The sequence below is a fragment of the Paractinoplanes hotanensis genome, from assembly GCF_023717965.1.
Lineage (GTDB): Bacteria > Actinomycetota > Actinomycetes > Mycobacteriales > Micromonosporaceae > Actinoplanes > Actinoplanes polyasparticus.
In genome coordinates this window covers 1-56888 of the sequence record NZ_JAMQOL010000023.1, presented here as the reverse complement: position 1 = coordinate 56888, position 56888 = coordinate 1, and the positions used below count along the sequence as shown (strand labels likewise).

Below are 56888 nucleotides of genomic sequence, written 5' to 3'. Positions count from 1 at the left end.
TGGCGGTCGATCACGAACGGGCGGCCGCCGGCCTTGATCACGGCGTCGACGACGGCGGCGCCGAGGCCGCTGGAGCCGCCGGTGACGATCACTGCGTCCATGGTGTCTCTACCTCCGGGTGGTGGCGGCCTGAGCCGCGCTTTCCGAACGGGTGGTGGCGGCTTGAGCCGCCGCGATGGTGCTGGTGGTCGAGCGGCCGTCGAGATAAGGCACGAAGACGGTCTGGCCGCCCCAGCGCCGGACGAGCTCGGACTCCGGGACCGAGTCGTAGTCGCCGCCCTTGACCCAGACGTCGGGCCGCAGCCAGGTGAGCACGGCCTCGGGGGTGGCCTCGTCGAAGACGACCACGGCGTCGACGCAGTCGAGGGCGGCGAGCAGCCGGCTGCGGTCGATCTGGGGGTTCAGCGGTCGCTCGGGGCCCTTGAGACCGCGTACGGAATCGTCGCTGTTGAGACAGACGATCAGGCAGTCGCCGAGTTTGCGGGCGGCGCGCAGCGTGGCGAGGTGACCGACGTGCAGCAGGTCGAAACAGCCGCCGGTGGCCACGACGGTGCCGCCCCGCGCGCGCACCTCGGCGGCGAGCCTCCCGGCCTCGTCGGCGCCGATGCGCTCCGGGGCAGGCTCGACCGAGGCAGATGGCGAAAGCGCCGCGGTCACCCCGCCCGACGAGACATACGCGGAGGCCGCCGCGACCGCCTGCTGCACGGCCTCGCTGACCAGGGCGCCGCCGGCGAGGGCGAGCGCCGCGGTGGCCGCGAACCGGTCACCCGCGCCGCAGGTGTCACCCTCGCCGGCCTCGGGCGCCGGGACGACCAGCGGGGTCGCACCCGAGTGGCAGAGCACCGCGCCGTCGGCGCCGCAAGTGACGACGACCGCTCCGGCCCGCCACTGCTGCCGCAACGCCTGCCCGCCCCGCTGGGCGACGGCAAGCGTGGATCCGCCACCCCCGTCGCCGGAGAGCTTGCGCACCTCGGCCAGGTTCGGGGTGACCAGCCGGGCGTTGGGCACCGGCGACGGCCCGTCCGGGTGCGGGTCCCAGACGATCGGGGCCCGGGTCTCGCCGAGCGCGCGCCGCAGCCCGGGGTGCCGGGCCACGCCGCGCCCGTAGTCGCTGACCAGGACGGCCTTCGCGTCGCGGATCAGCTCGAGCACGGCGTCCGGAGCGTCGCCGGGCGGGTGCGGCTCGCCGCCGCGGTCGAGGCGCAGCAGCACGTGGTCGCCGGAGCGCAGCCGGACCTTCTCGGGTGTCGCCCCCGGCAGCGGCAGCGCGTACACCCGCACCCCGGCCTCGGTGAGCAGCTCGCTGAGCCGGGCGCCGCCCGCGTCGTCGGCCAGCGCGGTCACCAGGGCGACCTCCTGGCCGGACTGCGCGGCGAGCAGGGCGGCCAGGCCGGCCCCGCCGGGACGTTCCTGGACCCGCTCCTCGTCGAGCACCGGCGCCGGGGCGTCCGGCGCCACCCGGCGGACGCTGCCCTGCACGTCCCTGTCGAGCAGGGTGTCTCCCACGATCACGAGGCTCATACCCCGACCTCCACCTTGAAGTCGGCGAAAGGGGCGTCGCGGCGGCTCCCGAGCACCGACGGCAGCGCGCGGTCGAGGTACTCGCACATCAGGTGCACCGCGACCAGGTGCAGCTCCTGCACGACCTGGCTCTCCGGCGACGGGCAGCGCAGCGCCTCGTCCGAGGCGTCGGCCAGCGGGCCGGCCGGGCCGGTCATCGCCCAGGTGCGCATCCCGCACTCCCGGGCCGCGCGCACGGCGGCGAGCAGGTTGGGGCTGCGGCCGCTGGTCGACAGGGTGATCAGCACGTCGCCGGGGCGGCCGTGGGCGCGTACCTGGCGGGCGAAGACTTCCTCGAAGCCGTAGTCGTTGCCGATCGCGGTGACCGCCGACGAGTCCGGGGTGAGCGCGATCGCCGACAGCGGGCGCCGCTCGTCGCGCAGCCGGCCGACCAGCTCGGCCGCGAGGTGCTGGGCCTCGGCCGCGCTGCCGCCGTTGCCGGCGACCAGCAGGCGGCCGCCCTGGCCGAGGTGCCAGGCCAGGTCGGAGCCCCAGCGGGCGAGCTTGCCGGACATGGCCCGGAACGGGACGATCGCCGCGGCCAGCGCGGTCAGGTGGTCGTCGGTGGGGGTGAGATCGTGGTTCATCAGGCGACTGCCTCCCGGGTGGGTTCGGTGGCGACACCGGCGACGCCCGCGTAGACCCGGGCGAGCCGGTCCGCGATGCGGGGCCAGGCGTAGATGTGCAGGGCACGGTCGACGGCGGCGGCGGCGTACGACAGGCGGCGTACCTCGTCGGAGGCCAGCCGGCGCAGCGCGAGGCCGAGACGGTGCGGGTCGCGGGGCGGCACGAGATCGCCGGTCACGCCGTCGACCACCGTGTCGGCCAGACCGCCGACCGAGCTCGCGACGACCGGCACGCCGCAGGCCATCGCCTCCAGCACGGTGAGGCCGAACGGCTCGTACCAGGGGGTGGCCGCCAGCATGTCGGCCGAGCGGTACCACTGCGGCATCTCGTGCGACGGCACCGGCCCGGCCAGGACGACCCGGCCGGCCACCCCGCACTGCGCGGCGATGCGACGGAGCCCGGCCGCGACCTCGCCGTCCGCCGGGCCACCGACCACCACGAGTTCCGCGCCCGGAACGGCCGGCAGGGCGCGAACGAGGTCACCGATGCCCTTGCGCTCGACCAGGCGCGCGACGGTCAGGATGCGGGTCCGCCGCGGCTCGCGGGTCACCGCCGGCCCGTCCGGGCAGAACCGCTCGACGTTGACGCCGGACGGCACCAGCGCCATCTGCGAGCGCGGCACGCCGAGGCGCAGCAACTCGTGCACCTCGTCCTGGCACTGCACGATCACCCGGTCGACGGCCCGGCCCAGCTCGCGCTCGTAGGCGATCCGGCGCGGCGGGCTGGTGTCGGCCGAACCCTGGTGGCGGCGCTTGACCGAGCCCAGCGCGTGGAAGGTCTGCACCACCGGCACGTCGCACCGCCGCCCGGCGGTGACCGCGGCCAGGCCGCTCATCCAGAAGTGGGCGTGGGCGACGTCCGGCCGCCACTCCGTGCGCCAGCTCTCGGCCAGCCACTCGGCGAAGGCGCCCATGAAGGGCAGCAGCTCGTCCTTTCCCAGCACCTGCGCCGGCCCGGCAGGCACGTGCACGACGTCGATCCGCTCCGCCATCGGCATCACCGTGGGCAGGTCGGGACTGTCGCGCCGGGTGTAGACGCGCACCTCGTGCCCGGCCGCCGCGAGGGCTCCGGCCAGCTCGGCGACGTGGGTGTTCTGCCCGCCGGCGTCGACGCCGCCCAGCGCCGCGAGCGGGCTGGCGTGTTCCGAGATCATCGCGATGCGCATGTTTCCTCCTCGAGCAGCCGGTCCCAGTCCGCGAGAAACCGGTCCAGCCCGTAGCGGGCGAGGGCGACCTGACGGGCCCGGGCGCCGAGGCTCGCGGCCGCGGCGTCGTCCGAGAGCAGCCAGTGCGCCGCCTCGACCAGGGTGGAGACGCGGGTGTCGAGCACCCCGGCGTCGGGTGGCACCGCGACGACCGCCTCGGTGGTGGCCAGGCCGATGACCGGCATGCCCATCTGCATGGCCTCGATCAGGCTCAGGCCGAGCGAGGTCCAGCGGCACAGGTGCAGGTAGGCGCGGCGACGGGCGACCTGCGCGTGCATCTCGTGCTGCGGCGGGTCGTCGTACGGGGTGATCCGCCCGCTCCGCAGCCCCTCGACGCCCATGCCGAAGACGTCCAGCGGCGCCACCGCGGCGAACCGCGGGAACAGGTCGGTGCCGGTGACCCGCTGCCGGCGCACGGGCTCGTTGGTGACCACGGCGAAATGGCCGAGCTCGCCGCTCCAGCGGGCCCTGGGCTCGACGATGCCGTGCTCGATCACCGTCGTCCGGGTGCCGCCGGCATCCCAGAACAGGTCGTTGAAGTCGGTGACATGGGCGATCACGAGGTCGTCGCGGTCGGCCATCGGGTGCCGGCCGGTGGGCACGTCGCCCTTGGGGGTGTTGTGCTCCACATAGATCACCGGCACGCCCCGGGGCACGAGCTCGAGCTCCTCGGGCCGCTGCACGATCGCCACGTCGACGTCGCGGATCTCCTCGAGCGGAAGCTCCTCGGCGGAGGCCGGCCAGTCGAAGGTGCGGGCCCGGCCGCGGCCCCAGGCGTCGCGGGCGTCGTTGACGGGGATCAGGTAGCGGTGCTTGCCCTGGACGAACGAGGTGGTCCAGGAGCCGTGAACGTGCCAGAGCAGGATGTTCACGCGGCGGCCTCGGCAATCTCGGCCGGGGCGGCGAGCCGCGCGACGGCGGCGACCACGTCGGCCGGGTCGATGGTGGACAGGCAGGGGTGGCCGTCGACGGGGCAGGTGGTGGCCCGGCTGTCGCGGCAGGGCGCCGCGGCCTCGCCGAGCCGGACGGACGGGACGCGGTAGGGACCCCACTGGCCGTACGGCACGGTGGGGGCGTAGAGGCTGACGACGGGGGTGCCGACAGCCGCGGCCAGGTGGGCCGGGCCGGTGTTGGCCACGACCAGGGCCTTCGCGCCGGCCAGGACGGCCGCCAGCTCGGCCAGGGACGTGCGGCCGACCTGCTCGCCGTCGGTTCCGGCGACGTACGCGGCCAGGTGCCGCTCCTCCGGGCCGCCGGTGACCAGCACCCGGTGACCGGCGGCGGCCAGCGCGCCGACGATCCGGCGCAGCGTCGCGGGCGGGCAGGAACGGGCCTCGCAGCTCGCGCCGGGGTGGACCACCACGTACTCGCCCGGACCCTGCCTGGACGCGGCGGTGACCCGCAGCCGGCCGTCGTCGCCGACCGGCAGGGCGAACCCCGCGGCGGCGGCCACGCTGCGCGCCCGCTCGGGTTCGGGCAGGCCGACCGGCACGCCGCGGTGGCGCACGTCGAGCAGGGAGCCCGGGTAGTCCTCGCTGATCGCGGTGATCCGGCCGATGCCGGCCATCCGCATCAGCAGCGCGAGCGGCAACGCCGACTGGTGGAAGGACGTGAAGACGGCGGCCTCGCCGGCCCCGGTCCGGCGGAGCAGGTCGATCAGAGCGGTCATCTCGTCCGCGTCGACCGGCCCGGGCTGCGGGTCGATCCAGGGCAGCCGCGACTCGACGATCTCGTCGACGCCCGGCAGGAGCTCGGCGGCGCGCCGGCCGCGGGGGCCGCAGAGCATGACCACGCGCTCGGCGCCGGCCGCGACGGCTCGGATCGCCGGCCCGGTGACCAGCACATCGCCGGCCGAGTCGGAGCGGACCACGAGGACTGTTCCCGCTTTCCGCCGCGATGAAGGGGTGACCAGGGCCTCGCGCCGCAGAATCAGGTCGGCCGCCGCCTCGATCGTGGCCGCGACGGCCGGGGCCGCGGCGACCTCCCCCGGCAGCGTGACCGGCGTGGGCACCAGGATGGCGGCCGCGCCCGCCGCCTGGGCCGCCTCGATGTCGCGTCCGATGTCACCGACCAGCACACAGCGGGCGGGGGTGGTGCCCAGTGCTTCGGCGGCGGCAACGACCATGCCGGGCGCGGGCTTGCGGCACGGGCAACCGGCCGTGTCGTCGTGCGGGCAGATCTGCCAGTCGTCGAACGGGCCGAGCAGTTCCTCGACGCGCCGGTTGACCGCGTCCAGCTGATCCGCGGTGAAACGTCCGCGGGCCAGGCCGGACTGGTTGGTGACGACCCCGATCCGCAGCCCCGCGGCGCGCAGCCGGTCGAGGGCCTCGCGGGCGCCGGGCATCGGCTCGACCAGGGCCGGGTCGCCGTTGTAGGGCACGTCGACCACGAGCGTGCCGTCCCGGTCGAACAACACAGCGTCGAACAGCTCGGTCACCGGCGGTCCACCTCTGCCGGCACGGTGCGGACGGGCTGTGCGGCCCGCCACCGCCACCAGCCGCGCAGCCAGTGCAGCGTGGCCGCGGCCGGGATGATTGCGCTGGTGACGAGCATGGTGCCCACCTCGCGCGGGTCGCGCGGGCCGGGGGCGATGCGCGCGGCCGCGAACTCCGCCGTCCCGGCCGCCCAGATCAGGCCCGCGGCCGTGGCCCACCCCGGCCGGCGGGTCGCGGCCAGCGCCAGCGCGGCCACGCCGGCCGCGGTGATCGTCACGTGCCGCGGACGGCGGCCCGGCGGGACCTCCAGCAACTCCCGCCAGCGGGGGCCGTGGACCCGGCGCAGCAGCGCGTCGTCGGCGTTGCCGCGCTGCGTGCGCACGCTGACCCAGGGGCTCTCGGGTCGCACCGGGTGGGTGACCTGGCGGCGCCCGCGGACCAGCCGCCAGCCGTCCCGGCGTACGCGGAAGGCCAGGTCGGCGTCCTCGCGGAAGGCCCGCGGCAGGCGTTCGTCGAACCCGCCGCAGCCCGCCAGCGCGTCCCGGCGATAGGCCATGTCGGCGGTGATCCAGGCGCCGTCGGCCAGTCCGGCCGTCACCCGCTCCCAGTCGGTGGGCCGCCGGCCGCCGGGCAGCGGCACCCGCAGCCGGCCCTGCACGCCGCCGACCCGTTCGCCCGCCTCGGCCAGGTCGTCGAGCAACCGGTCGGCCCAGTCGGGGCCGGGCAGCACGTCATCGTCGAGGAACGCTACCCAGTCGTGCTTCGCGGCCCGCCAGCCGACGTTGCGGGCCGCCGCGGGCCCCCGCGCCGGTCCGGGCAGGACGGTCCCGTCGACCTCGAGTGGCGGAACCGCTGCGGGACGGTCGTCGACGACGATCAGCTCGAAGCCGTGCCGCGCGATGCCCGGCGCCAGCGCGCCGAGCAGGGTGCGCAGGCTGGGGCGCCCGAGCGTCGGCACCACGACCGTGACGCTCATGCGCCGAACGCCTTCGCCCGGTGCACCGCGAACGGCCCGATCGCCAGCAGGTCGACCGGCGCCGAGCCGAACAGCTCCATCGCCTCGCGCGGAGTGTCCACCATGGGCCGTCCAGCCGTGTTGAGCGACGTGTTGACCACCACCGGCAGGCCGGTGAGCCGCTCGAACTCCTCGAGCATCTCAGCCACCAGCGGCTCGGTCCCGGTATGGACGGTCTGCACCCGGGCGGTGCCGTCGACGTGGGTGACGGCCGGGATGCGGTCCTTCCACTCCGGCTTCACCCGGTGCACGAAGAGCATGTACGGGCTCGGGTAGACGCCGGAGAAGATGTCGGCGAACCGCTCGGCCCGCACCATGGGCGCGATCGGGCGGAACTGCTCGCGGCCCTTGACGTTGTTCATGCGGGTCTGGGTGTCCTGGTCGCCGGGGTGCGCCAGCAGTGAGCGGTGGCCCAGCGCGCGCGGCCCGTACTCGCTGCGCCCCTGGTACCAGGCGACGATGCCGTTGTCCGCGAGCACCCGGGCCGCCTCGGCGGCGATCGACTCCGGACGGGTGTAGGGCAACGCCGCCCGGCGCAGCTCCGCCTCCAGTTCCTCGTCGGTCCAGCCCCGGCCCAGAGCGGCGCTGCCGAAGGGCACGTTCTTTCCGTGTACGGCGAGGGCGGCGCCGAGCGCCGTGCCGGAGTCGCCGGCCGCCGGCTGCACCCAGACCCGCTCGTACGGGCCCTCGGCGGCGATCCGGGCGTTGGCCACGCAGTTGAGCGCGGTGCCGCCGGCCATGGTCAGCGTCCGCAGGGTGCCACCGGACGCCTCGAAGGTCCATCGAGCCAGGTCGAGCAGCACTTCCTCGAGCCGCACCTGCACGCTCGCGGCCAGGTCGGCGTGGGCCTCGGTCATCTCGCCCTCGGCCGTGCGCGCCTTGGCCAGGGCGTCCCAGTCGATGCGCTCGACGACGAAGCCGCCGTCCCCGGTCGGCCGCACCAGCTCGCGCAGCAGATTCAGGAACTTCGGCTTGCCGTACGACGCGAGCGCCATCACCTTGTACTCGTCGCTGGAATGCAGGAAGCCCAGGTGCCGGGTCAGGTCCTCGTAGAGCAGGCCGAGCGAGTGCGGCAGCTCCTGGCTCTTGAGCACCTCGAGCTCGCCGCCGCGGTAGGCGCCGGCCAGGTGGCTGGCCACCTCGCCCCGCCCGTCGAGCACGAGCACCGCGCTGTCCTCGGGCACCGAGAGCCCGGCCGACGCGGCGTGGGCGACGTGGTGCGGCACGAAACGAACCTGCTCGGGGTCGAGCCCGGGCAGCGCCGCGGCCAGGAACTGCGGCGCCCGGCGCGCGTAGTCGACGCGCAGATGATCCGACGGGTCGTTCAGCCCCAGGCTCTCCGCGTCGCGGCTGAGGCCCGGGTCGAAGGAGTAGGCGACCGCGTCGAGGTCGTCCGGGCGCAGACCGGCCTCGTCCAGGCACCAGGCGGCGGCCAGTTCCGGCAGCTCCCAGGCGGCGAACGGAACCGGGCGCTTGCCGTGCTTGCGGCGGCTGAACCGCTCCTCCTCGGCCGCGGCCACCACGCGGCCGTCGACGATCAGCGCCGCGGCCGGATCATGGAAGATCGCATTGATTCCCAGCACTCGCATGGCGCGCCGGATACCCGGGGATCTTCGGGTTACTCGCAAGATCTTTGACTTCCTGCAAATAAAATTCGGACCCGTTTCGAGCTGCACTGATAGGAGTGTTTGGTTTCCTTGCTGCAGGGCAAGCGCGAGTCATGTACGACGTGGAGCAATACGTTGATGGCGCCTGGAATCACGGCAACTCGGGCCGCATCCTGACCGTTCTCGACCCGGCCGACGACACTCCGGTGACCGCGGTGCCGATCTCTGGTGAACAGGATGTGGACGCCGCTGTGCGATCGGCCCGGAAGGCATGTGCGGAGTGGGCGGCGACTGCGCCGGCTGCCCGCGCCGCAGCTCTGCACGCGGCCGCAACCGCCGTGGAGCGGGCCGCGGACGAGCTGGCCGAGATCATGACGGCCGAGATGGGCAAACCGGTCGACGGATCTCGCGAGTCGATCCTGGCCGGGGTGGGCACGCTGCGGCAGTACGCCGAGCTCGGCCCGACCCACCGCGGACGCACCCTGGCCGGCAACAACGAGGCGATCGACCTGATGGCGTACGGCCCGCGCGGGGTCGTCGCCGTGATCACACCCTGGAACGATCCGGTGGCGGTGTCGTGCGGCCTGCTCGGCGCGGCCCTGGTCACCGGCAACACGGTGGTCTACAAGCCGAGCGAGCGCACGCCGGCCACCGGCTGGCGCCTCGCGCGGCTGCTCGCCCCGCACTTCCCGGCCGGCGTGCTGAGCCTGCTCAACGGCGACGGCCCGGTCGGCGCCGCGCTCGCCGCGTCCGATGTCGACGTGGTGGCCCAGGTGGGCTCGACCGCCACCGGCCGCTCGATCGCCGCCGCCTGCGCCCGCACCGGCGCGAAGGCACTGCTCGAGAACGGCGGCAGCGACCCGTTGATCGTGGACGCCGGCGTCGGCCCGGCCTGGGCGGCGGAGCAGGCCGCGCTGGGTTCCTTCGTCAACTCCGGCCAGATCTGCGTGGCGGTGGAACGCGTCTACGTGCACCGCGAGGTGGCCGACGAGTTCCTCGAGGCCCTGGCCACCGAGGCCGACAGCTGGACGTCCCGGATCGGCCCCATGGTCGACAAGCGGATGCGCGACGCGGTCGACGAGCAGGTGCAGCAGGCCGTCAAGGCCGGTGCCCGCGCGCTACGGGGTGGCACAGCCCCGGCCGGCCCCGGCGCCTACTACCCGCCGACGGTGCTGGCCGACTGCACCGACGACATGGCGGTAGTCCGGGAGGAGACGTTCGGCCCGGTCGCGCCGGTGGTGGTCGTCGGCTCGTTCGACGAAGCCCTGGAGCGGGCCGCCGACTCGCCGTACGGGCTGGCCGCGACGGTGCTGACCCCGTCGATGAGCAACGCCCAGCAGGCCTGGCGCCGGCTGCCGGCCGGCACGGTGAAGATCAACGCCGTGTTCGGGGGCGCGCCGGGCGGCGCCGCCCACCCGCGCGGCGGCAGCGGCCAGGGCTTCGGATACGGCCCCGAACTGCTCGACGAGATGACGGCGACCAAGGCCGTGCACATCGAGGCCCCGCCGACGGGCTGGTGATCAGCCCAAGATCGGCGCTACCTGACACGAGCTACCTAACACGACCCACCCGCCTGGGGGTCCCCCACCCTACCGGCGACAGTACGCGTTTCGGCCGATCAAGCACCTGAGTTATCCACAGCCAGCCGCCGCAGGTCGCTCTCGACCTGCGGCGGCAGCGCACGACGTCGCCGCCAGGCCCAGCCACCTTGCCGCAGCGCGTCGAGAGCGCCGACCGGGTCCTCCCCCGCGGCCTTCGCCAGGGCCCGCCCCACCACCGGCAACGGCCGCCGCAGCATCGCCGTCAACACCCGGTTGCGGGTCTCGACGCGGGCGCGCGCCCCGTTGTCCCGCCCACCGGGCAACGGCAGGTGACGGACGACCAGATCCGGCACGTACGACAGCTCGTGCCCCGCCGCGGCCAGATCCATCGCCAACAGCGCCTCCTCGCCGTACACGAACAGCCGCGGCTCGAACCCGCCGGCCGCGAGGAACGCGTCCCGCCGTACGACGAGCGAGCACGCGAGAAAGCCGAGAACCGACGGCCCGGCCGCTCCCGGCGGCGTGCCCAGCGGCGACTCGCTCATCGCCACCGACACCGGGTCGATCCGCTGCTCTGCTCCGACCAGCACCTTCGCCGCCAGCAGGGCCGCCCGCGGGTGCTCCCGCAGGAGCGCCGCGGCCCGGGCCAGCGACCCCGGCGTCCAGTACGAGTCGTCGTCCGCGAAGGCCACGTACGGGGTACGCGCCCGCAGCACGCCGATGTTGCGCGCCGCCGCGCCCCGGTTCTCGCCGAGGCGCACCACGTCGACGCCCGGGAACAGCGGCTGCGGCTGGTCGGACGCGTTGTCGACCAGGATCGTGCGCGCTCGGTGGTGCGGGAACGTCTCGAGCAGACGGTCGGCCCGGTTGCGGGTCGCGACCACCACGGTCACGTCCTCGGTCTCGAGCTCGGCGCCGTAGATCTCGGGGGTCAGGGTCACGAAGAGCGCCTATACCCCGTTGACCCCCGAGCACGCCTGCCTTACAGGTGATCCTTCAATTCCTTCGCGAAGAAGTCGATGAAGCCGTCGGGGTCGGGACCGGCGTTCATCAGCACAATGTGGTCGTACCCGGCGTCCTTGTACTCGCCGACCATCTTGACGTACGGCTCCGGATCGGGGCCCACGGCGAACTGGCCGGCGATGTCCTCGGGCCGCACGGTCGCCGACGCGGCCTCGAAGTTGACCGGGTTGGGCAGCTCGGCCATCACCTTCCAGCCGGTCACGGCCCACCGCGTGGTCTCGTGGGCGGCCCGCACGGCCTCGTCCTTCGACGGCGCCCAGGCGACCGAGGCCTCGGCGTACTTCGGGCCCTGTCCGCCCGCGGCGGTGAACGTCTCGACCAGATCAGCGCGCGGCTCGGTGGCGAACAGACCCGAGCCGTGGGTCGCGGCCAGTTCGGCCGCCTGCTTCCCGCCGGCGGCGACGGCGATCGCCGGCAGCTTCGACGGCAGGTCGAACACCTGGGCGTCCTCCAACTGCAAGTGCTTTCCCTCGTACGATTGATAGCCGCCCCGCCACAGCAGGCTGATGATGTCGAGCGCCTCCTCGAGCCGCTCGTGCCGCCCGCGCACGCTGGGGAAACCCTGGCCGACGACATGCTCGTTGAGCCGCTCCCCCGCGCCCACCCCGAGCGTGAAACGGTCGTCCGAGATGATGGCGAGCGTCGCCGCGGCCTGCGCGATGATCGCCGGGTGATAGCGCACGGTCGGGCAGGTCACTCCGGTGGCCAGGCCGAGCCGCTCGGTCCGCATCGCGATGGCGCTCAGCACGTTCCACGCGAACGGCGAGTGCCCCTGCACGTCGAGCCACGGGTGGTAGTGGTCGCTGATCTCCACGAAGTCGAATCCGGCCTGCTCGGCGCGGACCGCCTGGCGGATCAGCTCCTTGGGTCCGAAGGCCTCCGCGGCCAGCTTGTATCCGAGTTTCATACCGTTTCAGCTTCCCCGCCTGAACCGGCACAAACGCCTTCGAGCCGGCCCCCTGAGGGACCGGCTCGAAACGTACGGGTGGTTCAGGAAGCGGACGACTTCGCCTGCTCCTTCACGTTCTGCGCGTTGGACTGCGCGGTGTCCTTGGTCGTCTGCACGGCCTCCTGCGCGGTCTGCTTGACCTGGCCGGCAGCCTCCTGGGCGGTGCCCGCGAGATCGTCCTGCATCTCGGTGGCGAAGTCCTTGACCTTGTCGGTCAGCTCGCCGCTGTTCTCCTTGATCTGGGCGCCGGCGCGCTTCTCGGCGTCGGTGACCGGGATCAGGGTCGAGGCGAGCAGACCCACCCCAAAGGCGATGATGCCGGCCGCGAGCGGGTTGCCCTGGGCCTGCGCGCTGACCGCCTGTGGCGCGCTGCGCACGGCGTCGGCCGCCTGGTGCGCCTTCTCGCTCGCCACGTCGCCGGCCTGGGACGCCTTGTCGCTGACCGTGCTGCCCACGGACGAAGCCGTGTCGCTCACGGAGCTGCCGGCCGACGACGCCTTGTCACTCACGGTGGAGCCCACCGAAGAGCTCGTGCCCATCACTTTCTCCTTCACCGACGTCCAGCGTCGCTGGGCGACCTTGGTCGGGCTCGCCTTCTCGGCCAGCAGGTCGACGTCGCGGGTGAGCGACGCCCGGGTGTTCTCGATCTGCTGCCTCAGCCGGTCGGGTTCTTCAGCCATTGGGCGTCCTCCTTCAGCGTGTCGACGGTGCGGCGCGGCACGGGGTCGACGGTCTTGAGCTTGTTCTTGCCGATGACGTAGAGAACGCCACCGATCACCGCCCACAGGACGGCCACGATGAGCGCCGCCCAGCCCGCGGGCATGACGGCGTCGAGAGCGAAGACCAGGGCGAAGCTGAGCAGCACGACGGCCAGGTAGGCGGCGAACGCGGCGCCGCCGAGCATGCCGCCGGCCTTGCCGGCCTTGGCCGCCTCCTGCTTGAGCTCGGCCTTGGCCAGCTCGACCTCCTGGCGGAACAGCTGGGAGAGGTCGTTGCTGATGTTGCCGATCATCTCGCCGACCGACGTCTCAGCGACCTCTTCGTCGTCGATCCGGCTGTGCGGGTGCGGCGCGGTCATCGGGGGCGCTCCGGGCTCTCGACCACGTACTCCTCACGGACGGCGGGCGTACCGGTGCCGGTGGAGCTGTACTCGGTGGTGCTGGCGTAGCCGGGGCCGGTCGAGTACTCGGCACCGGTCGTCGTGGTGGTGGTCGCGTCGGTGGTGCCGGTGGCGTAGCCGGGCGTGGTCCCGGTGGTGTGACCAGCCGCGGCGCCGGTCTCGACGCCGGGGTAGCCGGTGGTGGCCGGGTAGCCCGTGTCCGTGCCCGACACGAAGGAGTCGGTGCTCGGCTTGACCGAGGCGCCGGCGTCCGGGTCGGCCTTGGCAACGACCTTGCCCAGGCGGCCGACGACGAAGCCCGCGGCCAGCGCCGTGGCCAGGAACGCGCCGGGACGACGACGGGCGAAGTCCTGGACCTCGCGCAGCACGCCGTCGGGCCCGTTGCGGTCGAGGTAGTCGGCGAGCTGGCGGCCGCCCTCGGCCACCCGCGTGACAACGGCCGAGGCCGGGGAGTCGCCGCGGTCGCCGCGCATCTCGTCGAGCTGGTCGGCGGTGCTGCGGATCTGGCTCACCAGCTTGTCGTTCTGGCTCCGCGCCTGGTTGCTGACCCGGCCCTTGACCTCGGAGGCGAGGTTGCCGGCCTGGGCCTTGGCCTCCTGACCGACGCGGGCGGCCTGCTCCTTGGCGGTGTCCTTGACGTCGGCCGCCGCCTCCTTGGAGGCCTGGCCGGTGTGCGCCGCGACCTCCTTGGCCTTCTCCTTGGCGCCGCTGCCGCCGGCCGGCTCGGAACCGGTGTCGTACGCCGTGGTCGTGTACGTCTCGGCCGGGTAGCCCGGCGTGGGCGGCACGTCCAGCGGATAGGTGTCGTCCGGCCGGCGAACGCCCGATGGCACGTCACTCATGGGGATTCCTCCAAAGGGGATTCGTCAGTGTGCCTTCGCCGAATCAGTTACCCGGTGCGCGCCTCGACCATTCATACTTTCCCGAGTGCAATTAAAGCGGAAAGCGACGTGCTTAAAGTCCGCGACAGCGGGTACACGTTATTGCCCGTTTATTTCTCGCACCGCTCGAAAACCGCGTCCGGAGCCCTGCTAACCTGCACAATCGTGAGTGAACAAGACCGCGCGCGGGTCATCGGGGGCCGCTCGTTCGATTTCTCCCGGCGCGTCGCGGTGATGGCGATCGTCAACCGCACACCCGATTCCTTTCACGACCGCGGCCGCACCTACGCGCTCGGCAAGGCGGTCGAGGCGGTGACCGCGGCAGCCGAGGCGGGCGCCGACTGGATCGACATCGGCGGCGTGCCGTTCGCCCCCGGCCCCGAGGTGAGCGTGGCCGAGGAACTCGACCGGGTGCTGCCCGTCGTCGAGGCCGCCCGCTCGCGCACGGTCGTCTCGGTCGACACGTTCCGGCCCGAGGTCGCAGCCGAGGTGATCAAGGCGGGCGCCGGAGTCGTCAACGACACCTCCGGGCTGCGTGACCCGGCCATGGCCGACGTGGTCGCCGGCACCGACGCCCAGCTCGTCATCACCCACAGCCTGGCCGCCCCGCGCACACTGTGGCCGAGCCCGCGGTACGACGACGTGACCACCGAGGTGGCCGAGTTCCTGCGCGAGCGGGTGGCGGTGGCGCTCGACCGCGGCGTGCGACCCGACCAGATCATCATCGATCCGGGCCACGACCTGAACAAGAACACCCGCCACACGCTGGAGCTGACCCGCCGGCTGGACGAGATCGCCGCGGTCGGCTATCCCCTGCTGGCCGCCGTCAGCAACAAGGACTTCATCGGCGAGACCCTCGGCGCCGAGCAGCCCGACCGCCTGGCCGGCACCCTGGCCGCCGTGGTCTTCTGCGTTCTGCACGGCGCCCGCATCGTGCGCGTGCACGACGTGCGGGCCACAGTCGACGCCGTACGCATGACCGAAGCGATGCTGGGCTGGCGCGAGCCCTTGCTGGCCCGCCACAACGTCTGACGTTCCGCCGGCCGCCTGCCGACCTTCCACATCGCACAACCCGCAGCCAGCCGCCCTGGCGACTCGTCACAACGTCTCACAACGTCCGACCCGCCGCCGGCCGCATGCCGACCCGCCGCAACGCCCGACCCGCCGCCGCCCGCCACATCGCACATCCGGCAGCCAGCCCGCTCTGCCGACCCACCACAACACCCGACCCGCAGCCGCCCGCCACATCGCACAACCGGCAGCCAGCCCGCTCTGCCGACCCGCCACAACATCCGGCCCGCAACCGCGAGCGCCCAGCGGCGCTCGGCGCGAGATCGGGCTAGACCTTCTTGTCGTGGCCCTTGAACGCGACCTTTTCGTCGAGGCCCTCGAACGCGCCGAGCAGGTCGACGGACCACGGCTGCGGGGGCACCGCGCCGGGGCCGAGCACGCGCATCGCGCCGAGACAGGTGAGCAGCATGCCGTGCGCGAAGAAGTCCCGGGCCTCGATGGCGGTGGCGCCGGTCAGTTCGCGTACGACCTCGTAGAGCCCGCCGAAGCAGGCGCGCACCGGGTCGCCGATGGCCGGGTCGCCGGCGGCGGCGAAGCCGTGCAGCAGCATGGTGACCAGTTCGGGCTGCTGGAGCAGTTCGCCGTAGGCGTCGCCCAGGCCGGCCAGGGTGGGGTCGCGCTCGGCCGCCTCGCGCCACTTGGCCTCGATGCGGTCGCCGGCGTGCTGCACCGCGGCGAGGAAGAGCTCCTGCTTCGTCCGGAAAAGTCGGATCACGTACGGCTGAGAGACACCCGCCAGCCGGGCCACCTGATCGGTCGTGGTGCCGGCATAGCCGTTCTGGCTGAAGGCAGTGACGGCCGCGGCGATCAGTTGCTCCTGGCGTTCCTCGGCGGTGAGGCGGGTTCGGGTCACGGTTGACAGGTTATCAGTCGATAACTAACGTGGCGAGCGAAGTTATCAGTGAATAACAACTAGGGGGACCTGATGACCGCCGTACAAGAGGCGCCCGCCGCGGCGCCCCGGCGCCGCACCCGCCCGCTGGGCTGGGTCCTGGCCGCCGTCGGCATCCCGACCTTCATGGTCACGCTGGACAACCTGGTCGTGAGCACGGCGCTGCCGGTGATCCGCACCGACCTGGGCGCCTCGCTGACCGACCTCCAGTGGTTCGTGAACGCGTACACCCTGCCGTTCGCCGCCTTCCTGCTCACCGCGGCCGCACTGGGCGACCGCATCGGCCGCCGCCGGATGTTCGTGGCCGGGTTGATCGTCTTCACGCTGGCCTCCGCCGCAGCGGCCCTGGCCACCGAGTCCTGGCAGCTCACCGCGGCCCGGGCCGTCCAGGGCCTGGGCGGCGCCGCGGTAGCTCCCCTGGCCCTGACCCTGCTGGCCGAGGCCGTGCCCGACCGCTTGCGAACGGCCGCCGTAGGCATCTGGGGCGGCATCAGCGGCCTGGGCGTAGCGGTAGGCCCGGTCGTAGGCGGCGCGGTGGTCGAGGGCCTCGACTGGCACTGGATCTTCTGGCTGAACGTGCCCATCGGCGTGCTCGCGGTCGTGCTGGCCCTGACGGTGCTCGACGAGTCCCGCGGCGGCGCCCGCCGCCTGGACCCGCTGGGCCTGGTGCTCTCGGCCGCAGGCATGCTGCTGGTCATCTGGGGCGTGGTGGACGGCCCCGAACGCGGTTGGACCTCCGCCCGCGTCCTGACCATGCTGATCGCCGGCGGCGCCATGCTGGCAGCATTCCTCGCCTGGCAGGCAAGGAATCCCGCCCCCATGCTGCCGCTGCGCCTGTTCCGCTCCCGCGCCTTCAGCCTGGTCAACGCGGTAACCCTGACGTTCTCGGCAGGCGCGTTCGGCTCAGTCTTCCTGCTGGCCCAGTTCTTCCAGGTGGTACAGGGCCTCAGCCCGCTGGACGCCGGCCTGCGCACACTCCCCTGGACAGCCGCCCCGATGATCGTCGCCCCCCTCGCCGGCCTGTTCGGCGACCGCATCGGCCAGCGCGCCCTGATCTTCACAGGCCAGCTCTTCCTGGCCGCAGGCATCCTCTGGATAGGCCTGGCCACCGGCCCCGACGTGACGTACGGCAGCCTGGTCTTCGCCTTCGCCCTGGCCGGCATCGGCATGGGCCTGACGTTCGCCCCGATCAGCACGGTAGCCCTGGCCAGCGTCAAGGACACCGATCGAGGCGTAGCCTCCGGCGTCAACAACACGATCCGCGAAGCCGGCGTAGCCGCCGGAGTAGCCGTACTGGCCTCAATCTTCAGCTCCTACGGCGGCTACAGCACCCACCAGTCCTTCGTAGACGGCCTCCGCCCCGCCGTCATAGTCGGCGCCCTGATCGTCGCCGCCGGCGCAGTGGTAGCTCTATGGCTCCCCCGCCGCGAAACAAGTCAGCTCCCAGCAGCCCAGGCCGAGGCCGTCCACTCCACCTCCTGAGAACGAGTCGAAAGAGTCCCCCGCGAGTTTCCGCCGGAGGTCCCCGCCCCGCCCCGCCCCGCCCCGCCCCGCCCACAGCAACTACCTGATCAAGTGATCCGCCAGGCCAACGACCAGCGGATACTCAAGCCTCGAACCCCGTGGCCCGAAGCAAGTTGGCCGACCTGGCGTCACTGAGGACCGCCCTCCTTATTGGTGGGGCGGTCCTATCACATCTCGCCGAACCACGACTGCCGGCACAACACCCGCGTTCCGAAGCACGGACGACCAGACAGATCCCCGGTCGCCGGTCGCGTGGCCGAGCAGCGTGGCCGCCCAGCGTGGCTGGGCAGCGTGGCTGGGCAGCGTGGCTGGGCGAACCCCCGCTTCGAGACTGCCGACCACCAAGCGGCAATGACCGGACGGACGCCCACGCCCACGCCCCACACCGCCGCCGGATGCCGCCGGCCGCCGAGCAGCTGTGATCGGGCAATCCACGAAGCCCACCGTCGCACCCGCGCCCAATACCGGACCGGATGCCCTCGCTCGCACGGCGGCGACAGCCAGGCACAACTCCAAGCCCCAAACCCGCAGCCGCATGCCGCCAGCAGTCCACCAACGATGACCGGACACACCACGAGGCCCCCCGTCGCACCCCATGCCGGACGCCGGGCCGGATGCCACCGCTCGCACGGCGGCGACAGCCAGCCGAACCGCAAAGCCCGCCGACTCGCGCGCCCCGGGCCGGACGCGTAGCACGCGAGATGACTGCGACCAGCCGAACCGCAACGCCGCCTTCTCGACCCCTGGGGGCGGGATGCTGCCGTTCGTGCGGGTGACAGTGGCAGGACAGGTCGCCGGCGTGCCGAAACTCGGGGTGGCAAGTGCAGTCTGGCCGGAGCTCGGTGTGGCCAGCCCGGGCTCGGTGCAGCCAGCCGGCGCTGGGAGCATGCCGGGGTCGGCGAGCTGCTGGCCCGGGGGCGTGGCGGGCATCGCCGGTTTCGGACGCCATGCCGGTGACAGCGTCAGCGCAGTCGATCGGTGCGGAGGGCGCGGCGACCGGCCCGACGAAAGGGAGCGGCACAGACGAGACAACGACCGGTTCCACTTGCGCCACAGAGGAAGCAGCTACTGGCTCGGCTGGCCGCGGCGTTGGTGCTGGCGCTGACGTGGGTTGGTGAGCCGCGGGGCTGGTCGAGGACTCGGGCCAGTCGCTCCGCTCCGACGCGGCGGCGGCGGCGCGGCGCAGACGGCTCAGCTTGGCGGCGTGCCTTTGTTGAAGGCCCCAGGCGCGGTGCCGCTCGTGTTCGCGGCGAAACTCCTCACCTGCGGGCGAGTAGTTTCGGCGCCGGGTCCGGTCACGCATTTTTGCCAACTCTGCCGAATTGAACAACTGTAGCTGCCGCATGCCTATATTGTCCCGCGTCGGCTATCGAGATGGGTGCCAGCGGGGCCTATTGATCATGCCAAAGTTGGACTATTAGTCAGCCACTCGACTAACATTTTTGATCGTCGCCGACGAAGCGGCTGGCTACGATTTTGTCACTTATCCGTTCTCTCGAGGGCGGCCACCTGCGCGCAGAAGATCAGCAAGCCAAGCTGCCTGCCTGCCTGCCTGCCTGCTGGCCGCCAAGCTGCTTGGCCGCCGGGCTGGCTGGCCACCGGACGGCTGGCTGGCCACCGGGCTGGCTGGACGGCTGGCTGGCTGGACGGCTGGCTGGACGGCTGGCTGGCTGGACGGCTGGCTGGACGGCTGGCTGGACGGCTGGCTGGCTGGACGGCTGGCTGGACGGCTGGCTGGACGGCTGGCTGGACGGCTGGCTGGACGGCTGGCTGGCTGGACGGCTGGCTGGCTGGCCACCGGGCTGGACGACTGGCTGGCAGGACGGCTGGACGGCTGGACGGCTGGGATAGCTGGCTTCGTGCCTGCCCACCTGCCCATTCAGATCATGCAGCGGCAGGGGTGGCCACGACGGTCTCAATCCGGGCGCATTGGGTCTCGGCGCTCTCGCCTGCCCGCCTGCCCTCTCAACATGTGAGCGTATCGACCGGTGATGGTTTATTAGTAACGCATGGCGAGCGAGAAGCCGAAGGGTGCATCAAAATTGAACACGGACAGGCACATTCTGCTAACCGGTCAATAATCACCGGACGCACGGCCACGCAAGATGCGCATCCACCGAAGCGCGCCGATCGAAAGAGCGAAAGTAGAAGCACCACGGCGTGTTTGTCGTTAACCATCGCAACCACGATGCCTCGCCGCTTGCCGGTGGCTCGAACCACCGACGCACGGTCATCGGCCGCACCCACCCCGACCACGACGACACACCGCCTGGCGATCAGCCCCACCACCCACACACCGTCACCCGGCCGCACCCACCCCCACCACAACGACACACCACCTGGCGATCAGCCCCACCACCCACACACCGTCACCCGGCCGCACCCACCCCCACCACAACGACACACCGCCTGGCCAGCACCCCAACCACCCACACACCGCCGACGACTACCGCACCAGCGCCGACCCGCCCGGCCAAGACCTATCCGAACCCGGCATCAGCCCTCATCGCAGGATCATGACGCGCAGAACCAGATCACCGAGGCACAGTCGCCGAGCCGAGCACCGCCGACTTCTCAGCATCGACCGTCCCGGCCTCAGGGTGATAGACGACCAACATCACCCCGTCGGTGTCGCTGACGTGCAGCTTCTCCCGGTGCAGGGTCAGTTTGCCGACGGAGGGGTGGTCGAAGGACACAGCAGCACCGCCTCGATGGCGTACGTCGTGGCGGGCCCACAAACGACGAAAGAGGGGGCTGGCCACCGAAAGCTCCCCGACCAGCTCCACCAGGCGCGGATCGTCGGTGTCGGCGCCGGCTGACTCGCGCAGGTGGGCCACCATCGTGGCCGCGGCCGCCTGCCAGTCGGGGATCAGGGCCTGTTCGCCCTCGTCGAGCAGCACGTCGCGCAGCCGGTTGGCACCGGTCACGATGCGGGGTGAAAGGGCCGTGGCGAGGGGGTTGGCTGCCAGGACGTCCATGAAGCGGCCCTCGACGAAGGCGGGCCACGGCAGCTGCGCGACCAGGGCGGCCGTGCTCGGTGGCACGACCTCGCGGCGGCGCGGGGGGCGGGGACGGCGAGGACGTTCCGCGCCCAGGCTCAGCAGGTGGGCGCGGGCGTCGTCGTCGAGGCGGAGGACGCGGGCCAGCGATTCGAGCACCTGCACCGACGGGTGGCGGCCGCGGCCGCGTTCCAGGCGCAGGTAGTAGTCGGCGCTGATCCCGGCCAGCATCGCGACCTCCTCGCGGCGCAGGCCGGGCACTCGGCGCACACCCACCGCGGGCAGGCCGGCATCGTCGGGGGTCACCAGCGCGCGCCGGGCTCGCAGGAATGCCCCCAGCTGCCACTGTTCGGTCATCTGACCAACGGTAGGCCGGTGCCGGGCCGCGTGCGGGGGTCTACCGGACCCCTGCCTGTCCGCGGGCGGCCGGGCAACCATGGTCGGCATGACCACTGTTCTCGTCACCGGCGGGTCCGGCTTCATCGCCGGGCACTGCATTCTCCAGCTCCTCGACCAGGGGTACGACGTCCGCACGACGGTGCGCTCGCTGAGCCGCACACCCGACTTCGCGGGGGTCGGCTTCGCCGAGGCCGACCTGCTCGGCGACGACGGCTGGGCCGAGGCCGTCCGGGGCTGCGACCACGTGCTGCATGTGGCCTCGCCGGTCGCGCCGGGCCGGGTCGAGAACGAGGACGACCTGATCGTCCCGGCCCGTGAGGGCACGCTGCGCGTCCTGCGGGCCGCCCGTGACGCCGGGGTGGGGCGGGTCGTGCTGACCTCCGCCTTCCACGCCGTCGGGTGGGGGCACCCGCACGACGACCACGTCTTCACCGAGCGGGACTGGACCGTGCTCGACGGGCCCGGCACCGACGCCTACGGCCGCAGCAAGACCCTGGCCGAGCGGGCCGCGTGGGACTTCGTGGCGGCCGAGGGCGGCTCGACCGAGCTGGTCACGATCCTGCCCGTGGCCGTGATGGGGCCGGTGCTCGGCGCCCAGATCTCCGGCGCGAACCAGATCGTGCGGCGGATGCTCGACGGGCAGATGCCGGCCCTGCTCGATCTGTGGTTCCCGATCGTCGACGTCCGGGACGTGGCGAGCGCCCACGTCGCCGCCCTGACCGCCGACGGCGCGGCCGGGCAGCGTTTCCTGGTGTCCGACGGCCCGGCCATCCCGATGGAGCGGATCGGCGCCATCCTGCGGGAGCACCTCGGCGACGCCGCGAAGCGGGTGCCGACCGGCGTCCTGCCCGACGATCAGGCGCCGGCGGCGGTCCGGCCCGATCTCGGTTACGCCCGGCGAATGTCCAGCGAGAAGGCGCGCCGGGTGCTGCGCTGGACGCCGCGCCCGGCCCAGGAGGCCGTCATCGCCGCCGGTCGCAGCCTGATCGAGCGCGGCCTGGTCACCGTCTGACGAAGCCGCCGGGCGGGAGCAGGCGGCCCGAACAGGAGGGCGAGCGCCGGCGGAAGTGCGCATCCTCCGTACGTCTTCTACCGCCGATGTGTGGCGGAGGAGCCGAACATCGGTCGAGCGCCCGTCGGCCGCCGGTCCCGGGGACGGGCCCGGGTCGGGCGCGCTGTCGGGAAGGCCCCGCTGCCCGAGCACGCCCGGACGGAGGCGTTCGAGGTGGGCGGGCCGGCAGCACCGCCCGTGTTCGTGGATCCCTCCGGAGGCCGGCGGCGGTGGGTGCGCCGCACGGCGTACGCGATCGGGGTCCTGCTGGTTCTGGCCCTGCTCACCATCTGGGTGACTCAACTGCTCGAGCCGGCCCGGCCTCCGGCCCCCGCGCCGTGCCCGAGCGCCGCGAGCTGCCCGCGGTGACGGTCGACCGGTCCGCCCCGCCGCCGCACGACCCGGCGGAGTCGACGTCTCTGCTGCCGCCGCTGCGACGCCGGCGGCGGATCCGGCGGCGGCGGGTGTTCGCGGGCGCGCTCGGGCTCACGGTGCTGTTGCTGCTGGCGACCGTGGTGCTGGTCGAGGTCTACACGGATGCCGGCTTCAGCCCGGACGGGACGACCCCGGCCGGGACGGCCGACACCGAGGTGCCCCGAGCGGTCCGCGAGGGTGGGCCGGTGATCGACCTGACCGGCGGGGGCGAGGTGCGGACGTACGGGATGCCCGCCAAGACGATCGCGCTGACCTTCGACGACGGGCCCGATCCGCGGTGGACGCCCAAGATCCTCGACGTGCTGGCCCGGCACCACGCGCCGGCCACCTTCTTCGTCGTCGGCTCGCAGGTGGCGCGGCACCCGGACCTGACCGCGCGAATCGCCCGCGAGGGCCACGAGCTGGGCGGTCACACCTTCACCCACCCCGATCTGGCCGGGCTGTCCGAGTGGCGGCGCGAGTTGGAGAACTCGCAGACCCAGCTGGCGATCGCCCACGCCACCGGCCGGGCGACCCGGCTGATGCGCCCGCCCTACTCGTCGTTCGCGGACGCGCTGACCGACAAGGACTGGCAGACCGTGCGGGCGGTCGGCGGGCAGGGCTACCTGACCGTGCTCGACACGATGGACAGCGAGGACTGGAAGCGGCCCGGGGCCGACGCCATCGTCCGTAACCTGACGCCCGAGGGCGATACCGGGCAGATCGTGCTGCTGCACGACGCCGGCGGCGACCGCTCGCAGACCGTCGCCGCCCTCGACCGGCTCATCCCCCAGCTGCAGAAGCGCGGCTACCGGTTCAGCACGGTGAGCGCGGCGATCGGGGGCCGGATCAACCCGCCCGCCGCCGGCGACGCGGTCTGGCGCGGACGGGCGCTGGTGCGGACCGTGCGGGTGGCCGACGCCGTGCTGGCCGCGCTGTGGATCCTGCTGATCACGGCGGGCGCGTTGATCGTGATCAGCACGCTGATCCTGTTCGCCTTCGCGTGGCGGCACTCGCGGCACCGCCGGGGACCGGACTGGTCGTGGGGGTTGCCGGTGACCTCGCCGGTCACCGTCGTCGTGCCCGCGTACAACGAGGAGAAGACAATCGGGCCCGCGGTGCGCTCGCTCGCCGTCTCGGCCCATCCCGGCGTCGAGGTGCTGGTGGTCGACGACGGCTCGACCGACGGCACGGCCGACGCCGTACGGGATCTGCGGCTCGGCAACGTCCGGGTCGTGCGCATCCCCAACGGCGGCAAGGCCGGCGCGCTCAACGCCGGGGTCGCCCTGTCCCTGCACGACCTGGTGGTCATGGTGGACGCCGACACCGTGGTCGAGCCGGACGCGATCCACCGGCTGGTGCAGCCGATCGCCGACCCGCGGGTGGGGGCGGTCGCGGGCAACGTCAAGGTAGGCAACCGGCGCGGGCTGATCGGCCGGTGGCAGCACATCGAGTACGTGATCGGGTTCAACCTGGACCGGCGGCTGTACGACACGTTCGGCTGCATCCCGACGATCCCCGGGGCGCTCGGGGCGTTCCGCCGCGAGGCGCTGACCGGATCGGGCGGCTTGAGCACGGACACGCTGGCCGAGGACACCGACCTGACGTTCGCGATCCACCGGGCCGGGTGGCGGGTGGTCTACGAGGAGTCGGCGCGGGCCTACACCGAGGCGCCGGCCACCGTCCGGCAGTTGTGGCGCCAGCGGTACCGGTGGAGCTACAGCACGATGCAGTCGATGTGGAAGCACCGCCGGGCGGTTCTCGACCGGGGCGCCTCGGGCCGGTTCGGCCGCCGCGGCCTGCTCTTCATCGCGTTGTTCAGCGTGCTGCTGCCGCTGCTGGCGCCGCTGGTCGACCTGATGGCGATCTACGGCCTCCTTTTCCTCGACCGCGAGGTCACCGTGATCGGCTGGCTGGCCATGCTGGTCGTGCAGGTGCTGACCGCGGTGCTGGCGTTCCGCCTCGACCACGAGGCGCTGCGGCCGCTGTGGAGCCTGCCGTTGCAGCAGATCGTCTACCGCCAGGTGATGTATGTTGTGCTGCTGCATTCGGCGCTGTCCGCGCTCACCGGGCGCCGCCTCGAGTGGCAGACGATCCACCGCACGGGCGATCTCAGCTCCGCGCCCGTTCCCGGACGTTGACCGTGATCGTTGGACTGCCGCGTATGTTCTGATCGGCGAATGGGCAGAGGAGGTGGCATGCCATCCCCAGGAGAGTTGATCGGTGACCGCTACCGGCTGGACGACCGGATCGCGGCCGGCGGCATGGGCGAGGTCTGGCGGGCCACCGACACGGTGCTCGGCCGCGACGTCGCGGTGAAGACGCTGCACGCCGACCGGGCGGGTGATCCGGGCTTCCAGGAGAGGTTCCGGCACGAGGCCCGGTCGATGGCGGCGCTGCACCACCCGGGGGTGGCCGACGTCTACGACTTCGGCGAGACCGCGGACGGCACCGACGCGTACATCGTGATGGCGCGGATCGACGGCCAGCCGCTGACCGAGCGGATCGCCGAGCGGGGCCGGCTCACCGCGGCCGAGACGATGTCCGTGGTCGCGCAGGCGGCCCGCGCGCTCGAGGCCGCGCACGAGGCCGGCATCGTGCACCGCGACGTGAAGCCGAGCAATCTGATCATCAAGGACGACGGCGCCGTGGTGCTGGTCGACTTCGGGGTGGCCCGCTCGGCCGGCTCGTCGACGCTGACCGGCGCCCGCGAGGTCGTGGGCACGGCGATGTACATCGCGCCCGAGCAGGTCTCGAAGGAGACGACCGGGCCGCCGGCCGACATCTACGCGCTGGGCGTGGTCGCGTTCCACTGCCTGGCCGGGCACCCGCCGTTCACCGGCGACAACCCGATCGCCATCGCGATGCAGCACCTCAGCGAGCCGCCGCCCGACCTGCCCGAGGACGTGCCACCGGCCGTACGGGCCGTGGTCGTGCGAGCCATGGCCAAGAACCCGGCCGACCGCTTCCCCACCGCGGCGGCGATGGCCGAGGCGGCCGACCGGGCCGTCTCGGGCGGGGACACGACCGCGATCCTGGCTGCTCCCCGCTACGGCGCGGTACCGACCCCGACGACGCTGGCCGAACCGCTCGGCCCGGCCGGGCCGGGCGGGCCGCGCCGCAAACTGGTCGTGCTGGCCGGCGCGGGGGCGCTGGTGCTGGCCGGGACGATCGCGGCCATCGCCTTCGCGCTCGCCGACCAGGACAACAAGGCCCCCGGCCCGACCACACCCTCCGGTTCGGTGCAGGGCTCGGTCGGCTCGGGCGACAAGCCGGCCACCACGACCGGGACGAAGCCGCAGAACCGCCCGACCACCCCGGCGCCGTCCCGGACAAGCACCCAGCCGGCGCCGCCGCCGGATACGCCGACCCCGACGGTGACGGAGACCGCGAGCGTTCCCGATCCGGGCGAGTCGGAACCCGACGATCCGGAAACCACGCCCGAGGACCCGGAGACCTCGACCACGCCGCCGGGCGACGGCAACGAGGGCCCGGGCGGCGGGAACGAAGACCCCGGTGGCGGCGAGGACACCGAGGCCGGAAAGGTCAGGAAGAGCGGCTCGCCATGACCTGGTCGCTGAGGTCGGCGACCTGCTGCGAGAGCTGCTCGACGGCGTCGCGCAGCTTGGGCAGGTAGTCGTTGGCGATCGCCCCGGCGCGGATGTTGGCCGTCACCAGCGCGCCGTCGGCCCGCTGCGACGCGCTGCCGGTCGCCTTGCCGACGTTGAACGCCCAGATGTCGTCGACCTGGGCCTTGACCTGCTTGGCGATCTCCGCGGAAATCCACTTCTTGTCGTCTGCGGTGAGTGCCACGGGAACGTCCTCCAGATGCCAGGAAGCCGTCGAGGCTTCGTGGGCCGATGTGTACGAGGAAGAGAAGTGCGCATGGTGGTCGTGCGGGTTGGAGCCGGTGTAGTTCTGCTGCCGCCAGCCGTTGCTCGCCGACCAGATGCGCCGGTTGTAGATGATGTAGCGCAGCCGCTTCTCCGCGCCCGAGCGGCACCGGGTCAGCAGGAACTGCACGACGTTCTCCATCGACAGCCCCGGCACGCGCAGGTTGACGTCGACGTCGATGGCGTGCACCTCGTTGACCCGGTCGGCGTCGCGGATCGGGACGTTGCCGGTCTCGTCGGGGTTGTGATCCGACTGGCTGTCCTGATGCGCCGCGTCGCCGACCGAACCGTCACTGGCCTTGTCACGGCTGGGCGCGATCGCGTTGAACTCGGAGCGCAGCTTCACCAGGCAGGGAACCAAGATCCAGCTGGCCATTCGTCAGCTCCTCACGCTGAGTAGACAACGGCGGGCAAGGCTATCAGTACCCGTACGCCGGGGTCATCACTCCGCTCAGGGACAGATTGTCCCTTGTGGGATAGTCAACTCTCCACAGTGATCATGACGTTCAGTGACCATTGCGTCAGCCGATGTGGATCCAGACGTCGTCCAGAGCGCCGTGGAACTGATCGTTGTTCGCGCCCACACCCTTGCCACCCAGGCTGAACGGCTGCTCGGAGTCGATCGACAGGGCCGCCGGCACGGCCGCCGTCGCCTGCACCTGATCGTCGACGGCGATGGCCAGCGTCGGTCCGGTGCGGCGGCATTCGACGGTGTGCCATTCGTCGTCCGCGATGGAGGTACGGCTCCGGACGATGGACGAACCCTCACCCGTACGGCCGGTCAGGACGCAGCTGGGCTTGCCGGAGACGCCGTCCACCTGAAGCTTGTACTGACCACCGGCCGCGGCGTAGCCCTTCTGCAGGATGTTCTGCCCGTCCTGGCCCGTAGCGCCGGCCGGCGGGGAGGCCAGGCGCACGCTCGCGCCGTAGCGCAGCGGCTGGGCCTGTGGGTTGAGGTCGTCCGTGGCCTCGGCCTGCAGCACCAGACGGGGGCACGACGCCCCGGAGCAACGGGGCGGGAAGGTGATCGCCTGACCCGAGCCGTGCGGCTCCATCGCGACCTTGCCGCCGTTGCGGGTCACCGCGCGCAGCAGGTGCCCGTGGCCCGAGCCGTCGTCGAAGGTGCCGTCGGCGATCGTCGAGTCGAAGTTGTACGAGGCCACCGGTCCGCCGGCCGGCGCCGACTCCGCACGCGGGGTCACGCCGGCGAACGCCACGTACCGCTTGCGCGAGGTCGCGCCGACCGTGGTGAAGTCGCCGACCGCGCTGATCGAGCCGAGGGCCGGGCTGGTCGCGATCTGGCGGGTGCCGGCCACGCCGTTGGCCTGCGGCGCCCACGGCAGCAGGTTGCCCTGCGCGTCGATCGCGGCCAGCTTGCCGCGCGGCACCGAGCCGTCGGTGCAGACGCCCTTGACGCCGTTGTTGGTGGTCGTGCACGCCTTGTCGAAATGCCCGCCGACGTAGACCGTGCCGCCGAGCGTCGCTATGGCCTGCGCGTCACCGTCGAAAACCCGCGTCCATCGGGTGGCGCCGTTCGGGCCGTACGCCACCGCGCGCCCGCCCTGACCGCCGAGCGCCGCATAGACGCCCGCCGGGTCGGCGGCCAGCGCGAACACCTGAGAGACCGGCTTGGCGGTGAACGTGGTGTCGAGCGCCCCGGTGACCGGGTCCACGGCCGACAGGCGAAGCGTCGAGCCGACGTTGTTCGTGCGGTGGAACCGGCCGCCGATGTACACCCGCCGGGCCGTGACGGCCATCGCGTTGACCATGTCGTCGGTCGTCGGCGCCCAGGCGTCCAGGGCGCCGGTGGACAGGGTGAACGCGGCCAGATTGGCGCGCGGCGCCCCGTCGACGGCGGTGATCCGGCCGCCGACGTACAGGCGCCCGTTGCCGGTGGCGAGCGCGTTGGGCTGGCCGAGCACCGTGTGCCGCATGGCGGTCAGCTGGCCGGTGGTCGCGCCGAGGCCGGCGACGGCGTCGCGGGCGGTGCCGTTGACGGTGTCGAAGTCCCCGGCCGCGTAGACCACGTCCCCCGCCACGGCGAGCGCGCGCACGTTGGCGTCGGCGCTCGGCTTCCAGTCCAGGAGGGCGCCCGTGCGGGCGTCGAGCGCGGCCAGCCGCGTACGGGGAAAGCTCTTGGAGCCGACGACGGCGCTGGTGAAGTTGCCGCCGACGTAGACGGTCGAACCGCGGTAGGCCACCGCGTACACCGGGCCGTTGAACGATGGCGAGGTCACCGGCTCTCCGGTGACCACCTCGGCGATCGCGGCGCCACCGATGGCGATCACGACGGCCCCCAGGGCGACGGTCAGGCTACGGCGGACGGCTTTTCGGATGTAAGGCACATTGCTCGTTAACTACGTTTCCATCCCGAAGATGCGCTCCCGATCAGGTGGCAAAAGCGACCGAACGGACGACGTTCCCCACGGTGTCAGACGAAGACGCTCAACACCGTCACGCAGGCGAAGCCGACCACCGAGACGATCGTCTCCAGCACCGACCAGGTCTTGATGGTCTGACCCGTTCAATCGCCATGATCGAAAATGCCGGCTGATTCAGGGCTCGAGGGGCGCCAGGTGCTCGCGGACGCTGATCAGGGCCCGCTTGACCCGGTCGAAGTCGTCGGGCTGAAAGCCGGCCGTGTGCGACGGATAGAGGAACGCCAGCAAGACGCCGACCAGCGCGCCGGTCAGGGCCCGGGCGCCCGCGTCGTCGGCCGGCACACCGAGGCGCTCGGCGATCACGCCGGCCAGCATGTCGACGGCGTCGAGGGTCTGTTGCTGCTGGCGGGCCTTCAGCTCGGGCACGGTGCGGAACAGTTCCTGGCGGCGGCGCTCGCTGACCCACTCGTCCTCGGTGAAGCGGTCGAAGACCTCCCGCATGCCGAGCAGCACCGCCTCGACGACCGGGGTCTCGGCGGGCTGGTCGCGGATCGCGGCGAGGATCTGCGGGTCGTAGTCGTCGGTGAGGACGACGTCCTCCTTGGTCGGGAAGTACCGGAAGAACGTGCTCGGCGAGACCTCGGACGCCTCCGCGATCTGCTCCACCGTGGTCGCGGCGTAGCCGTGCTCGGTGAACAGGCGCATCGCGGCGTCGCGGATGGCCGCCCGCGTCTTCGCCTTCTTCCGCTCCCGCAGCCCTGAGGTCATAGCAGTGATTCTGCCAGCACCTCCGGCTGCGGCTCGGCGGCGCGCTTCGGCATGACGGTCAGCGCGAGCACCACCCCGGCCAGCGCGAGCGCCCCGGCCACCAGCAGAGACCTCTCCATCCCGTACGCGAAAGCCTCCCGCACCGAGGCCAGGAGCCCCGCATCGCCGGTTTGCCGCGCGACCGCCACACCCGAGGTGACACTGTCGGCGGCCACCGCGGGCACGCGTTCCCGGTACGCCGAGTTCAGCACCGTCCCCAGCACGGCCACCCCGATCGCCCCGCCGACCTGGCGCATCGCCTGCAGCAACGCGTTCCCGACGCCGCTGCCGGCCGGCGGCAGCGCACCCAGCGCCGCGTCCAGCGCCGGCGGCATGGTCAGCCCGAGCCCGACCCCGGTGATCGTGATCCAGACGGCGACGTAGCCGTAGCCGGTGCTCGCCGTGGTCTGCGCGCCGAGCAGCGACGCGACCGCGATCAGGCCGAGCCCGCCCGCGATGACCAGCCGCGCCCCGAGCCGCCGGGCCAGCTTCTCGGCGAACCGCGCGCCCACGACGAGGCCGCCGATGACCGGCAGCAGCCGCAGCCCGGAGCCGAACGCGTCGTGGCCGCCGACCGCCGAGAACAGTTGCGGCAGCGAGAACAGCAGGCCGAGCATCGCGAAGCTGGCCACCGTGGCCAGCACAGCGCCGCCGGTGAAGGCCCGGTTGCGGAACAGCGCCAGGTCGACCAGCGGGTGGGCGGCGCGGCGCTGCCACAGCACGAAACCGGCGAGCAGCGCGATTCCGGCCGCGATGGTGATCAGCGACCGGGCGTCGGACCAGCCGCGCTCGCCAGCCTCGATGATGCCGTACGTGACCCCGGCCAGCCCGGCCGCGGAGAGCACGATTCCCGGCAGGTCGAGACGGGAGCGCGCGCCGTGCGACTCGGGCAGCCAGAGCGACAGCGCGAGCACGCCGGCCACCACGACCGGCACGTTGATCAGGAAGACCGAGCCCCACCAGAAGTTGTCGAGCAGCCAGCCGCCCAGCAGCGGGCCGAGCGGGATGCCGAGCGCGCTCGCGGTCACCCAGATCGACATGGCCCGGGTCCGCTCCCCCGCCGGGAAGAGCACGGTGAGCACGGCTCCGGAGAGCGGCATGATCACGGCTGCGCCCAGGCCGAGCACCGCGCGAGCGGCGATGAGCTGGCCCGACGTCTGGGCGTAGGCGCAGGCGACCGAGGCGGCGCCGAAGAGCACGAGGGCGCCGATCAGCATGCGCCGGCGGCCGAGCCGGTCGCCCAGCACTCCTGCGGGCAGCAGCGCCGCCGCCAGGACCAGCAGGTAGGCGGTGGTGAACCACTGGAGGTCGCCGGTGGTGGCGTCGAGATCGCGGGCGAGGGTGGGCAGCGCGACGCTGAGCACGGTGGTGTCGAGGCCGACCGCAAGCGTGCTCAGCGCCAGGGCGGCGAGCGCGTACCAACGCGAAGTGGAAGTCAACATTTTTTGATAGTAGCTGTCATTTACTAGTGACTGTCAACGCCTAGACTGGCGTGGTGATCGAACGCCTCGCGCTGCCCGGCCTCGCCGACGTGCACACGCACTTCCTGCCGCCGCGCATGCACCGCCGCGTCTGGGAGTACTTCGACCGGGCCGAACCGGTGATCGGGCAGCCGTGGCCGATCACCTATCGCGGCTCCGAGCAGGAGCGCCTCGACACGCTGCGCGGGCTCGGCGTCACGATGTTCAGCGCCCTGGCGTACGCCCATCGCCCGGTCATGGCGGCCGGCCTCAACGACTGGACCCTCGCCTTCGCCGAGCGCACGCCCGGCTGCCTGCCCAGTGCCACCTTCTTCCCCGAGGCGGGGGTGGAGGCGTACGCGCGCGAGGCTCTGGACCGTGGCGCCCGGATCTGGAAGCTGCACCTGCAGGTGGGCGGCTTCGACCCGCGCCTGGAGGAGCTGGACGCGGTATGGGGCCTGCTTGCCGAGGCCGGCGCCCCGGTCGTCGTGCACGCCGGTTCCGGGCCGGTGGCCGCCGGCTTCACCGGGCCCGGGCCGATCGGCGAGGTGCTGGCCCGCCATCCTTCGCTGAGCGTCATCGTCGCCCACGCGGGCGCGCCCGAGTACGAAGGCTTTCTCGAGCTGGCCGAGCGCTACGCCGGCGTCCGGCTCGACACGACGATGGCGTTCACGGACTTCTTCGAGCAGCTGGCGCCGTTCCCCCGCGCGCTGAGGCCGCGGCTACGGGATCTCGGCCTGGCCGGCAAGGTGCTGCTCGGCAGCGACTTCCCCAACATTCCGTATCCGTACGAACACCAACTGGAGTCACTGGCCCGGCTCGAGCTGGGCGACGACTGGTTACGAGCCGTCTGCTGGACAAATGCGCAGGTGCTCTTCGCGCCGCGCGGGTGAAAGTGCGCCGAACGCGTGCGCCGACGTGCCACGATCATGTAGGCAGACGCCCGCACCGGGAAGGGAGCCGGTCCCATGAAAAAAGCCGTCGGCTGGATCGTGCTCGTCCTGATCATCTTCTACATCGGCACCAACCCCGGCCCGGCGTCCGAGATCGCGCAGGGCATCGGCGACGGCATCGCCGAGGTGTTCCGCAACATCGGTGTCTTCCTGCGCGAATTGTCGGATTGAACAGCACACTGGCCCTCCGTTCGATCGCGCCATGATCCTCTGCGTCGGGCTGGCCACTGTCGACCTCGTCTACCGGGTCGACCGGATCCCCGGCGCCGACGAGAAGGCCCAGGCCACGGCGTTCGAGGTCGCGGCCGGCGGTCCGGCTGCCAACGCCGCGGTCACGGCGGCCGCGCTGGGCGCCCCGGTCACGCTGGTCACCGCGATCGGCTCGCATCCGCTGGGCGCGCTCATCCGCTCCGATCTGCGGAACCACGGCGTACGGGTGATCGACGCGGCCGTCGCCTCCGGGGCACCGCCGCCGGTGTCGAGCATCGTGGTCGCCGGCCACGAGCGCACGATCATCAGCCGCAACGCCGGTGAGCTGGAGTTCTCCGTGCCGCCGGAGGGCTTGCCGGACGCCGGGCTGACGCTGGTCGACGGGCATCACCCAGCGCTCGCCGTGGCCGCCGCGCGGGCTGCACACCGCCTGGTGGTCGACGCGGGAACGTGGCGGCCCGTGTTCGCCGACATCCTGCCGTACGCCGAAGTGGTCGCCTGCTCGGCCGCGTTCCGCCACCCCACCGGCGTCGTCGAGGCGCCGCACGTGGTCGTCACCCACGGACCCGCCCCCGTGACCTGGACCTCCGGCGGCGTCACGCGGTCGGTGCCCGTCCCGCCGGTCGACGCCGTCGAGACCTCGGGGGCCGGTGACGCGTTCCACGGCGCGCTCGCCTACTTCCTGGCGGGCGGCGCCACCATGGAGGAGACGCTGGCCGAAGCGATCCGGGTGGCCGGGGTGCGGGTGCGGCACCCCGGCGCCCGGGACTGGCTGGATCGTCTTTAGACCGTGCGGGCCAGACGGTCCGCGAGGAGCTTGGCGAAGCGGGCCGGATCTTCCAGGTCGCCGCCCTCGGCCAGCAGCGCCGTGCCGTACAGCAGCTCGGCCGTCTCGGGCAGCGCCGCGTCGTCGACCCGCTGCTCGTGCGCCGAGCGCAGCCCGCCGACCAGCGGGTGGTTCGGGTTCAGCTCGAGGATCCGCTTGACCCGCGGGCCCTCCTGACCCATCGCCCGGTACATCTTCTCGAGCGCCGGCGTGATGTCGTCGGTGTCGCTGACCAGGCAGGCGGCCGACGTGGTGAGCCGGTGCGAGAGGCGGACGTCCTTGACCTGCTCGGTCAGCTGCTCCTTGAGATAGGTGAGCAGCGGCGCGAAGTCGCCCTCGGGCTCCGGCTCCTCCTTGTCCTTGGGCAGGTCGACCGAGCCGCGCGCGATGGACTGGAACTTCTTGCCGTCGTAGTCGGGCACGGCCTCGACCCAGATCTCGTCGACCGGGTCGGTCAGGATCAGCACCTCGTACCCCTGGGCCTGGAACGCCTCCATGTGCGGCGAATTCTCCACCTGGGAACGGCTGTCGCCGGTCAGGTAGTAGATCTCGTCCTGGCCCTCCTTCATCCGCTCCAGGTAGGCGGTGAGCGTGGTCGGCTCGCTGCCCGCGGTGGAGGCGAACGTGGCGACGTCGAGGATCGCCTTCTGGTTGTCGGAGTCGTTGAGCAGGCCCTCCTTGACCGCCCGGCCGAACTCGCGCCAGAACGTCGCGTACTTCTCCGGGTTGTTGTTCAGCAGGTCCTTGATCGTCGACAGCACCTTCTTGACCAGCCGCCGGCGGATCATCTGGATGTGCCTGTCCTGCTGGAGGATCTCGCGCGAGATGTTCAGCGACAGATCGGCCGCGTCGACCACGCCCTTGACGAAGCGCAGGTAGTCGGGGATCAGCTCACGGCTGTCGTCCATGATGAAGACGCGCTTGACGTAGAGCTGCAGGCCGCGGCGGGCGTCGCGCTGGAACAGGTCGTGCGGGGCGCGGGACGGCAGGAACAGCAGGGCCTCGTACTCGAAGGTGCCCTCGGCCCGCATGTTGATGATCTCGAGCGGCTCGGACCAGTCGTGGCTGATGTGCCGGTAGAACTCGTGGTATTCCTCGTCGGACACCTCGGAGCGCGGGCGTGCCCACAGTGCCTTCATCGAGTTGAGCGTGTCGTCGCCCATCCGGATCGGGAACGAGATGAAGTCCGAGTACTTCTTGACGATCTCTCGGATCTTCGGGGTGTCCGTGTAGTCGTAGAGCGCGTCCTCCTCGTCCTTCGGCCGCAGGTGGACGGTGACGGTGGTGCCGACCGGCGCGTCGGGCTCGTCGTCGATCGTGAACGTGCCCTCGCCTGTCGACTCCCAGCGGGTGCCGTGCCCCTCGGTGCCGGCCTTGCGGGTCACCAGCTCGACCTTGTCGGCGACCATGAAGGTCGAGTAGAAACCGACGCCGAACTGGCCGATCAGCTCGGGGCTCTCCTTGGCTTCCTTCAGCTTGGTGAGCAGCTCGGCCGTGCCCGACTTGGCGATCGTGCCGATCAGCTCGACGACCTCCTCGCGGGTCATGCCGATGCCGTTGTCGCGCACGGTCAGCGTGCGGGCCTCGGCATCGGCCTCGAGCTCGATGTGCAGATCGGTGGCGTCCGCCTCCAGGCCGTCCTGCAGGGTCGCCAGCCGCAGCTTGTCCAGCGCGTCCGAGGCGTTCGAGATCAGCTCGCGCAGGAAGATGTCCTTGTTCGAATAGATCGAGTGGACCATCAACTGCAACAACTGCCTGGCCTCGGCTTGAAACTCCAACGTCTCCATGCGCTGATGTTACGAAAACGCCCCGCCGGAAATCCGGCGGGGCGTCATCACGCAGTTGGATCGGGCTCAGCGTGGGATCGGGCTCAGCGTTGGATCGGGCTCAGCGTTGGATCGGGCTCAGCGTTGGATCGGGCTCAGCGTCCGATCGGTCAGCGCTTGTCGATCGCCACGAACTCACGCTCGGCGGCGCCCGTGTAGAGCTGGCGGGGCCGGCCGATCTTGTTGGCCGGGTCGTTCATCATCTCGGTCCACTGCGCGATCCAGCCCGGCAGGCGGCCCAGCGCGAAGAGAACCGTGAACATCTTGGTCGGGAAGCCCATCGCCTTGTAGATGAGGCCCGTGTAGAAGTCGACGTTCGGGTAGAGCTTGCGCGAGACGAAGTAGTCGTCGCTGAGCGCGATCTCCTCCAGCTGGAACGCCAGCTCGAGCATCGGGTCGGGCCGGTCGAGCGTCGAGAACATCTCTTGCGCGGCCTTCTTGACGATGGCGGCCCGCGGGTCGTAATTCTTGTAGACCCGGTGGCCGAAGCCCATCAGCTTGACGCCCTTCTCCTTGTTCTTCACTCGCGTGACGAAGGAGTTGACGTCGCCGCCGTCCTTGCGGATCTGCTCGAGCATCTCGAGCACGGCCGCGTTGGCCCCGCCGTGCAGCGGGCCGGAGAGGGCGTTGATGCCGGCCGAGACCGACGCGAACAGGTTGGCCTGCGCCGAACCGACCAGGCGGACCGTCGACGTGGAACAGTTCTGCTCGTGGTCGGCGTGCAGGATGAACAGCATGTCCAGGATCTTCGCGACCTTGGGGTCGACGTCGTACTGAACCGTGGGCAGGCCGAAGGTCATCCGCAGGAAGTTCTCGACGTAGTCGAAGCTGTTGTCCGGGTACGGCAGCGGGTGGCCGATGGACTTCTTGTACGCGTAGGCGGCGATGGTCGGAAGCTTCGCCATGAGCCGAATCCCCGAGATCTCGACCTGTTCGGGGTCGAGCGGGTCGAGCGCGTCCTGATAAAACGTCGACAGCGCGGTGACGGCCGAGGAAAGAACAGCCATCGGGTGCGCGTCACGCGGGAACCCGGAGAAGAAGGCGCGCATCTCCTCCTGCAGGAGGGTGTGGACGCGAATCTTGTCGGCGAAATCCTTGAGCTGCTGGGGGGTGGGCAGCTCGTCGTGCATCAGGAGGTAGGAGACCTCGAGGAACGACGACCGCTCGGCCAGCTGCTCGATCGGGTAACCGCGGTAGCGGAGAATGCCGGCGTCACCATCGATGTAGGTGATCGTCGACGTGGTCGAGGCAGTGTTCACAAAACCCTGGTCGAGGGTGACGAAGCCGGTCTCCTTGAGGAGGGCGCTGACGTCGATGCCGCCCGGGCCCTCGACCGCGTCGCGTACCGGCATCGACAGCTGGCCACCAGGGTGGTCGAGCTTGACATCCGTCATGTATTTCCCTCACTTCACCGGCAGATGTCCCACAAATTTTGTAGTTCACCGTAAACCCTCAACCTGAATGGGTCATCAGGCGGATCCCTGCTGAGGGATTGATCACGAAGAGTGGCGCTCTTGTATAGATAATGGTTGTAGTCGAACGCGGAGGTGCGACCCGATGCCGAATCCGAGTCCGAGTCCTGTGGTGGTGGGGGTCACCGGCACCTCCGCGGGTCTGGCCGCCGTGCGGCTGGCCGCCAGGGAGGCCGTGTCACGCGGCCGGGAACTCCGGATAGTGCACGCTTTCGCCTGGTCGCACCCCCGCCTCGACCAAGACTACGACCGGGCCCGGCGGGCCGCATCTCAGGTGGTCGACGCGGCCGTCGCCACTGCCCAGCGTTCCACACCCGGCGTCCGGGTGCAGGGCCAACTCGTCGACGGGCCGGCCGATCGGGTGCTGCTGCGCCTGAGCCGCACTGCTGAGCTTCTCGTGCTCGGCGACGACGACCTGGCCACCCTGCCCTGGCTGCCGTCCGGCTCGGTGCTGGTGCAGACGGTCGCCCGGGCCTGGTGCCCGGTGCTGGTCGCGCGCGGCCCGCGCCCCCAGGCCGGGCCGATCCTCGCCGCGGTCGACGGCTCGCGGTGCTCGCTGCTGGCGCTGCGCCAGGCGGCCGAGGAGGGCGCCCGCCGCAACGTCGGCGTGGTCGTCGCCCATGTCGTGGAGGAACCCGGCCCGGCGGCCGAGGCAGCGGGCCGCGACGTGCTGGCCCGGGCGGTCGAGGCCGTGCCCGAACTGGTCGACTACCGGACCCGGCTGCTCACCGGGTCGCCGGCGGCCACTCTCGTGCGGGCCTCGGGCCGCGCCCGGGTGACCGTGCTCGGGCCACGCGGCGTGCACGCCGCGGGCCTGCTCGGCTCGGTGGCCCGCACCGTTCTGCGCCGGGCGGCCGGCCCCACGCTGTTCGCCCACGGCGGCAGCATCCCGGCCCGGCGCACCCCGCCCGCGCTGCGCCGCACGGGAACCGCGCTCGCCCGCTGACCGACTGGCGGCGCGACTCAGCCCCGGGCGGAAACGTCCGAAACAAAGAACGATGACCAGGAACTGGCGGCTGTTCGCGTCGCTGGGTGTGCTGGCGACCGTCGTCTACACCGTGAACGTGTCGCCGGCGGTCAACGCTGCCTGCATGCTGGTGGTCGCGGCGGGCTCGGTGTGGGCCTGCTTCGCCGGTCCGCGCCGGCACGGAGCGGAACCGCCCGGCGCCTGGCTGCTGCTCGCCGGGGCGGTGCTCGGCTGCCTGGTCGGGGTGCTGCTGCGCCCGGCGGTGCAGAATCTGCCGGGGCTGTGGCCGCTGCTCGCCGACTGCGCGACCATCAGCAGCTACGCCATGCTCTGCGCCTTCCTCGTCACCATGGTGCGGCAGCGGCAGAGCCTCGACCGGCATGCGGTGCTCGACACGCTGATCGTCTGCGTGGCCGGCGCGCTCGTCGTCGGCCTGCTGCTGGCCGCGCCGGCGGCCGAGATCTCGGACCGGCCCGGGCCGGTGTCGTTCGTGGCGGGGCTCTATCCGCTGTTCGACGTGGTCGTGCTGATGCTGCTCATCAACCTGACCTTCACCGCCACCACCTGGCCCGCCAGTCTGGTCGCCCTGATGTGCGCGATGGCCTCGATGTTCGTCGGCGACACGGCGTACGCGATAGTCGGCGCCAACGGCATCACGTACGCCTCCCCGCTGTTCGACGCCCCGTTCCTGCTGGGCTTCGTGCTCATCGGCGTGACCGCGCTGCATCCCTCGGTGACCCGGCTCGGGCGGGCCGCCCGCCCACCCGTACAGGCCTGGTCAGCGCGTCGCATAGCCGTGCTCGCGCCCGCTCTGGCCAGCCCGTTCGTGCTGCTGACAGTGCTGGACAGCCCGAGCGAGCGGGCCACGATCGCGGTGGCCGGCCTGGTGATCGTGGCGCTGTTGCTGGTGCGGGCGATCGGCGCCGTACGCTCCCAGGCCGCGGCCCAGCTGCGCGCCGAGCACCAGGCCATGCACGACGCGCTGACCGGCCTGCCCAACCGCCGCGAAACGGGTGAGAAGATCACGCGGATGCTGTCGCGCGGCCCGGTCTGGGTGCTGCTGCTCGACCTGGACGGCTTCAAGATGGTCAACGACGGCTGGGGTCATGACACCGGCGACCAGCTGGTCATCGAGGTGGGCCGGCGGCTGCGCGCGGCCGTCCCGGCCGAGGTTCCCGTCGGCGCGCTCGGCGGCGACGAGTTCATGCTGGCCGTCGCGGGTGACCGGGCCGACGCGGACGCGCTGGTCGACGTCGTCCGGAACTGCTTCTCCCGTACGTTCCCGGTGCGCGGCACCGAGCTGACCATCACCTGCTCCATGGGCCTGGCCTCCGCCTCGACCCCCGCGGCCTCGGCCGAGTCCCTGACGCGCGAGGCCGACACGGCGATGTACCGGGCCAAGGCCGAGGGCCCCGGCAGCTGCACGGTCTTCGACGCGGTCATGCACGACCAGGTGCGGGAACGGATCGAACTCGAGGTCGAGCTGCGCAAGGCGCTCGGCCGCGACGAGCTCACCGTGGCCTATCAGCCGATCGTCGACCTGATGCCCGGGGTGCCGGCCGGCGCCGAGGCCCTGGTGCGCTGGAACCACCCGGTGCGTGGACCGATCAGCCCGGCCCTGTTCATCCCCATCGCCGAGGACGCCGGCCTGATCGGGGCGATCGGCGACCGGGTCCGCCGGGAGTCGCTGCGCCAACTGGGCGAATGGCGCGCCGACGGCACGGTCGGCGACGCGTTCTACGTCTCGGTCAACGTGTCCGGCCGCCAGCTGCTCGACCCGAACCTGCCGCTGGTGCTGGCGGCCGAGATGCAGGCGTACGGGGTGCCCCCGCACAGCGTGGCGGTCGAGATGACCGAGACGGTGCTGGTCGACTCGACCGGCGTGGCCGGCCGGGTGCTGTTCGAGCTGCGCGAACTCGGCTGCCAGGTGCTCATCGACGACTTCGGCACCGGCTTCTCGGCCCTGGGCTACCTGCGCCGCTTCCCGGTCACCGGCATCAAGATCGACCGTTCCTTCGTCACCGGCCTGGGCAGCAACCCCGAGGACGACGAGATCGTCCGGGCCATCGTGGCCCTGTGCCACGCGCTGCGCCTGAGCGTGATCGCCGAGGGCGTCGAGACCCGGGTGCAGCGCGACGCCCTGGCCGCAGTGGGCGTGACCCGGGGCCAGGGCTGGCTGTGGGGGCCCGCGGTGCCGCCGGCGGAGTTCGCGCGCCACTGGCATGCGGCGAACGCCGCCGCCCTCGCCGGCCACGACCGCGACTGATCTGTGGACAACCGGCCGCGCCCGCTTGACAGGCGATAGTCTCCCCTTCCTATCCCCTCTGGGCGGGTGGGGGCTCGGGATGGCCCGGCGCGGTGAAAAGATCGCTTTTCGGGCGGCCGGTGGGGAACGGGCAGGCCGGGTGCTCGCATGCTGAACAACGCGCGGGCGCGAACTGGCATCGCGGTCCGAAGTCGGGCATTATTCGCTGGCCGGGTTCGCTGGTAACGCGGATCACATTCGGCTTATGTTGGATGGCGGAAGGGAGACGGCATGGCGGCGCTGGTGGGCTCCGAGGGAGCTGTGGTCTGGATGGTCGCGGTGCTTCTCGTTCTCACGGGAGGCCTGACCGTCGCGCTTCTCGCCGCCACGCGATTCACCCGCCGGCCCTGACACCCGCCGGTCGGCCCTGACACCCGCCGGCCGCCTCGCGCTGCGTGACTCGCCGCGGCGGAAGAAGCGGTTCGGGCGCTGATGTAGCAGGGTGGGTGGATGCGCTTCGCCACGTGGAACGTCAACTCGGTCAAGGCCCGGCTGCCACGCCTGCTGGAGTGGCTGGACGGCACCGAACCGGACGTGGTGTGCCTTCAGGAGACCAAGGTCGCGGCCGACGGCTTCCCCTCGGACGAGGTGCGCGAGCTGGGCTACGACACCGCGGCGTACGGCCAGGGGCGCTGGAACGGCGTGGCCCTGCTGTCCCGGGTCGGGCTTGAGGACGTACGCCACGGGTTCGACGGGGAGCCGGGATATCCGGAGCCGGAAGCGCGCGCGATCAGCGCCCGGTGCGACGGGATCCGCTTCTATTCGATCTACGTGCCCAACGGGCGTACGCCGGAGGACCCGCACTACGCCTACAAGCTGTCCTGGCTGGCCGCCCTGCGCACGACGCTCGCGGCCGAGGCCGGCACGGGGCCGCTGGTGGTCGCCGGTGACTTCAACGTCGCGCCCACCGACGACGACGTGTGGGATCCGAGCGTGTTCGCCGGCTCGACCCATGTGACTGCGCCCGAGCGTGACGCGCTGGCCGAGATCCGCGCGGTGGGGCTCCGCGACATCGTGGCCCGTCCCATGAAGGGCGACCACCCCTTCACCTATTGGGATTACCGCGCCGGCATGTTCCACCAGAACAAGGGGATGCGGATCGATCTCGTCTATGCCACCCCATCGGTGGCCGACCGGGTCGCGGACGCGGTGGTGGATCGCGAGGCGCGCAAGGGAAAGGGCCCCAGCGACCACGCCCCGATCGTGGTCGATCTGAGCGCCGCCCCCGCTTGATCAGCCACCTGGGCACGGCCGCCGAGCGCGTGAGCACGTAGTCTGGGCATAGAAGATCGTGTCAGGCGGGGAGAAGACGGGAGGCACCAATGACAGCGCCATCGCCGATGACAGCGCCGGTGTCCACCGGCGAACAGCTGGCAACGCTGCTCCGTGCCGCGCTCGACGCCGCCAGTGAGGCGGTGGTGCTCTGCGGCACGGCCGACGACACCATCCTCATGGTCAACTCCGCGGCTCAGACGCTGGTGCCCGGTTTGTCCGCGGGCGCCACCGCGGTCGGCGGGCCGCTCCCCGGCCTGGCCGGCGCGCTGGCCGCCGGCGACGACACCTTCACCGACTGCTACGACGGCCGCCACCTGCAGGGTCAGCGCCGCCGGCTGGGCGACCACCACTACGGGTGGTACCTGCGCGACCGCACCGACGAGGTGGCCCGGGCCGACGCGTTGCGCGCCGAGCGTGCCCGCACGGCGTTCCTGGCCGAGGCCGGTCGCCGTCTCTCCTCCTCGCTGCACCAGGGCCGCTGCATCCGCATCACGGCCGAGCTGGCCGTGGCCCACCTGGCCGACGCGGCCGTGGTGGTGCTGCCCGTCAACCGCCGCCAGGCCCACTGGGTGCGGGTCGTGGCCGGCGAGGCGCCCGTGGAGGGCCAGCTCCGCGAGCCGTCCCTGGCCGAGGTGCCCGGCCTGGTCGAGGCGCTCGGCGGCTTCCCGCCCATCCCCAGCAAGTGGCTCGACGCGTCCCAGGCTCCCGAGTGGCTGTTGCCCGCCGGCTTCGGCCCGGTCGGGGCGCTGCTGGTCACTCCCCTGCCGGGCAACGCCGAGCCGGCCGGGGCGCTGATCCTGGCCCGCCGCGGCGACGACGCCGAGTTCAGCCCGGAAGACGAGATCCTCGCCCGCATCTTCGCGGCCCGGGCCGGCGCGGCCATCTCGGCCGCCGGGCTCTACCGCGAGCAGGTCGACACCACGGCGGTGCTCCAGGCCGACCTGTTGCCGCCCGAGCTGCCCCAGCCCGACGGCATCGAACTGGTCGGCTCCTACCAGGCCGCCCGCGAGGCGATGCGCATCGGCGGCGACTTCTACGACGTGTTCGGGCCCACCGACACCAGCCCCGACACCGTGATCGCCCTGGGCGACGTGTGCGGCAAGGGGCCCGAGGCGGCAGTGCTCACCGGCAAGGTGCGCCAGACCCTGCGCGCGCTGCGACTGGTCGGCGCGGCGCCCGACGAGATGTTGCACGTGCTCAACAAGGCCCTGCTCGAATCGGGCCGGCAGCACCGCTTCGTCACGATGGTGGTCGGGTCGGTCAGCCGCGCCGACCACGGCCGGGTGCGGCTCAACCTGGCCACCGGCGGCCATCCGCCGCCGCTGGTGCTGCGGTCCGACGGCACGGTCGAACAGGTGCCCACGAGCGGCACACTGATCGGCGCCGTGCTCCGCACGGTGGTGCGGCCGGCCGAGGTCGAGCTGGCCCCCGGCGAGTTGTGCCTGCTCTACAGCGACGGCCTGACCGAGGCCCGCGGCGGCCCGAGCGGCGACGAGCAGTTCGGCGAGGCCCGGCTGCACGACGCGCTGGCCGAGTGCCGCGGGATGCCCGGGGTGGCCACCGTCGAGCGGGTGCGCCAGCTCGTCAGCGACTGGGTGCACGGTGGCACCTGGGACGACATCGCCATGCTGGCCGTCCGTGCCCCGGCCCGCACCCAGCTGAGCCTGCGCAACGGCGACCGCAACCAGTCGCCGTTCGCGATCGACGCGCGGCGCGCCGAGCGGCGCGTGCGGCAGCGCTCGTGAGCGTCGTCGCGCGGCGGTCGATCGACGAGCCGGGGCTGGCCGACGAGTTCCTGCGCCTGGTGGGCGAGGGCGACGAGTACGGCGCGGTCGAGATGGTCGGCGAGCTGCTGGACGGCGGTGTGGCGCCGCAGCGCATCCTGATCGACCTGATCGCCGGCACGCAGGCCCGGGTGGGCGAGTTGTGGGCGGCCAACGAGTGGTCGGTCGCCCGGGAGCACGCGGCGACGGCGATCAGCGAGCGCGCGGTGGCCGCGGTGGCAGCCCGGACGAACGTCCGGCCGACGCGGGGCCGGGTCACCATCGCCTGCGTCGACGGGGAATGGCACGCGCTGCCCACCCGACTGCTGGCCGAGATGCTGCGGCTGGACGGCTGGCGGGTCGACTTCCTGGGCGCCAACGTGCCCGGCCCGCACCTGATCACCCACCTGCACCAGACCGGGCCCGACGTGGTCGCACTGAGCTGCATGATCGCGACGCGGCTGCCGCGTGCGCACGCGGCGATCACGGCCTGCAAGGCGGCCGGGGTGCCGGTCATCGCCGGTGGGCGCGGCTTCGGTCCCGGCGGCCGCTACGCCCAGCACCTGGGGGCCGACGCGTGGGCCGCCGGCGCGGAAGAGGCGGCGCAGCGGCTGGCCCGCAACTGGCCGCCGTACAGCCCGGATCCGCAGCTGTCGGCCTTCCTGGGCGACGAGGAATACACGTACGTGGTACGCAACCGCGGCGAGCTGATCGGCACGGCGATGCGCCGGCTGACCGAGTCGTATCCGGCCATGCGCGAGTACAACCAGCGCCAGCTCGACTCGACGGCCGAGGACATGGCGCACATCGTCGACTTCCTGGCGGCCGCCCTCTACGTGAGCGAGACGCCGATCTTCACCGACTTCGTGGAGTGGACGAACGGCGTGCTCCAGGCGCGCGGCGTGCCCGCGGTGGCCCTGCGGGTGGGGCTCGATTCCGTACGGTCCCAGCTGCGGGACTACCCGCGGGCCACGGCGATCCTGGACGCCGGGGCAGCGCGGATTTAATTCGGTGGCGTGCCTCCGGGCCGGCCCCTACTGTTGCGGCATGCGCTTCTGATGCTCCGGCCGTTGAGGCCGTTCACCGTGCTCGGTTCCGGGTGCTCCGGCGGGGTTGTCCGCCGTGGAGCCGCCTCCGTGCCCGACACCCGGAACATCACGTCTCACCTTTCCCCGGCTCCACCGTGCCTCGCCCTGTCCTCAGCAGGGCTCAGAGGAGGTCTGCATGCCTGGCCAACGTTTCACCGTCCGGATCGACCCGGATGATCTCGCCGTGAGCGAGCTCGCACCGGCCCTTCCCCGCGCCGCGGATTCCACCGGCCGTAAGAAATCGGGGGCGGCCCAGCACGGCGCCCGCGACGAGCGGCAGGCCGCCCGGCAACGCTCCGAACAGGCTCGGGCCGGCCGCGCGGCCGGCGCGAGCGGCGGTCGCTCCTACGCCTTCCGCCGCAGCTAGGCCGACACGACGGCCCAGCCGCGCCACCACGAAAGCGCAGCTGGGCCAACGCAAAGGGCCGACGGCGAACGGCCGCGATGATAGAGGCGCCCGGGCACAGCCCGGGCGCCTCTATCCGTACGGCAAGTAGGGTCTTGGCATGGGGACCAGGCAGGAGATCAGCGCTTTGCCGCCCGAGGCCGACCTGGCCCAGGCCGACTCGCTGGCCCGCGAGATCTTCTCGGACGTGGCCACCAAGTGGTCGCTGCTGATCATCGAGTTTCTCGGGCAGCGCACCATGCGCTTCAACGAGCTGCGCCGCGAGGTCGGCGGCATCAGCCACAAGGTGCTCACCCAGAATCTGCGCACGCTCGAACGGAACGGCCTGGTCGAGCGGACCGTGCACCCCACCGTCCCACCCAGCGTCGAATACACCCTCACCGACGCCGGCCAGGCCCTGCGCAAGGTGGTCGACGGCATGTGCGACTGGACCCAGACCTATCTGTCGCAGATCAAAGCCGCCCGCCGCCGGTTCGAGGGCAACGCCTAGCACACCTATTCGAGTACGGCCGTCGCCTCGACCTCGACCAGGTGCTCCGGGACGTCGAGGGCGGCGATGCCGAACAGCGAGGCCGGAGCCTCAATGGTCACGCCCAGCCGGGCCGAGGCGCGGGCGATGCCGTCCAGCAGCTCGGGCATGCGGTCGGGTTTCCAGTCGACGACGTGCACGGTGAGCTTCACGACGTCGGCGAATGTGGCGCCGGCGGCCTCGAGCGCGGTGGCCACGTTCAGGTAGCTCTGCTCGACCTGGGTGGCGAAGTCGCCGGCGTCCCAGGCGACCTGGCCGGCGACGTGGATGAGCCTGGTGCCGGTCGCGATCGACACCTGCCGGTAGACGTCGATCTTCGGCAAGCCGGGCGGGTTGATCAGAGAAACAGCCATGCCGATCACCGTACGAGCCGTGCCCTGGGCTCGGAAGAACGCACTTTTCCGAGCTCAGGGCACCTTCGGGTAACCGTCAGCCGAGCTCGGCGTAGACGTCGTCGAGGCGGCCGTGGAACATGTCGGTCTTGGTGTTGAAGTTCGGGCCGCCGATGCGCAGCGGCAACGTGTTGCTGACGGACAGGTTGGCCGGGACGGTGGCCTGACCGTCGAGCTTGTCGTCGATCCACACCTGGAGCGCCGTGCCCCGGCGCTGGCAGACGACCTTGTGCCAGGTGCCGTCGGCGACCGAGGCCGACGAGCGCGCGATGTAGACGGTGGGCGAGCCGGCGCCGACGACGACGCACTGTGCCTTGCCGTTGGTCTTGCCGACCTGCATCTTCCACTGGCTCGACGTGTTGGCCACGCCCTTCTGCATGACGTTGGCCGAACCCGTGATCTGGGTCTTGATCGTCAGCAGCCGGGCCGACCAGCGGAAGTTCCGGGTGCCGGGGTTGAGGTTGGCGACGCTCGCCGTCTCCAGCAGCGCGCGCGGGCACTTGGTGGCGGTGGTCGCGCACGCCGTCGGGAACGAGACGTAGCGGCCGCTCGGGGTGGCGGTGTCGAAGCGGAGCACACCCGCGTCGGCGGTGCGGGTGGTGAGGGCGGGGCCGCCGCGTCCCGAGGCGTCAGCCACGCGGCCGTTGACGGCGCCGGCGTCGAAGGTCCACCGGGCGACCAGCTGCGCGGTGGACGGAGCCGTGGCGGACGGGGCGGGCGTCGGAGCGGCGAACGCGGGTGCCGCGGGGATGACGAGACCGGTGATCGCGGCGAGCGTGAGGGCGAGCTTCATACGTACAAGATGGCGTATTGACCGATTTCACCGCAACGCACCCCTATAGGCGTTTCGGGCGAACCTGAAAGTGGACGGCCCGCCCGGCGGCCCCGGAGAAGGTCAGAGCACCCCGTTCTCCTCGGCGATCATGCAGATCGCGACCAGGCGCAGCAGGTGCCAGTCGGCGGCCTTCCAGTCGGCCGGAGCGGTCGGCGCGAAACCCGGGTCGGGCAGGCCGCGGCTCATCCGGCGGGCGCCCGCGACGATCGCCCGGGCGTACCCGGCCAGGCCGTCGGCGTCGCCGTCGCGGCCGGCCGACTCGAGCGTGTCCCGCACGGCGGCGGCGTGCTGGTCGACCAGGGCCAGCAGGCCCGGGTCGGCGAGGGCGGCGACGATGCCGTCGACCCCGACCCGCGCCATCATTTCGTCGAGCAGGCCGGTCGCCGGAGAGGCCGGAACGAGCGCGGAAATCGGGGCGAAGGCCAGGAATTCGTTCGTCATGGCCAGAACGCTAGGGCCTGCCGGGCACCCACGACAGGGGGGTGACCGAACGGCACCCGAGCGCCAACGAGCGCGCTACACCGGGAGCTGGTCCATCGCCTTGAAGATCCGTTTGTCCGATATCGGATAGGCGGTGCCGAGCGACTGGGCGAAGAAGTTGATCCGCAATTCCTCGATCATCCAGCGGATCTCCCGCAGCCCCTCCTCGGGTGCGCCGAGCCCGCGCAGCTCGCGGTACTCCGACTCGATCTCGTGGATCTGGGCCGTCAGCTGGCGGTCGCGGGCCAGGTTGCCGCCGAGGCGGTCGAGCCGGTAGACCATGCCGCGCAGATAGCGCGGCAGGTGGTGCAGCTGGCGCCAGCCGGTCTCGGTCACGAAGCCGGCGTGCACGAGGCCCTTGAGCTGCTGGCGGATGTCGGCCAGGGCGGGCAGCAGCGTCGGGTTGCGCTGCGACTTCAGGCGCTGCTCGATGTCGTACGCCGTGGAGAGCACCTGCCGCACCTGGGTGACCACGTTGGCCACGGCGTCGACGAGATCCTGGCGTACGGTGTCGCGCAGCGAGGCGAACTCGATCGACGACCACACCGGCCCGCCCGCGTCGGCCACCAGCCGGTCGACGGCCGCCCCGGCGCAGTCGTCCAGCAGCTCGGCGATCGACCGGTACGGGTTGCCCCGGGTCAGCTCGAGCTTGGCCTGGTTGTCGAGCCGCCCCTGCAGGTAGCGCGCGGCCGGCGGCAACGTCAGCAGCAGCAGCTTGCGGGTTCCCGCGATCATGGCCGTACGCTGCTCGGCCTCGGTCTCGAAGACCTTGACGGCCACGCTGTCGCCCTCGTCGACCAGCGCCGGATAGACGTTGACCTCGTACCCGCCGCGCACCTGGGCGACCCGGCGCGGCAGCATTCCGAAGTCGTTGGCGGTGATGCCCCGGCGCTCGATGTCGCCGGCCGCCTTCGAGATGGTCTGCTGCACCTTGGGGGCCAGCGAGCGCCGCAGCACCTCGAGGTCGCGGCCCTCCCCCGCGACCTGGCCCTGCTCGTCGACCACCCGGAAGTTGACGCGCAGATGGTCGGGCACCTCGTCGGGGCGCCAGGCGTCGCGCGGCACGACGGTCCCGGTCAGCCGTCGCAGCTCGTTGCCGATCGCGTCGGGCAGCGGCCCGCGTCGCGCCGGCACCCGGTCGAGCACGGCGTCGGCCCAGTCCGGCACGGGGACGAAGTTGGTCCGCAACGCCTTGGGCAGAGCCCGGATCAACGCGATCACGACCTCGCGCCGGAACCCGGGCACCGACCAGCCGAAGTCGTCCGGGTCGAGCTTGTTGAGCAGCGCGATCGGCACCTCGACGGTGACGCCGTCGGCCTTCGTGTTCGGCTCGAACTCGTACGTCAGCGGCAGCCGCACCCCGTTGGCGAGCCAGGCGTCCGGGTACGCGTTGGGGTCCACCCCGTCGCGGCCGGCGTTCACGAGCATCTCGCGGGTGAACGTCAGCAGCTCCGGGTCGTCGCGCCGGGCCTTCTTCCACCACGAGTCGAAGTGCCGGGCCGAGACCACGTCGGCCGGGATGCGGGCGTCGTACAGGGCGTACACGGTCTCGTCGTCGACCGCGATGTCGCGCCGCCGGGCCCGGTTCTCGATCTCCTCGATCCGGGCCAGCAGCTTCACGTTCTCGTTGTAGAACGTGTGGTGGGTGTCCCAGTCGCCCTCGACCAGCGCGTGCCGGATGAACAGCTCCCGCGACGCCACCGGGTCGACCTTGGAGTAGCCGACCTTGCGCCGGGGCACGATCGGCAACCCGTACAGGGTCACCTTCTCGTACGCCATGACGGCGCCCTGCTTCTTTTCCCAGTGCGGCTCGCTGTACGAGTACTTGACCAGGTGGGGCGCCAGTTTCTCGGCCCACTCGGGCTCGATGCGGGCGTTCACCCGGCCCCACAGACGGCTGGTCTCGACCAGTTCGGCCGACATCACCCAGCGCGGCTGCTTCTTGAACAGCGCCGAGCCCGGGAAGATGGCGAACTTCGCGCCGCGGGCGCCCAGGTACTCGCGCTTGTCGCCCTCCTTGAGGCCGATGTGCGAGAGCAGGCCGGACAGCAGGGCCGTGTGCACGTGCTGCCCCTCGGCGACCTCCTCGCGGTCCTCCACGAGCGACAGTCCGAGCGTACGGGCCACCTGGCGCAGCTGCGCGTAGATGTCCTGCCACTCGCGTACGCGAAGGTAGTTGAGGAATTCGCTGCGACAGAGCCGCCGGAACTGGTTGCCGGACAGCTCCTGCTGCTTCTCGCGCAGGTAGCGCCACAGGTTGAGGTAGCTGAAGAAGTCCGATTCCTTGTCGGTGAACCGGGCGTGCTTCTCGTCGGCCTGCTGCTGCTTCTCGGTGGGGCGCTCGCGCGGGTCTTGAATGGACAGCGCGGCCGCGATCACCATGACCTCGGCCAGGCACTCCTGCCGGTCGGCCTCGATCACCATGCGGGCCAGCCGCGGGTCGACCGGCAGCTGCGCGAGCTGACGGCCGAGCGGGGTGAGCTTGCGGTCGTCGAGCGCGCCCAGCTCCTCCAGCAGCTTCACGCCGTCGGTGATGTTGCGGCGGTCGGGCGGGTCGATGAACGGGAACTTCGCCAGGTCGCCCAGGCCCAGGTTGGTCATCTGCAGGATGACGCTGGCCAGGTTGGTCCGCAGGATCTCGGGCTCGGTGAACTCGGGCCGCGCCTCGAAGTCCTCCTCGGAGTACAACCGGATGCAGATGCCGTCGGCGACCCGGCCGCAGCGGCCCTTGCGCTGGTTGGCGCTGGCCTGCGACACCGCCTCGATGGGCAGGCGCTGCACCTTGAGTCGGTGCGAGTAGCGGCTGATGCGCGCGGTGCCGGGGTCGATGACGTAGCGGATGCCCGGCACGGTCAGCGAGGTCTCAGCGACGTTGGTGGCCAGCACGACCCGGCGCTGCGAGTGCCGCTCGAAGACCTTGTGCTGCTCGGCCGCCGACAGCCGGCCGTACAGCGGCACGATGTCGGTGTTGCGCAGGTTGCGCTTGCCCAGCGCGTCGGCGGTGTCCCGGATCTCGCGCTCGCCGGAGAGGAAGACCAGGATGTCGCCGTCACCCTCGCGACCCAGCTCGTCGACCGCGTCGGCGATGCCGTCAACCTGGTCCTGGGGCTCCTCGGTGTCATCCTCGGTGGTGGTGACGAGCGGCCGGTAGCGGGTCTCGACCGGGAACGTACGGCCGGAAACCTCGATCACCGGGGCCGGCTTGCCGTCCTTGTCGGCGAAGTGCTCGGCGAACCGCTGCGTCTCGATGGTGGCCGACGTGATGATCAGCTTCAGCTCGGGCCGCCGGGGCAGCAGCTCGCGCAGGTAACCCAGGATGAAGTCGATGTTGAGGCTGCGCTCGTGGGCCTCGTCGATGATCAGCGTGTCGTACCGGTAGAGGTTGCGGTCGTTCTGGATCTCGGCCAGCAGGATGCCGTCCGTCATCACCTTGACCATGGTGTCGTCGGAGACCTGGTCGGTGAAGCGCACCTTGTAGCCGACGGTCGTGCCCAACGGCCGCCCGACCTCTTCGGCGATGCGCTCGGCGACGGTGCGCGCCGCGATCCGCCGCGGCTGCGTGTGCCCGATCTGCCCGCGGACGCCGCGCCCGAGCTCGATGCAGATCTTCGGAATCTGCGTCGTCTTGCCCGACCCCGTCTCACCCGCCACGACGACCACCTGGTGGTCGCGGATGGCGGCCAGGATGTCGTCCTTGCGCTGGCTGACCGGCAGCGACTGGGGATAGCCGATCGCGGGCACGCCGGCCACCCGCGCGGCCAGGCGGGCGGCCGCCTTCTCGACCTCGGCCGAGATCTCGCTCAGAGCGGCAGCACGGGCGTCCTCGTCGCGGATGCGCCGGGTGCCCTCGAGCCGCCGGTGCAGGCGCCGCTCATCACGCGGGAGCAGTTCATTGATCCGGCCACGCAGTTCCGCCAGCGCCGGTGCAGCAGGTGTTGTCGACATCGCGCAGCAAGAATAGGCGGATCCCGCCGAAAACGCCTGGTGATTAACGCCGCCTCCACACCGGGAATCTCCGCCGGACGGATCTGCCTCAGCGACCGCCGAGCGCGTCGATGGCTCGCATCTCGTCGGCGGTGAGCACGAAGCCGTCGATGTCGGCGTTGCCGGCGATGCGTTCCGGGGTCTTGGACTTGGGGATCACCACGATCTCGTGCTGGACGTGCCAGCGCAGCACGACGCGGGCCGGGTCGACGCCGTGGGCGGCGGCGATGCGGGTCAGGGCCGGGTCGTGCAGGTTGGTCGTCTTGAACGGGGAGTAGCCCTCGAGGACGACGCCCCGCTCGCGGTGGGCGGCCAGGACGCGCGGGTCGTAGAGGGACGGACCGAAGCGGACCTGGTTGACCGCCGGGGTCTGGCCGGTCTCGGCCGTCAGCTCGTCGACCTCGCCGGTGTCGTAGTTACTGACGCCGATGGCCCGGGTCAGGCCGGCCTCGCGGGCCTCGATGAACGCCTGCCAGACGCGCACCGACCGGCCGCGGTGGGGCGGCCAGTGGATCAGCCACAGGTCGACCGCGTCGACGCCCAGGTCGCGCAGGGAGGCCTCGATCGTGGCCCTTTCCCGGCCGGCCCGCTCGGGCGGCAGCTTGGTGGTGAGGAAGACCTGGTCGCGGGGGACGCCGGAGTCCTTCAGGGCGCGGCCGACCTCAGCCTCGTTGCCGTACATGGTGGCGGTGTCGAGGTGGCGGTAGCCGGCCTCCAGCGCGTCCCGGACCGCCTGGTACGCGGAATCGCCGTGCAGCTGCCAGGTGCCGAAGCCGAGCAGAGGCATCTCGACGGGGGTGCCGTCGGCCGCCTTGGGGAGCGGCAGTGCGGGAATCGTCATGACTCTCATCCTGCCCCTCCGCCGGCGACGCGACACCCCACGTCACCTGGGTCACACCCTCACTCGACGGCGGGGTGGTGTTCCGGCACCGGGGTGCGGATGTCGGCCGCGGCCGGGTCGTGCGACGACGGGTCGGCTGCCGGCAACGCGCTCAGGCCGGGCAGGCGGGAGTTCTCCATCGCGGCCCGCTGGGCCAGGGCACGTTCCAGGGCCGCTCGGGCCGCGGCCTCATCGGTGTCTTTCATGTGCGGTTCCTCCTCGAACACGACAACGGGCAGGGTGAAGTGGAAGCGCGTGCCGCCGCCGGGGTTGTCGGCCACCCCGATCTCGCCGCCGTGGCGCTCCACGATGCGCCGGCAGATCGCCAGGCCGAGGCCGGTGCCGGCGTACCCGGCCTCGGCGTGGGCGCGATGGAAGCTGTCGAAGACGTCGTTCTTGGCGTCGTCGGGGATGCCGATCCCCCGGTCCGCCACCTCGACCCGGGCCCAGGCGCCGTCGGTCGAGCCCGTCACCTCGACGCGCGGCTCGGTGCCCGGGCGCACATACTTGAGGGCGTTGCCGATCAGGTTGTCCAGCACGTGCCGCAGCATCGCCGGGTCGGCGGTCACCGCCGGCAGCTCGCCGACGGTGATCCGCGGCCGGTCCTCGGGGCGCAGGTGCGCCGTACGGTCGTGGACCACCTCGCCGGCCAGCGCGCCCAGGCCGACCCGGCGGATGCGCAGCGGCGCGTCCCGTGCCGTGCTGTAGGCGAGCAGCGTGTCGATCAGTCCGGCCATCCGGTCGACGGCCCGGATGATGCGCTCCACGGTGTGCTCGACCCCCGTGCCCGGCGGCAGGTCCTCGATCACCGCCTCGCTGTGCCCGCGGATGACGGTCAGCGGCGCCTTCAGGTCGTGCGCGACCACCCCGGCGAAGACCGCCAGGTCGTTCTCGTAGCGGCGCAGCTCGGTGATGTCGTGGAAGACGGCCACCGCGCCGTGCCGGCCGGCGCTGGTGTCCAGCGGGCGCCCGTCCACGCTGACCAGCACGCCCTCGGGCCGCTGGGCGTTGCGCACGAGGATCTCGACGCCGTCGCACGACTCACCGTGCAGGGCCCGCATCAGCGGCGTCTCCGCCACCGGGAACGGTGTGCGCCCGTCCGGCCGGTAGAGCCCGTAGTGCTTCTGCCATTCGGCCGGGTCGTCCTCGTCCTCGGCCACCCCGAGCAGCGCCCGCGCGGCCGGGTTGTGCATCAGGAACGCGCCGCGCTCGTCGACCACGCCGACCGCGTCGCTGATGCTCGCCATGATCGCGCCCAGCAGGCCGGCCTGGCGACGGCTCTCCTCCTCGGCCTGGCGCAGGTCCACGGTCGCCTTCTGCACCCGCGCCCAGGCCCGGGCCCGGCCGGTGGCCAGCACGTAGACCAGGCCGGCGAGCAACAGCGAGAGGGCGCTGCCGGTGAGCAGCACCGTGAGCGGCAGCCGGCTCGAGGCGCCGGGCAGGTGCGCGGCCTCGGCCCGGGTGACCAGGGTCCAGCCCCGGTCGGCGACCACGAGGTCGGCGGTGCGCTCCAGGTTCGCCCGGCCGGGAACGGGATATTCGGCGACGGGCGGGCGGCCGCCGTTGCGGTTGGTGGCGAGCAGCACGCCCCCGAGCTGGCCCTGGCTGGCGGCCTCGAGCATGCCGGTGAGGAAGTCCTGCCCGCGGAGGCCGAGGACGAGCCAGCCGCGGAACTCGGGCACGTTGGCCCGGGTCCAGATCGGGGCGGCGAAGACGAACGAGCGCTGCTGCTGGGCCGCCGGCAGATTGCGGTCGCGCAACAGCACGTACGCGTCGGAGACGCTGGGCTGGCCGATCCGGCGGGCGTCGGTGAGGGCGGCCGCGGCCTCGGGGGCGGCCGCGACGTCGATGCCGTTCATCGGCCGGCCGCCCGCGGTCAACGGGCGGGTGAAGATCGAGAAGTAGTGCTCGTCGGCGGGGACAGCCGGGCGTAGTTCCAGCCCCGAGGCCCCGCGCGACCGCCAGAGCGCCTGCTGGGCCGGGATCTCACTCCTGGTGACCGGGACGACGTAGGCCAGGGAAGCCGCGCCGATCAGGTTGGCCGAGGCCAGCGGCGCGGTCGCCGCGTCGAACTCGGCCCAGGTCAGGGTGGCGTCGGTGCCGATGCCGGCGGCGGCCGTCTCGACCAGCGACCGATACCGCTCGGTCTCGGTCTGCACGGCCGCCCGGGCCATCGCGGTGCGCTGGTCCATCACGCGCTCGGCGTTCTCGCGCTGCGCCGAGCGCAGCACGGCATAGACCGAGGTGACCACGGCGAGCCCGGCGAGCAGGACGACACCCGCCAGAAGCAGACCGGTGAAGCTTCCGCGGCGGGCCTCCGCCGCGGCGGCCGAGGGCTCCCGTCGCTTCACCGAAGCCAGCATAAAGTGCAAATCACCCCCGTCAGCCTGCTTCGGCCAACGGGGGTGAGTCTCACTTCCAGGTGTCGTACTGGTACAGCTTCTGCTGCGCCATCAGCGTCGTGATCTTGGTGTAGTAGTTCGGGTCGGTCGCGTAGCCGGCCTTCCACACGTTCCAGATGAAGGCGTTGGCGTTCTTCGTGTAGTTGAAGGCCGGGGCGTACCGGGGGTTGACCCTCAGGAAGTTGCCGTGGTCACGGAAGGAGTGCGCCATCGAGGCGTACGTCCGGAAGGTCGCCGTCGTGGTGAAGCAGCTGCCCGCCTTGGTGCACTCCTGCGTCGTGTACTCGTGGCAGCCGTTGGCCAGCGTGCCGTAGCGGCCGTTCTGGCACTTGATCCCGAAGTAGTTGCGGTCGACCGACGACAGGCCGCTGCGGCCCCAGCCCGACTCGAGGATCGCCTGCGCGATCGTCACCGAGGCCGGCACGCCGTACTCGCGCCAGCCGAGCTGCGCGCCCGGCACGGCCGCCTTGATGAACTGCTCCGGCGTCTGGGAGACGACCGGCTTCGGCGCCGTGGCCGGAGTGCCCGGGCACGCCTTGAGCGCGGCCGTCACGAAGTAGGCGTGGGAGATGTAGTTGCCGTCGGAGAGCTTGTTCCACTGCGAGGTCGTGCGGACCGTGCCGCGGACCGTCGCGCCGGTGACATAGCAGACGCCGGTCAACTTCTTGCCGCTGGCGACGACGCGCCGGACCGCGGCGGTGGTCGACGGGCCCGACCGGATGTTGACCTTGCCGTCGGAGCTGCGCACGGTGCCGACCTTGTTCGTGGTGACGGCCTTGGCCGGCTTCTTCGCCTTGGCCGGCTTCTTCGCCTTGACCGCCACGGCCTGGGGCGACGAGGTCGCGCAGCGCTTGATGGCTCCGCTGCTCCGCACGTACGCGTGGGTGACGTAACCACCCGAGCTGAGCTTGTCCCACTGGGTCGTCGTACGCACCGAGCCCCGGACCCTCTGGCCGGTGACCGCGCAGACGACGGAGACCCGCTGGTTGTCGCGCAGCGACCCCAGCACCTTGCCGGCCAGCGAGGGACCGGATCGCACCTTGAGCGTGGTGCGCACGTCGATCTTGGCCGAGACCGCGGCCGCGTTCGCCGTACCGGGCGCGGCCACCGGACCGGCACCGACAGCGAACACCAGCAGCGGGCCGGCGAACCGGCGGGCGTACTGCCTCATATGGAACGTCTCCTTCTCAACGGGCGGCGTCCGTTAGAAGGTGGCGGCGGGGAGTTGCGGGACAAGTGCGCACGAGGGTGCGGACAAGTTGCGACGCGACGCACACGTGGCGGATGTGTCGCCGTGAACCCGCTGAGACTTATGATTCGACGCGCTTAGAAATGCCGCCGGTTGGGCAATCGCCCTAGCGCCCCGCCCAGCCCATCCGAAGGACACGCCCATGACGGTCCTGGCGTCCCCCCAGCCGGCGACGGCCGCGCCTCCCCGCGCCTCGCGTCACCTGCTCGCGCCGTTGGCCGTCGCCGCCCTGGCAACGCTCGCCGTGCCGGCGCTCTACCAGGTCGCCGTCCGCACGACGCTCGGCCAGCAGGTCGACACGATCGTGATGCGCGGCGCCGACGTGCACCACGCACAGGTGACCGGGGTGCTCGAGCGCACGCTCAACAACACTTCGCTGGCCAGCCTCGTGCTGGTCTGCCTGTTCGCGGCGGTCTTCGGCGTGGTCCGCCGGCGGCTCGACCTGGCGCTCGGCGCGGCCCTGCTGGTGATCGGGGCCAACCTGACCACGCAGCTGATCAAGACCCAGCTCCCCCGCCCCGACCTGGACGGCTCGGGGATGCCGAACTCGTTCCCCAGCGGCCACACCACGGCCGCCGCGTCGGTCGCGTTCGCGGTGATCCTGGTGCTGCCGCAGGCGCTGCGGGGCATGGTCGCCCTGGCCGGCTTCGCCTACGTCACGGTGATCGCCGTGGCCACCGTCTGGGCCGAGTGGCACCGCCCCAGCGACACCCTGGCCGCGCTCATGGTCACGCTGGCCTGGGGCGCGTTCGCGGTGTTCATCATCCGGCTGCTCAAACCCATGGACACCCGGCCCGCCAGCCGCGTGGTCAAGCTGCCGCTGCTGGCCGTCGGCCTGGTGACCGCCGCGGCCGGATCGTTCGGCCTGGCCTCGGTCGTCCTCTCCGAGCGGGCCATGCCCGACCTGGTCTCGGGCCGGTTCGCGTTCCTGGCCGGCTCGGCCGCGATCACGGCCGTCGCGGCCGGCGCCTTCCTGCTGTGGGCCCGCCTGGCCGCCGCCTTCCCGCTGTCGGCGCCGCCTCCGGCTCCTCGGACCCGGCCGAAGCCCGCTCCCGCGTCCGTGCGAAAGAACTCCGGCGCTCCGGCATCCGCCGGCCGCCGCGTCAAGGGAGGTACGAAATGACCGCACCCACCCCCGATAACCCGACGACGGCCGGCGGCGTCCCGCCCGGCCCGGGCGGCGTGCCCAGCCTGCCCGCCCAGACGCAGGCCGCGGGCGGCTCCCCGACCGTCGTGGTCGGCACCTACCCCGGCTACGCCCAGGCCCAGAAGGCCGTCGACACGCTCAGCGACAACAAGTTCCCGGTCGAGCGCACCGCCATCATCGGCACCGACCTGCGCCTGGTCGAGAACGTGCTGGGCCGGGTCACGGTCGCCCGCGCGGCGCTGGCCGGCGCGGCCAGCGGCGCCTGGTTCGGCCTGTTCGTCGGCCTGCTGTTCGGGCTGTTCAGCGACTCCGGCTGGTTCGCCGTCATCCTGGTCTGCCTGCTGATCGGCGCCGCCTGGGGTGCGGTGTTCGGCGCCATCGCCCACGCGGCCACCGGCGGCCGGCGCGACTTCGCCTCGCGCTCCTCGATCCAGGCCGGGACGTATGCGGTGGTGACGGATGCAGAGGTGGCCGACCAGGCGCGCTCCCTGCTCGTCTCGCTCAACTGGCAGGCGTCGGGCGCTCAGTAAGAGCCAGATCAAGAGCGCTCAGCAAGAGCCAGATCAAGAGCAGGATGTCGTAGCGGGGCGGGTGGTCCGGACCGTAACTCCCGTCGAGGGCGCGGGCGGGGCGAGCAGGGCGCTGGCGCGCCCAGGACGCTCACCCCACCCGCGCGACCTGCGTAAATGGTTGCGCTCGAAGAACAAAGTCAACCCCTCCGGCCCCGGCCCGGAGGGGTTGTTCTTTTGCCGTTGGGCGTGACCACGCACGCACGTCGCCGTGCTGGGAGGAGCGCTCTGGGCGCCCAGCGCCCAGCTCCTCCCGGCGCGGCCCTCGACGGGAGTTGCGGTCCGGACCACCCGCCCCGCTACGACAGGACCTTGAACTTGATCCAGCTTCTGATGTCAGAAGCCGTTGTGGAGTTCGGTGCGGAGCTTCGTCAGCGCCTTCGTCAGCAGCCGGCTCACATGCATCTGGCTGATCCCGATCTGGTCGGCGATCTGCGACTGGGTCAGGTTGCCGTAGAAGCGCAGCGTCAGGATCTT

General features: G+C 71.9%; 49 protein-coding genes (1 of these 49 running past the window's edge). 20 read left to right on the top strand and 29 right to left on the bottom strand.

The genetic code is table 11. The annotated features are described in order from the left end of the window. The 8 genes in view from LXN57_RS18595 to LXN57_RS18560 are tightly spaced (at most 7 nt apart) and all read right to left on the bottom strand, a layout consistent with a single transcriptional unit that may run on beyond the window. Positions 1 to 101, bottom strand: the 5' end (the start) of a protein-coding gene (locus LXN57_RS18595; protein WP_251799437.1) for an SDR family oxidoreductase. The gene continues 580 nt to the left of window position 1, outside the view; the window shows 101 of its 681 coding nt (coding positions 1-101); its start codon is at positions 99 to 101; the stop codon falls past the left edge of the window. A 7-nt stretch (positions 102 to 108) separates the two neighbouring features. Next, positions 109 to 1521 (bottom strand): PfkB family carbohydrate kinase, encoded by a 1413-nt coding sequence (locus LXN57_RS18590; RefSeq protein WP_251799436.1) that lies wholly within the window; start codon positions 1519 to 1521, stop codon positions 109 to 111. Then, on the bottom strand, positions 1518 to 2147 hold the full coding sequence (locus tag LXN57_RS18585) for a D-sedoheptulose-7-phosphate isomerase (RefSeq protein WP_251799435.1): 630 nt from the start codon (positions 2145 to 2147) through the stop codon (positions 1518 to 1520). The genes LXN57_RS18590 and LXN57_RS18585 overlap by 4 nt, the downstream gene beginning before the upstream one ends. Next, positions 2147 to 3352 carry a glycosyltransferase gene (locus tag LXN57_RS18580; RefSeq protein WP_251799434.1) on the bottom strand — a complete coding sequence of 402 codons (1206 nt, stop codon included), beginning with the start codon at positions 3350 to 3352 and terminating at the stop codon, positions 2147 to 2149. Before LXN57_RS18580 ends, LXN57_RS18585 begins: the two co-directional genes overlap by 1 nt. Next, complete coding sequence (locus tag LXN57_RS18575; protein ID WP_251799433.1) at positions 3337 to 4263, bottom strand: glycosyltransferase; 927 nt, start codon at positions 4261 to 4263, stop codon at positions 3337 to 3339. The genes LXN57_RS18580 and LXN57_RS18575 overlap by 16 nt, the downstream gene beginning before the upstream one ends. After that, positions 4260 to 5828 (bottom strand): HAD-IIIA family hydrolase, encoded by a 1569-nt coding sequence (locus LXN57_RS18570; RefSeq protein ID WP_251799432.1) that lies wholly within the window; start codon positions 5826 to 5828, stop codon positions 4260 to 4262. Before LXN57_RS18570 ends, LXN57_RS18575 begins: the two co-directional genes overlap by 4 nt. Then, positions 5825 to 6802 (bottom strand): glycosyltransferase family 2 protein, encoded by a 978-nt coding sequence (locus LXN57_RS18565; protein ID WP_251799431.1) that lies wholly within the window; start codon positions 6800 to 6802, stop codon positions 5825 to 5827. Before LXN57_RS18565 ends, LXN57_RS18570 begins: the two co-directional genes overlap by 4 nt. Next, the gene (locus LXN57_RS18560; RefSeq protein ID WP_251799430.1) at positions 6799 to 8430 is read right to left on the bottom strand and encodes a carbamoyltransferase family protein; all 1632 of its coding nucleotides are present in this window, start codon (positions 8428 to 8430) and stop codon (positions 6799 to 6801) included. The genes LXN57_RS18565 and LXN57_RS18560 overlap by 4 nt, the downstream gene beginning before the upstream one ends. Positions 8431 to 8561: 131 nt before the next feature. Here LXN57_RS18560 and LXN57_RS18555 point away from each other — a divergent pair, with 131 nt between their 5' ends. Next, the gene (locus LXN57_RS18555; protein WP_251799429.1) at positions 8562 to 9968 is read left to right on the top strand and encodes an aldehyde dehydrogenase family protein; all 1407 of its coding nucleotides are present in this window, start codon (positions 8562 to 8564) and stop codon (positions 9966 to 9968) included. A 98-nt stretch (positions 9969 to 10066) separates the two neighbouring features. Here LXN57_RS18555 and LXN57_RS18550 read toward each other — a convergent pair whose 3' ends face one another. The 5 genes from LXN57_RS18550 to LXN57_RS18530 form a co-directional block, all read right to left on the bottom strand. Next, positions 10067 to 10930 (bottom strand): glycosyltransferase family 2 protein, encoded by an 864-nt coding sequence (locus LXN57_RS18550; protein ID WP_251799428.1) that lies wholly within the window; start codon positions 10928 to 10930, stop codon positions 10067 to 10069. 41 nt (positions 10931 to 10971) lie between these two features. Then, entirely contained in the window at positions 10972 to 11919 is a 948-nt protein-coding gene (locus LXN57_RS18545) for a TIGR03557 family F420-dependent LLM class oxidoreductase (RefSeq protein ID WP_251799427.1), read from the bottom strand. Positions 11920 to 12002: 83 nt separating this feature from the next. Further along, positions 12003 to 12641, bottom strand: a complete 639-nt coding sequence (locus tag LXN57_RS18540) for a DUF3618 domain-containing protein (protein ID WP_251799426.1) — start codon at positions 12639 to 12641, stop codon at positions 12003 to 12005. Beyond that, complete coding sequence (locus LXN57_RS18535; RefSeq protein WP_251799425.1) at positions 12617 to 13039, bottom strand: phage holin family protein; 423 nt, start codon at positions 13037 to 13039, stop codon at positions 12617 to 12619. The genes LXN57_RS18540 and LXN57_RS18535 overlap by 25 nt, the downstream gene beginning before the upstream one ends. Beyond that, on the bottom strand, positions 13036 to 13923 hold the full coding sequence (locus tag LXN57_RS18530) for a hypothetical protein (RefSeq protein ID WP_251799424.1): 888 nt from the start codon (positions 13921 to 13923) through the stop codon (positions 13036 to 13038). The genes LXN57_RS18535 and LXN57_RS18530 overlap by 4 nt, the downstream gene beginning before the upstream one ends. A 204-nt stretch (positions 13924 to 14127) precedes the next feature. Between LXN57_RS18530 and folP the strand changes: the two genes are divergently transcribed. Beyond that, positions 14128 to 14994, top strand: a complete 867-nt coding sequence (folP, locus tag LXN57_RS18525; RefSeq protein WP_251799423.1) for a dihydropteroate synthase — start codon at positions 14128 to 14130, stop codon at positions 14992 to 14994. Positions 14995 to 15301: 307 nt separating this feature from the next. Here the strand turns inward: folP and LXN57_RS18520 are convergent, their stop codons facing one another. After that, entirely contained in the window at positions 15302 to 15886 is a 585-nt protein-coding gene (locus LXN57_RS18520) for a TetR/AcrR family transcriptional regulator (RefSeq protein WP_251799422.1), read from the bottom strand. Positions 15887 to 15958: 72 nt separating this feature from the next. Between LXN57_RS18520 and LXN57_RS18515 the strand changes: the two genes are divergently transcribed. Together LXN57_RS18515 and LXN57_RS18510 are read left to right on the top strand one after the other, a co-directional pair. Continuing rightward, positions 15959 to 17407, top strand: coding sequence for a DHA2 family efflux MFS transporter permease subunit (locus LXN57_RS18515; RefSeq protein ID WP_251799421.1), 1449 nt, complete (start codon positions 15959 to 15961; stop codon positions 17405 to 17407). 1484 nt (positions 17408 to 18891) lie between these two features. Beyond that, positions 18892 to 19425: a hypothetical protein gene (locus LXN57_RS18510; RefSeq protein ID WP_251799420.1), complete on the top strand. Its 534-nt coding sequence runs from the start codon at positions 18892 to 18894 to the stop codon at positions 19423 to 19425. Positions 19426 to 19983: 558 nt separating this feature from the next. Here LXN57_RS18510 and LXN57_RS18505 read toward each other — a convergent pair. Next, on the bottom strand, positions 19984 to 20805 hold the full coding sequence (locus LXN57_RS18505) for a helix-turn-helix transcriptional regulator (RefSeq protein WP_251799419.1): 822 nt from the start codon (positions 20803 to 20805) through the stop codon (positions 19984 to 19986). Between the two features lie 88 nt (positions 20806 to 20893). On the opposite strand from LXN57_RS18505, the gene LXN57_RS18500 reads away from it, so the two are divergent. The 4 genes from LXN57_RS18500 to LXN57_RS18485 all read left to right on the top strand — a co-directional run bounded on the left by LXN57_RS18500 (position 20894) and on the right by LXN57_RS18485 (position 25881). Next, positions 20894 to 21859 (top strand): SDR family oxidoreductase, encoded by a 966-nt coding sequence (locus tag LXN57_RS18500; RefSeq protein ID WP_251799418.1) that lies wholly within the window; start codon positions 20894 to 20896, stop codon positions 21857 to 21859. 90 nt (positions 21860 to 21949) lie between these two features. Then, positions 21950 to 22267: a hypothetical protein gene (locus LXN57_RS18495; RefSeq protein WP_251799417.1), complete on the top strand. Its 318-nt coding sequence runs from the start codon at positions 21950 to 21952 to the stop codon at positions 22265 to 22267. Beyond that, positions 22264 to 24453: a bifunctional polysaccharide deacetylase/glycosyltransferase family 2 protein gene (locus LXN57_RS18490; RefSeq protein WP_251799416.1), complete on the top strand. Its 2190-nt coding sequence runs from the start codon at positions 22264 to 22266 to the stop codon at positions 24451 to 24453. The genes LXN57_RS18495 and LXN57_RS18490 overlap by 4 nt, the downstream gene beginning before the upstream one ends. A gap of 57 nt (positions 24454 to 24510) precedes the next feature. Then, positions 24511 to 25881, top strand: a complete 1371-nt coding sequence (locus tag LXN57_RS18485; protein ID WP_251799415.1) for a serine/threonine-protein kinase — start codon at positions 24511 to 24513, stop codon at positions 25879 to 25881. Here the strand turns inward: LXN57_RS18485 and LXN57_RS18480 are convergent. From LXN57_RS18480 to LXN57_RS18465, 4 genes are all read right to left on the bottom strand, one after another. After that, the gene (locus LXN57_RS18480) at positions 25859 to 26581 is read right to left on the bottom strand and encodes a hypothetical protein (protein ID WP_251799414.1); all 723 of its coding nucleotides are present in this window, start codon (positions 26579 to 26581) and stop codon (positions 25859 to 25861) included. The genes LXN57_RS18485 and LXN57_RS18480 overlap by 23 nt on opposite strands. A 145-nt stretch (positions 26582 to 26726) precedes the next feature. Next, positions 26727 to 28550 (bottom strand): LamG domain-containing protein, encoded by a 1824-nt coding sequence (locus tag LXN57_RS18475; protein WP_251799413.1) that lies wholly within the window; start codon positions 28548 to 28550, stop codon positions 26727 to 26729. Positions 28551 to 28760: 210 nt separating this feature from the next. Next, positions 28761 to 29354, bottom strand: a complete 594-nt coding sequence (locus LXN57_RS18470; protein ID WP_251799412.1) for a TetR family transcriptional regulator — start codon at positions 29352 to 29354, stop codon at positions 28761 to 28763. Continuing rightward, positions 29351 to 30835 carry a DHA2 family efflux MFS transporter permease subunit gene (locus tag LXN57_RS18465; protein WP_251799411.1) on the bottom strand — a complete coding sequence of 495 codons (1485 nt, stop codon included), beginning with the start codon at positions 30833 to 30835 and terminating at the stop codon, positions 29351 to 29353. The genes LXN57_RS18470 and LXN57_RS18465 overlap by 4 nt, the downstream gene beginning before the upstream one ends. Positions 30836 to 30885: 50 nt before the next feature. Between LXN57_RS18465 and LXN57_RS18460 the strand changes: the two genes are divergently transcribed. From LXN57_RS18460 to LXN57_RS18450, 3 genes are all read left to right on the top strand, one after another. After that, the gene (locus tag LXN57_RS18460) at positions 30886 to 31746 is read left to right on the top strand and encodes an amidohydrolase family protein (RefSeq protein WP_438872889.1); all 861 of its coding nucleotides are present in this window, start codon (positions 30886 to 30888) and stop codon (positions 31744 to 31746) included. A 75-nt stretch (positions 31747 to 31821) separates the two neighbouring features. Next, positions 31822 to 31977, top strand: coding sequence for a hypothetical protein (locus LXN57_RS18455; RefSeq protein ID WP_251799409.1), 156 nt, complete (start codon positions 31822 to 31824; stop codon positions 31975 to 31977). Positions 31978 to 32008: 31 nt separating this feature from the next. Continuing rightward, positions 32009 to 32803, top strand: a complete 795-nt coding sequence (locus LXN57_RS18450; RefSeq protein ID WP_251799408.1) for a PfkB family carbohydrate kinase — start codon at positions 32009 to 32011, stop codon at positions 32801 to 32803. On the opposite strand, the gene htpG is transcribed toward LXN57_RS18450, so the two are convergent. After that, positions 32800 to 34629 carry a molecular chaperone HtpG gene (gene htpG / locus LXN57_RS18445; protein ID WP_251799407.1) on the bottom strand — a complete coding sequence of 610 codons (1830 nt, stop codon included), beginning with the start codon at positions 34627 to 34629 and terminating at the stop codon, positions 32800 to 32802. The genes LXN57_RS18450 and htpG overlap by 4 nt on opposite strands. A gap of 149 nt (positions 34630 to 34778) precedes the next feature. After that, positions 34779 to 36062: a citrate synthase gene (locus LXN57_RS18440; protein WP_251799406.1), complete on the bottom strand. Its 1284-nt coding sequence runs from the start codon at positions 36060 to 36062 to the stop codon at positions 34779 to 34781. Between the two features lie 163 nt (positions 36063 to 36225). Between LXN57_RS18440 and LXN57_RS18435 the strand changes: the two genes are divergently transcribed. From LXN57_RS18435 to LXN57_RS18405, 7 genes are all read left to right on the top strand, one after another. Continuing rightward, positions 36226 to 37086 (top strand): universal stress protein, encoded by an 861-nt coding sequence (locus LXN57_RS18435; RefSeq protein ID WP_251799405.1) that lies wholly within the window; start codon positions 36226 to 36228, stop codon positions 37084 to 37086. A 52-nt stretch (positions 37087 to 37138) separates the two neighbouring features. Continuing rightward, entirely contained in the window at positions 37139 to 39373 is a 2235-nt protein-coding gene (locus LXN57_RS18430; protein WP_251799404.1) for a putative bifunctional diguanylate cyclase/phosphodiesterase, read from the top strand. 489 nt (positions 39374 to 39862) lie between these two features. Then, positions 39863 to 40645 (top strand): exodeoxyribonuclease III, encoded by a 783-nt coding sequence (locus tag LXN57_RS18425; protein ID WP_251799403.1) that lies wholly within the window; start codon positions 39863 to 39865, stop codon positions 40643 to 40645. Positions 40646 to 40734: 89 nt separating this feature from the next. Next, positions 40735 to 42432, top strand: coding sequence for a PP2C family protein-serine/threonine phosphatase (locus LXN57_RS18420; protein WP_251799402.1), 1698 nt, complete (start codon positions 40735 to 40737; stop codon positions 42430 to 42432). Then, positions 42429 to 43457 (top strand): cobalamin B12-binding domain-containing protein, encoded by a 1029-nt coding sequence (locus LXN57_RS18415; protein WP_251799401.1) that lies wholly within the window; start codon positions 42429 to 42431, stop codon positions 43455 to 43457. Before LXN57_RS18420 ends, LXN57_RS18415 begins: the two co-directional genes overlap by 4 nt. Before the next feature lie 217 nt (positions 43458 to 43674). Then, a complete protein-coding gene (locus tag LXN57_RS18410; RefSeq protein ID WP_251799400.1) occupies positions 43675 to 43905 on the top strand; it encodes a hypothetical protein in 231 nt (76 codons plus the stop codon). A gap of 139 nt (positions 43906 to 44044) precedes the next feature. Further along, a complete protein-coding gene (locus tag LXN57_RS18405; RefSeq protein ID WP_251799399.1) occupies positions 44045 to 44434 on the top strand; it encodes a winged helix-turn-helix transcriptional regulator in 390 nt (129 codons plus the stop codon). Between the two features lie 5 nt (positions 44435 to 44439). Here the strand turns inward: LXN57_RS18405 and LXN57_RS18400 are convergent, their stop codons facing one another. The 7 genes from LXN57_RS18400 to gsmA form a co-directional block, all read right to left on the bottom strand. Then, positions 44440 to 44826 carry a RidA family protein gene (locus tag LXN57_RS18400; RefSeq protein WP_251799398.1) on the bottom strand — a complete coding sequence of 129 codons (387 nt, stop codon included), beginning with the start codon at positions 44824 to 44826 and terminating at the stop codon, positions 44440 to 44442. Between the two features lie 76 nt (positions 44827 to 44902). Then, positions 44903 to 45658, bottom strand: a complete 756-nt coding sequence (locus LXN57_RS18395; protein ID WP_251799397.1) for a LamG-like jellyroll fold domain-containing protein — start codon at positions 45656 to 45658, stop codon at positions 44903 to 44905. A gap of 102 nt (positions 45659 to 45760) precedes the next feature. Continuing rightward, positions 45761 to 46141 (bottom strand): DUF6401 family natural product biosynthesis protein, encoded by a 381-nt coding sequence (locus LXN57_RS18390; protein WP_251799396.1) that lies wholly within the window; start codon positions 46139 to 46141, stop codon positions 45761 to 45763. Positions 46142 to 46216: 75 nt separating this feature from the next. Beyond that, positions 46217 to 50125 (bottom strand): ATP-dependent RNA helicase HrpA, encoded by a 3909-nt coding sequence (hrpA, locus tag LXN57_RS18385; protein ID WP_251799395.1) that lies wholly within the window; start codon positions 50123 to 50125, stop codon positions 46217 to 46219. An 88-nt stretch (positions 50126 to 50213) separates the two neighbouring features. After that, positions 50214 to 51005 carry an aldo/keto reductase gene (locus tag LXN57_RS18380; protein WP_251799394.1) on the bottom strand — a complete coding sequence of 264 codons (792 nt, stop codon included), beginning with the start codon at positions 51003 to 51005 and terminating at the stop codon, positions 50214 to 50216. A 59-nt stretch (positions 51006 to 51064) separates the two neighbouring features. Further along, a complete protein-coding gene (locus LXN57_RS18375) occupies positions 51065 to 53395 on the bottom strand; it encodes an ATP-binding protein (protein ID WP_251799393.1) in 2331 nt (776 codons plus the stop codon). Between the two features lie 61 nt (positions 53396 to 53456). Then, the gene (gsmA, locus tag LXN57_RS18370) at positions 53457 to 54617 is read right to left on the bottom strand and encodes a sporangiospore maturation cell wall hydrolase GsmA (protein ID WP_251799392.1); all 1161 of its coding nucleotides are present in this window, start codon (positions 54615 to 54617) and stop codon (positions 53457 to 53459) included. Between the two features lie 220 nt (positions 54618 to 54837). On the opposite strand from gsmA, the gene LXN57_RS18365 reads away from it, so the two are divergent. Continuing rightward, complete coding sequence (locus tag LXN57_RS18365; RefSeq protein WP_251799391.1) at positions 54838 to 55818, top strand: phosphatase PAP2 family protein; 981 nt, start codon at positions 54838 to 54840, stop codon at positions 55816 to 55818. Further along, complete coding sequence (locus LXN57_RS18360; protein WP_251799390.1) at positions 55815 to 56372, top strand: YflT domain-containing protein; 558 nt, start codon at positions 55815 to 55817, stop codon at positions 56370 to 56372. Before LXN57_RS18365 ends, LXN57_RS18360 begins: the two co-directional genes overlap by 4 nt. 375 nt (positions 56373 to 56747) lie before the next feature. Here LXN57_RS18360 and LXN57_RS18355 read toward each other — a convergent pair. After that, on the bottom strand, positions 56748 to 56888 hold a 141-nt coding region (locus tag LXN57_RS18355), incomplete at its 5' end, for a sigma-70 family RNA polymerase sigma factor (protein ID WP_251799572.1).

Bases quoted from the DNA above. Each gene is read 5' to 3' on its own strand.
- LXN57_RS18470 (WP_251799412.1), bottom strand. From the start codon at position 29,354: ATGACCTCAGGGCTGCGGGAGCGGAAGAAGGCGAAGACGCGGGCGGCC.
- LXN57_RS18585 (WP_251799435.1), bottom strand. From the start codon at position 2,147: ATGAACCACGATCTCACCCCCACCGACGACCACCTGACCGCGCTGGCC.
- LXN57_RS18545 (WP_251799427.1), bottom strand. From the start codon at position 11,919: ATGAAACTCGGATACAAGCTGGCCGCGGAGGCCTTCGGACCCAAGGAG.
- LXN57_RS18425 (WP_251799403.1), top strand. From the start codon at position 39,863: ATGCGCTTCGCCACGTGGAACGTCAACTCGGTCAAGGCCCGGCTGCCA.
- LXN57_RS18480 (WP_251799414.1), bottom strand. From the start codon at position 26,581: ATGGCCAGCTGGATCTTGGTTCCCTGCCTGGTGAAGCTGCGCTCCGAG.
- LXN57_RS18505 (WP_251799419.1), bottom strand. From the start codon at position 20,805: ATGACCGAACAGTGGCAGCTGGGGGCATTCCTGCGAGCCCGGCGCGCG.
- LXN57_RS18365 (WP_251799391.1), top strand. From the start codon at position 54,838: ATGACGGTCCTGGCGTCCCCCCAGCCGGCGACGGCCGCGCCTCCCCGC.
- LXN57_RS18430 (WP_251799404.1), top strand. From the start codon at position 37,139: ATGACCAGGAACTGGCGGCTGTTCGCGTCGCTGGGTGTGCTGGCGACC.
- LXN57_RS18580 (WP_251799434.1), bottom strand. From the start codon at position 3,352: ATGCGCATCGCGATGATCTCGGAACACGCCAGCCCGCTCGCGGCGCTG.
- gsmA (WP_251799392.1), bottom strand. From the start codon at position 54,617: ATGAGGCAGTACGCCCGCCGGTTCGCCGGCCCGCTGCTGGTGTTCGCT.
- LXN57_RS18485 (WP_251799415.1), top strand. From the start codon at position 24,511: ATGCCATCCCCAGGAGAGTTGATCGGTGACCGCTACCGGCTGGACGAC.
- LXN57_RS18390 (WP_251799396.1), bottom strand. From the start codon at position 46,141: ATGACGAACGAATTCCTGGCCTTCGCCCCGATTTCCGCGCTCGTTCCG.
- LXN57_RS18450 (WP_251799408.1), top strand. From the start codon at position 32,009: ATGATCCTCTGCGTCGGGCTGGCCACTGTCGACCTCGTCTACCGGGTC.
- LXN57_RS18455 (WP_251799409.1), top strand. From the start codon at position 31,822: ATGAAAAAAGCCGTCGGCTGGATCGTGCTCGTCCTGATCATCTTCTAC.
- LXN57_RS18535 (WP_251799425.1), bottom strand. From the start codon at position 13,039: ATGACCGCGCCGCACCCGCACAGCCGGATCGACGACGAAGAGGTCGCT.
- LXN57_RS18440 (WP_251799406.1), bottom strand. From the start codon at position 36,062: ATGACGGATGTCAAGCTCGACCACCCTGGTGGCCAGCTGTCGATGCCG.
- LXN57_RS18530 (WP_251799424.1), bottom strand. From the start codon at position 13,923: ATGAGTGACGTGCCATCGGGCGTTCGCCGGCCGGACGACACCTATCCG.
- LXN57_RS18515 (WP_251799421.1), top strand. From the start codon at position 15,959: ATGACCGCCGTACAAGAGGCGCCCGCCGCGGCGCCCCGGCGCCGCACC.
- LXN57_RS18590 (WP_251799436.1), bottom strand. From the start codon at position 1,521: ATGAGCCTCGTGATCGTGGGAGACACCCTGCTCGACAGGGACGTGCAG.
- LXN57_RS18465 (WP_251799411.1), bottom strand. From the start codon at position 30,835: ATGTTGACTTCCACTTCGCGTTGGTACGCGCTCGCCGCCCTGGCGCTG.
- LXN57_RS18400 (WP_251799398.1), bottom strand. From the start codon at position 44,826: ATGGCTGTTTCTCTGATCAACCCGCCCGGCTTGCCGAAGATCGACGTC.
- LXN57_RS18540 (WP_251799426.1), bottom strand. From the start codon at position 12,641: ATGGCTGAAGAACCCGACCGGCTGAGGCAGCAGATCGAGAACACCCGG.
- LXN57_RS18395 (WP_251799397.1), bottom strand. From the start codon at position 45,658: ATGAAGCTCGCCCTCACGCTCGCCGCGATCACCGGTCTCGTCATCCCC.
- LXN57_RS18405 (WP_251799399.1), top strand. From the start codon at position 44,045: ATGGGGACCAGGCAGGAGATCAGCGCTTTGCCGCCCGAGGCCGACCTG.
- LXN57_RS18380 (WP_251799394.1), bottom strand. From the start codon at position 51,005: ATGACGATTCCCGCACTGCCGCTCCCCAAGGCGGCCGACGGCACCCCC.
- hrpA (WP_251799395.1), bottom strand. From the start codon at position 50,125: ATGTCGACAACACCTGCTGCACCGGCGCTGGCGGAACTGCGTGGCCGG.
- LXN57_RS18420 (WP_251799402.1), top strand. From the start codon at position 40,735: ATGACAGCGCCATCGCCGATGACAGCGCCGGTGTCCACCGGCGAACAG.
- LXN57_RS18555 (WP_251799429.1), top strand. From the start codon at position 8,562: ATGTACGACGTGGAGCAATACGTTGATGGCGCCTGGAATCACGGCAAC.
- LXN57_RS18435 (WP_251799405.1), top strand. From the start codon at position 36,226: ATGCCGAATCCGAGTCCGAGTCCTGTGGTGGTGGGGGTCACCGGCACC.
- htpG (WP_251799407.1), bottom strand. From the start codon at position 34,629: ATGGAGACGTTGGAGTTTCAAGCCGAGGCCAGGCAGTTGTTGCAGTTG.
- LXN57_RS18360 (WP_251799390.1), top strand. From the start codon at position 55,815: ATGACCGCACCCACCCCCGATAACCCGACGACGGCCGGCGGCGTCCCG.
- LXN57_RS18560 (WP_251799430.1), bottom strand. From the start codon at position 8,430: ATGCGAGTGCTGGGAATCAATGCGATCTTCCATGATCCGGCCGCGGCG.
- LXN57_RS18500 (WP_251799418.1), top strand. From the start codon at position 20,894: ATGACCACTGTTCTCGTCACCGGCGGGTCCGGCTTCATCGCCGGGCAC.
- LXN57_RS18410 (WP_251799400.1), top strand. From the start codon at position 43,675: ATGCCTGGCCAACGTTTCACCGTCCGGATCGACCCGGATGATCTCGCC.
- LXN57_RS18565 (WP_251799431.1), bottom strand. From the start codon at position 6,802: ATGAGCGTCACGGTCGTGGTGCCGACGCTCGGGCGCCCCAGCCTGCGC.